This is a genomic window from Microbispora sp. NPDC049125 (genome assembly GCF_040802045.1).
In the GTDB taxonomy this organism is placed as follows: domain Bacteria; phylum Actinomycetota; class Actinomycetes; order Streptosporangiales; family Streptosporangiaceae; genus Microbispora.
The window spans coordinates 1-57,671 of record NZ_JBEZDW010000040.1; the positions used below are offsets into that span (position 1 = coordinate 1).

A 57,671-nucleotide genomic window follows, 5' to 3' on the forward strand; every position below is an offset into this window, starting at 1 on the left:
ACGGCCAGAACAACCAGAAATGGCGCCTCAACTCCAACGGCTCCATCACCGCCGTCGGCGCCAACAAATGCCTGGACGTCTCCGCGTTCGGCACCGCCAACGGCACCAAAGTCCAGATCTGGACCTGCACCGGCGCGAACAACCAGAAGTGGACCCGAAGCTGACCCTGCGACAGGCACCACCCACGGTCACCCACGCCGGTTGGACGTCATCGACACGTCCGACCGGCGTGGGCACAGCCATCGGGGTCGGGACTGTACGTTTCCCCCGGGACGGGCCCGCTACCGGGGCCGGTCCGGGGGACGTTCGCATTACAGGCTCCCGGCCGGCCGGCCGGCTCCGGCGGCAGGGGCGAGAAGTGGACGGCGGCGAGAGTGCCCTCGCCACGCGAGAGGGTGGGCCGCAGGCGGTGCGTGTACGACCGCCCGCGGCCCGGTGGAACCTCACGTCAGCTGCGCACGCTCCACTGCTGGTTCGCGCCGCCGTTGCAGGCCCACAGGATGAGCTTGGTGCCGTTGGCGGTGCCGCCGCCGTTGGCGTCCAGGCACAGCCCGGACTGCACGCCGGTGATGGTGCCGTTGGAGTTGACGTTCCATTGCTGGTTGTTCTGACCGTTGCAGTCCCAGATGATCACCTGGGTGCCGTTGGTCGTGCCCCTGTTGTAGGCGTCCAGACATTTGTTGCCGAACACCTGGAGCTGCTTGCCCGACGTGTACGTCCACCGCTGGTTGGTGCCGCCGTTGCAGTCCCACAGCTGCGCCTGGGCGCCGTTGGTCGCCGTGCCGCCGGTGACGTCCACGCATCGGCCCGACTGGCCGCCCACGATCGTGCCGTTCTGCTGGCTGCCGGTGTTTCCCTGCCTGACGAGCGACTTCGACTCAGCCGATCGATTCCCCTGGGCGTCCACGACGTAGAGCCGGTACTCACCGGCCGTCGTCGGAACGGCGATGGAGGTCGCGGTTCCGCTCGCCCTGGTCATCGTGTTGCCGGCGGTGAAGGAAGTCGTACCCGAGGGAGCCAGCCAGACCGTCTTGCTCGCGTCGCCGGCGCTCCGGATGGGAATCGATGTCACACCGGCGCCCACGAACGTGCTGGCAGGCAGGACGTAATCCGGCAGAGAGACATTGCTCTGAGGAATGACGTTCCTGTACGCGTCCTCGGGTCCGGAGTTCACGGCGATGGCATAGGCCTGCGACGGCCAGACATAGTCGGAATATACGAGGATATCCTGGATCGTGCTGTTAGGCAGGTTCTTGTTGGAGACCTTGTTGATAGGGCCGTATGTCTGCGTCATGCTCAGATCATGCTTACGCCCGAAGTCGTCGGAGTTGATGAGCCACGTGACATTCTTGTCCACACTCAGGACGTTGTCGCGGAAAGCTATGTTCCCTGAGCCTTCGTCCGGGTGGAGTCCGTACTTGTGACCGGCCGGGACACCCTGCAGATAGTTGTTGGTGATTGTGGTTCCCGGCTGGTTGCCCAGCGTGTAGATAGGAGCCGTGTCACCCAGGCGCTGCACCGTGTCAATGATGTGGTTGTAGCTGATGGTGTTGTTCTTCGCCGTGGTGGTCGGCCGGTTGGGCGCGATCGAGCCTGACGATCCGTCGAAGTTCCACCACCCCCAGCCGAGCGTGATACCGGACCACGAGGTCTTCTCGATGCGGTTGTGCTGGATGGACAGGCCGTCGGCGAAGTACGCCGAGATGGGGCTGTGCCCGTTGAACAGCACGGCACTGTCGTAAATGTAGTTGTTCTTTATCTCGATGTTCTTGGGCGCACCTTCGACCTGAGCGGGATACTTCTCGTGATTTGTCGCGGTGTAGTCCCCGATGTAGACGTTCTGGGGGTGGCCCACGGTGATGGCGGATCCGGCGATGTCGTTCGTGTAGTTCCCGATCAACTGCGTGTTCACCACGTCGTTGACCATGTTGATTCCGTCGACGCCGGTGTGCTGAATCCGGTTGTTCTGCAGGACGAGCCCGTCGGCGTTCTCGATCTGGATGGCGCCGGGCGCCACGTCGACATTGCGGTAGTAATAGGCGTGGAAGTTCTGCTTGGCATATGCGATTGCGCCGAGATTGCCCTGCTGGGCCTGCTTGAACGCCGAGCCGGCCACGTTGAACAGGTTCCAGTCGGAGTGCTGGACCGTGAGGCCGGAGAATGTGATGTTCCGGACGCGACTGCTCGTGGAGGTGCCGGCGACCCTGAGAAGGGTGGACACGTTGTTCGGTGCGAAGACCGTCGCGGTGGACATGTTCTCGGAGCTCGCTTTGTAGTAGTACAAAGTCTTGCTCGTCTTGTCGAAGAAGAACTCGCCCGGCGAGTCCAGGAACTCGTAGGCGTTCATGACCTTGTGGCTGCCGCCGACCTGGGCGTTGCCGTTGAAGGCGCCCTGGGCGATGGCCGCTCCCGGCTGCTGGAACGTGGCTATGCGGTTCGTGCCGTCAGAGGTGACCTGCCGAACTCCCACGATGGCCGTGGTCCAGGTCGTCGCCGTTTCGATCTCGATGTCGTCCTGATTGGAGGCGATGGCCGGGAAATCGTTCAGACTGTACTTCGCTCCCGCGCACTGCGAACCCGACTCCCACGCCCAGGGTGCCTGCCCCGCCGTGATGGTGTAGGTTCCGTAGCACCCGCCCGAGTTGATCGTCTTGGACGCCATGTACGCTCGCTTGTCGTTGACATAAAGCGCACGGAGCTTGTTGCTGCGATTCAGCGGGGCTTTCCAGATGTTGCCGCTGTGCTGCGTCCATCCGGTTACCTGGACGCCTCCGTTGAGGATCGGCGTCTCGTTCTGGTACGCGGCGTATATGACCCGGTAACCATTCGTGCCGGAGTCGGCCGGCGTGAAGTCAATAGTGCTGCCGACCGGATAGTTGCCCCCGCGGAGATAAACGTAGATGTCGCCCGTCATGTTCGCGTTCACCGAGCGAACGACGTCCCTCGCGCGCTCCATGGTTTTGAACGGTGACGTGATCGTCCCGGGGTTGGCGTCGTTGCCGTCGGGAGCGACGTAGTAGGTTGCCTGGGTCGCCGCCGAGGCGGGGGTGGCACCTGCGAAGGCCGGCAGCAACACAGCGGCGACGAACACCGCAAGCGCTGCTAACGCCTTCCCAGTGGTGGACAGGGCTGACTTCACGCTCTGTTCCTTTCGCTGGTTCCGAGCAAATGTGTTCGCCACGCGATCACCCTGCAGCAGCAGAACTCATCGGGGTGTGCCATTGAGCGAGCATGGCGCTTTTGTTGCAGTTGAGGACATCGATCGAAGGGCCGTGCACCGGCCGAGGGGCGGCCACCCTCACGCCATGCGCGGCGATCGCCGGCAGAGCGTGGGCCTCGGCAATTTCGTCGCCGGTGAGGCCGAATGTCCTTGGTCGTCCGCTCCCGGCGCCACGCTGACGAGGGTCACGCGCCGCCCGTGGGCGAGAGGTCTCCTCATAACACGTCCCAGGAATCCGTGGCAGACGTGGCTACCATGTTTCGACCTCGTAACGTATGACGTATGCCGAATGATGCTTGGGGGTAATGTCGCATTAACAGGGGTGTCGCGCAACAGTCGATGGAGCGGGGAAGGCGCATCTTCGTCCACCCTGGTGCCGCGACGCCGGGCGATCTTCCACGACCTGGCGGGCTTCCCGTGGGTCGCGGTGGAACCCCACTGGTCATGCGTAGATGCGACCTGGCGGCTCGTAGCCCCGATGTGCCAGGTCGGGCCCGGTGGGTCCGTCGCCGCGCCGGCGCCCGGCGTCATCCTCCACGCGGCGCCCACGGCGCGTCAGACCTCCGCCGGGCCGGCCCGCATCCCGGGCGGGTTGAGGGAGGAGACCTCCTACATCAGCAGTGGTGAATCACATGTGCTGTTGAAACTTTCATCAGCGAACGCGATCACACTCGCCGGCCCGATCGTGCAAGATCATAGTGACGTTCGCGAGACACGCGGGACGGCGAGCCCAGGGAAAGGACAATCCGGCCTGGTCAAGCCGTAGCAGCCGTCATCCCGGCCACGCCGAAGTAGCCGGCCAGGCGCGCGGCGACGAACATGGCGGGGCCGAGCACGAGCCATCGCGGCACATTACGTCCTGCCAGCGGGACCAACCAGCGCGGACAGATCCCGCCGAAACAGTGGACCAGTGCCAGCGGGAGGAGGGTGCCGGCCAGGATCGGCAGGGCGACGAAATCGCGAAAGGCGAAACAGGCCGCGCTCCACACCGAGAGCGGAGCCGCAAGGTGTGCATCCGAGCCCCGCTACTCCTCATAGCCGGAACGTGGTGTCGCTCACGAACGCAAGAGGCAGAACTCGTTGCCGTCGGGATCCTGCATCGTGATCCAGTCCTCACGCTCGGCCTGAACCGTTGCCCCCAGCGCACACAGCCGCGTGACCTCTGCGACCGTATCGGCGGCGCTCAGGTCGAGATGAACCCGGTTCTTGACCCGCTTGCTCTCCGGCACGAGTTGGAAGAATATGCGCGGCAGCCTGCCAGCGGTGTGGACGAGCAGGACCGTGGGGTCGTCCTCCGGGTCGTTGATGCCCATGGAGCGCAGCCGTGCCAGCTCCTCCTCGTCGTACGGCGCGATCTCGTAGCCGTCCAGGGTCTGCGCCCAGAATCGGGCGGCCGAAGCCGGATGAGGACTGTCGAAGACGATGTCCTTGATGGATGCCACGGGACTCCTTTCTGAGACGGATGACAATGGAAATGGTGAGCCGAGCCGCTGGTGGAATAGCTGCCGAAAATCGTAGATCAGTTGAGGAAGCTCAGGCGGCGCCCGGATCGGGGCGCTCGACGAGCTGACCACGTTCGAAAACGGGCACCGGCGCGGGCGAGGGCAATCAGACGGAGTGCGTTGACCGCGTGCCACCGCTGCTGGCCGGGGCGGCGGTGCGGGGAGACGGGCCCCGCGGGTGACCTTTGTCCGCAGCCGGACGGTGGACAACGTCGACTCAAATGTCGTAACGGGTCAGTAGGCTGTGCGTCCTGTATAGCGCCGTGCCGTCTTCCCAGGAGAATTTCGTGCGACTGTTGGTCTCCACCGCCATTGCCGGCCTCATCGCGACTGGTCTGACCGCCGTGCCGGCCCAAGCCTCCTCTGCCAAAGTCGCGTACGGCTGGGCCTGGCCGGACGGGAAGGGAAAACTCCGCATCGTGCCGCGCGCAGCCAAACCGGTCACGATGCACTACGGAATCAGGAGTTTCCGTCTGAAGCCTCTCGCCGGAGCCAAAGAGATTCGGCTCGACTACTCCTCGGCCTCCTTCTACCGGACGTCGGTCACATGCGGCGCCAGGGACAACGGCGGCAAGTACGCCGTGAGCGCCAAGGGCCTCGGCAAGACCGCATGTGCTTCTCGCGACCTCGCTTTCGTTTTCACTCTCGGACCCACGCTGGTCCGCATCATCTATAACGGCACCAAGGCCACCACGATCCATCAGTTCTGGCCCGGCGTCGCGACCGAGAGACCCAAGACCGCCTTTGGCACCCTTCGGTACCTCGGAGACGGAACTCCGGGCCCCAGCATCAGCGGCATCGTGACTTTCACCCCGGAGGGCGGTCAGCCGATGAAACTCGGGTACGACTGGATGGCTGGATTCAATCGAATCACTGAGGCATGTAACGCCGACTGGCTCACCGGTGGTGATCCGCGCAACGCGGACGAGGAGGGCGTAGGCTCAATTGCCTGCAACGCCCGTCAGATGACCGCGGTGCTCAAGCGCCTGAAGCGCCCCGTTCTCGTCAAAGTTCAATACTCCCCGTTGGCGCAAAGCATGAATCAGCTATGGGAAGTCAGCCGCGGAGCCTGACGGTCCCGCTGCAACTGACATATCGCCCGCTGAGCCCCGAGCGCCGGCAACTCCGTGAGGGCGGCGTCCATCATGTGGACGCCGCTCGAGTGACCTTGGTGCGCAACCGGACGGTGGAGGAGGTTGACTCATCGCTACCGCTTCTGGACGCGGTACTGCTGAAGCAGTGCGTGATCTTCTCGCTGTTCTTCTCGCCGTTCAATTCGGGCAGAAGTTCGTCGGGGCATAGCTCATAGAGGTCACCCCACCATCGGCAGGCCCTGTTGTATCTACGCTTGTCGCAGCGAACATGAATGCTGATACGAGGCCAACTCATCTGGGTCATGCCAGCATCCAAGACCTTCGACACTTACGGACATCTCTTCCCGAGAGATGAAGAGCTGGGGAAGCTAGCGAATCTCTGATCAAGCTAAATGCCTGGTCAGAGGTTGTGTAGCGGACGAGTCGGCCTGTAGGCCCGGTTCGAATTCGACACGCTCCCTACCTACGATAACGGCGTACAAACTGTCGCCGACCTGGGGAGACACTTCCGTTGGTTGCCATCACTTGCCGCCGTTTTCGGCTGCGATCTGCCCCCTGGGCGCGCCCTCGTGGGGGCTTTCAGCGATACCCTTAGCCATGTGACCAACCGATTTCGAGACGCCATGCAATTGATGCGCTCAAGCGATCCGCAGAAGCAGGAAGACGGCTTTCACAGCCTTCGGCCCTACGTAGCGGATCAAATTGCCGAGCTGATCGGCGAGTTCCGCAGGGAGCACGAAGACCATGGGTTACGGTGCTGGTTACTCGAACTGATCGCCGAAGCTCGATCTCCGGAAGCGCTTCCGTTGTTGACTGAGGTGGCGCAGTACGAGGATGGGCCATTACGAGACCGCGCACTGGAAGCCTTGACCCTTCTGGGTACCAAGGAAGCCCGCCAAGTTTTATGGCGCATACGGGCGAATCAGCCGATCAGGTGAGCTGGAACCTCCCATCAGAGGTGCTGGATCCTCTTCCTTATCAGGGAACGGGGACGGACGCCTGAGCTGCTTGGATATGTTGCTGACCTGCTCTGATCGTCCATGGACTTCCGCCAGGGTCCAGCATCGTCCGCCAGCGTTGCCACGCAGCCGGTCACGCATCCGGCCTTGAAACTTATCGCCTCTAATGCTCTGGCATCGGCTGAGGTACCGGGTGATCATTCAAGATCAGATCGCCTATGCGGATGAGCCTGGCAACGTAACTCCGGCCCTCTCGTCCGCGAAGTCGCGGGAGAAGAGCACGTAGATCACGGGCGCAATCGCTGACCATCTGGAGCTGATCGGCCTCCAGGACACCTCGGCGACTGCCGACATAGCTGGTCACGCATCCTGCCAAGTAGGCATCCAGCTCCATGAATGACCGCCCGAAGACCTCCGCCTCCCGGAGATCATCAGGTTCGAACGCACCGAGGTGCTCTGCCCAGAGAACCGAAACCTCGTCAAAGGTCGCCTTATCCATGTGTCCCATCGTGCATCAGGACGCATGCCACCTCTGCGCATGAGGGGTTTGACGAATCGTTGCGGTGGTGCTGAATCGTCAGCTTGGGGCGCAATTACACTGGCCCGCCAATTCGGGAGTGGCACCACCCTGCCCGCGATTCTCCCTCCCCTGCCCTCCAAGCTGATCTTCGAAGGGTCCCCGTCTCCTGAGTGCGGGCCGTGATGACAAGCTCGTCAGCGCTGTGCTTCCCCTCATTCGCCCCCTCCGCGGTGCCACCGGAAGCAACTCACCAACAGCTCCTCCACCGACCCATCTCCCGGCGCGCCCGTTCTCCTTGCGGGCGCCCATCCATCGGATCGTCGAGCCTGCCCCTCAACTCCACGCTTCACCTCCTCCCCGCACCGCTGCTCCGCCGAAGGCGGCTTGAAGACGTAAGCGAAGTCGTAACAGGGGCTAACTTCTGATGGGTGGCTCGCTACAGGAGCACGCCGAATCGCTGCTCAATGTGCCCCCGACTCGCCCCGCGGGCAGCAACAATCTCCGACTTCACGCACAGGCCGCATGCCTGACGTCTTGCCTTCCCTCCATGAAGCCGGGCTTTCGCGAACCCTCAACGCGGGAGCAGCTCTTCCGCGCCCGTGCAGACGGCTGCCCAGTCGGTTGCCGGTTCCTGTTGTAAGCGTTGAGCCAGCCATGCCGCTCGATTGACGTGCTCGGCGCGGAGTGCATCCAGGTCCAGCCGGACACCGCCCGGTGGCCCTGTCCGCTCCAATACTCTGGTTCTCCGCTCCATGGCGGTCATGAGCTCATGGTCGAGTTGCCGGACGGCGGTGAGAAACGATTCGGTCGGGATTACGACCTGACCGGCCGGATCGGCCGTGAACCGGATGTCGCCATCGTCGTCATGCCGCCAGGTCACTGTCACCGTGTCGAAATTGTCGCTGACGGTGCGCCAAGCCCTGATGCGGGGCGGTTGTCGGATGTAGCCGAGATCTAAGGCATGCTCGGCGTGCCACTCCGCGGCAATCAAGGCTTCATCGCTGTCCATCGGCCGCCAGGAGTCGGGGACGCTGGCCACGAAATCCAGGAGATCGGTTGGCACCGGCTGGAGGACAGTGGGTGTCATCTCGTTGATGTCTTCCCATAGCCGAGCCACGTAGTAGTCGACATATGGGCGCTGCACCGCAGGATGATCGGTCCGACATTGCTGCAGCGTTTCTGGTGAGTAGCGCAGCAACTCCTGACCGGTCAGTTCTATCCAGTACCAGCCATCGGTTAGTCCGAACCAGTGCAGTTGACGATCCTCGCGGCCCCAGGGAGAAACCTGGCCCAGTGGTGTCAACGCAAAGCGGAACCTGATCACCGAGCGTATGGTAGCTGCTCGGTGGACGTGTCTTCGACCTAACGGGCGCCAGCGTTTTAAGGGTTCCACCTCAACCCCGTGCGGCCCCTGCACGTGTCGCGATCATCCCGGGGCCTGAGCGCCCCGGGGTTGGGGGCAGCGCCCCAAGGTCTTCGCTGCTCCGCCGGAAAAGACTTCATCGGCGTCAACCGTGCCGTCAGTTCTCCGACCGTCGTACCGTGCTTGCCGGCGGGCCGCGCGACCGCGAGGCGGGACCGGCCGAAGAGCCGCACGCCCGCCGTGGCGAGGCGCGCGGCCCAGCCCGGCTCATGCTCGTGTGCGTGTGGTTCCCGGGCATGCGGGCCGTGGCCGGCTTCTTGGGATGGTTGTGCTTCCTGACGTTCTTCCCCTGGTGCTCTCGGCGGGCTTCCCTCGCTCGCCCCTCACTCGCTCCGCCGAAGGCGGCTTGAAGACGTAAGCGAAGCCGTAATAGGGGCTAATTTCTGATGGGCGGCTCGCTACAGGAGCACGCCGGATCGCTGCTCGATGTGCCCCCGATGTGCCCCGAGCAGGAGTGAGCCAGGAGCAGGCCCAGCTCAGACGGGGTGAGAGCGGACGAGTCGGCCTGTAGGCCGGGTTCTGTGGCCAGCCTCGCGGCTGACCGGCGGCCATCCATCTAGGACCGCCGTTGCCGGCGGCCTCAAGCGGTCTACCCGCGCGGCTCGGGCGGGCAGCCCTCGAACGTCGCGCGCGGGACGCTCCAGGGAGCGCCCCTTCTTGACCTTGCTCCGGGTGGGGTTTACCGAGCCGCCCACGTCACCGTGGGCGCTGGTGGTCTCTTACACCACCGTTTCACCCTTACCTCCCGCGAGGGGAGGCGGTCTGTTCTCTGTGGCACTGTCCCGCGGGTCACCCCGGGTCGGCGTTACCGACCACCCTGCCCTGTGGAGCCCGGACCTTCCTCGGCAGGACTGCGAAGAGCCCTGACGCGGCCGCCCGGCCGACTCGTCCGCCGTACTCACAAGCCTAGCGGTCAGGCGAGGTGCGCCGTGTCGTTCAGCGACCGCACCACCGCCGGGCCGTCGGCGTAATAGTCGATCACCGACAGGCAGGCGAGGTCGAGATGCATCCGGTAGAGGGACGTGGGCGGCGCTTCCAGCGCGAAGCGTACGAGCAGCTTGATCGGAGTCACGTGGGAGACCACCACGACGGTGGCGCCCTCATGCGCCTTCACGATCCGGTCCCGTGCCAGGGCGACCCTGCGGCCGGTCGTGGCGAAGCTCTCCCCACCGGGCGGAGCGACCTCGGGGTCGGCCAGCCACGCGGCCAGCTCCCGGGGCCACCGCTGCTGGATCTCGGCGAACGTGTGCCCCTCCCAGGCCCCGAAGTCGGTCTCCCGGAGGTCGTCGTCGACCAGCACCGGCAGGCCGGTCCGGACGGCGACCGCCTCCGCGGTACGCCGGGCCCGCGCCAGCGGGGAGCTGACGATCGCGCCCACCTCGTACGGAGGCCGTGACAGGCGCAGGGCCGCCGCCTCGGCCTGTGCGAGACCGGTCCCCGTGAGCGCCGGGTCGCCGGTGCCGGAGAAGCGCTTGTCCACCGAGAGCGAGGTCTGCCCGTGCCGCAGGAGCAGCAGCGACGTGGCGGCTCGGGACGGGCGGGGCATCCAGCCGTTGCCCCCACGGCCCGCCGCGACGTCGGAAGGCCCGGCCTGGGGCTCCACGACCGCGACCGGCTCGGCCGGTTCGGGAGTCTCCGTCTCCGAGGAGATCACGCTCGACCGCCACGTCTCCCCCCGGGCCGCGGCGTCCATGGCCTCGTTGGCGAGGCGGTCGGCGTGGGTGTTGCGCTCCCTGGGGATCCACGTCCAGGTGACGCGGAACTTCCTCGCCAGGGCGGCCGCCTCCAGTGCCAGCGGCCGCAGGCCCTCGTGCTTGACCTTCCAGCGGCCGGCCATCTGCTCCACGACGAGCTTGGAGTCCATCCGCACCTCGACCGGACCGCCCTCGACACCGAGCGCCACCAGCGCCCGCAGCCCGGCGATCAGGCCGCGGTACTCGGCCACGTTGTTGGTCGCGGTGCCGATCGACTCGGCCGACTCGGCGAGCACGCGGCCACCGGAGTCCTTGACCACCGCGCCGAAGCCGGCGGGGCCGGGGTTCCCCCGCGACCCCCCGTCGGCCTCGACGACGAACCCGGCGGCCCCCACCGGCGTCACAGGCCGGACTCTGCCGTACGGACGAGGATCCGGCGGCACTCCTCGCAGCGGACGACCTCGTCGGGCGCGGCGGCGCGGACCTGGTTGAGGTCCGCGATCGACATGGTGGTGCGGCAGCCCAGGCACCGGCCGCCCTGCAGCAGCGCGGCACCCATGCCCGACTGCTCGCGCATCTTCTCGTACAGGGCGAGCAGACCGGCCGGGATGTCGGCGAGCAACGGAGCGCGCTTCGCCTGCAGGTCGGCGTGCTCCTTGTCCATCTCGGCGAAGGCGGCGTCACGGCGGTCCTCGGCGGCCCGCAGCGTGGCCGTGACCTTCTCGCGCTCCGACCGGAGCGAGGAGACGAGGGACTGGGCCGCTTCGAGACGCTCCATGATTTCCAGCACGATCTCCTCCAGGTCCCCCTGGCGGCGGCGCAGCGACACGATCTCCGACTGGAGGCTCGCCAGGTCCTTCGGCGAGGAGACCTGGCCGGAGTCGAGACGCTTGGCGTCCCGGTCCACCCGGGCCCGTACGGCGTCGACGTCGGACTCGGCCTTGGCCTGTTCGCGGGCGAGGTCGCCCGCCTCCGTCTCAGCCGAGATGATCTGAGTCGCGAGCTGGGCGAGCTTCTTGGACTGCTCCTCGACATCGGCGAGGTCGGGCTGGGAACGGCGGCGATGGCTCAGCCGGTCGAGACCCGCGTCGACCTCCGCCAGATCGAGCAGACGCTTCTGTGCTTCCGGTGCGGCCTTCATCCCAAATCCCTCAGAATGCTCGGGGGTCCAAGTCGGTAGTCGTCGCCGTCCACGCGTCCGTGACGGCGTTGGAGACGCGCGCCTCAACAGTAATGCCCCTGGCCGCCAACCCTGACGTCAGACGCCGCGCGGCGTCCGCGAGCCAGGGCCATTCCGTGGCCCAGTGGGAGGCGTCGATCAGGGCGGGCCGCTCGTCGGCCTCCATGTGCTCGCTCGCCGGGTGATGGCGCAGGTCGGCGGTCAGATAGACGTCGGCGCGGGCGGCGCGGGCCGTGGCGAGCAGGGAGTCGCCCGCTCCCCCGCACACGGCGACCGTCCGGACCGGGCGGGACACGTCCCCCGCCACCCGCAGCGGGCCGGCCGTACGGGGCAGGCCGGAGGCGGCCAGAGCGGCGAACTCGCCCAGCGGCATCGCGGACGGCAGCGTCCCGACGCGGCCGAGGCCGCGGCGTGGATCGGCGGCGGAGGGTTGCAGGGGCCGCAGCTCGCCGGTCAGCCCGACGGCCCGCGCCAGCGCGTCGGAGACGCCGGGGTCGGCCACGTCGGCGTTGGTGTGCGCCGTGTGGAGGGCGACGCCGTTGCCGATCAGGCGGTGGACCACCCTGCCTTTGAAGGTCGTGGCCGCGACGCTCGTGGTCCCCCGCAGATAGAGCGGGTGGTGGGTGACGATCAGATCCGCACCCCAGCCGAGCGCCTCGTCCACGACGGCGGCGACCGGGTCGACCGCGAACAGGACCTTCCGTACGGTCTGCCCCGGGTCGCCGCAGACGAGGCCGACGGCGTCCCACGGCTCCGCCCAGGAGGGGTCGTACAACCCCTCCATCTCGGCGACCACCTCGGCGAGAGTGCTGGAGATCGATGCCACGGGCGCACACTACAGCGTGGTGGCCGAGCCGTCCTGGCAAGGTAACGTCCCCCTTGACGCCCCCGCGCGAGGAAGGACCCCGGCATGTCCGTTCACCAGCAGGAAAACCTGCACAGGGACGCCGTCGTCGCCGAAACCCACAACGATCTCCTCATGGCCGTCTCCGCCCGGCCACCCGGCCGGTGGGCGTCGTTCTTCCGGGAGCGCTGGCTCCCCCAGCTCGCCGAGGGCGGCGTCGACGTGCAGATCCTTCCCGTGTTCGTGGACGGCCAGTTCCGGCCCGAGGGGGCCCTGCGCCAGACCCTGCGCATGATCGAGTGCGCCCATGTGATCGCCGAGGGCAACGCCGACGCGGTGGTGCTCTGCCGTGACGGCCAGGAGATCGACGAGGCGCTCGCCCTCGGCAAGATCGCCCTGGTCCTGGCCATGGAGAGCATGCCGGGCGTCGACGCCAGCGTGGAGCTCATCTCGACCCTGCACCGGCTCGGCGTCCGCGTCGCCTCCATCGCCCACTGGGGCCGTACGCCTCTCGCGGACGGCAGCGGGCAGGACGGCACGGGCTCCCGGCTGACCGCCGAGGGGGTGGAGGCGCTCCGGGAGATGGAGCGGCTCGGCATCGTCTTCGACGTGTCGCATCTCGGCGCGTCGGGGGTCGCGCACGTCCTGGAGATCGCCACCAGGCCGGTCATCGCCACCCACTCCTCCGCCCGTGCCCTGCGTGACCACCACCGCAACCTGACCGACGACCAACTGCGGGGCATCGCGGCCGGAGGCGGCGTGATCTGCGTCAACTTCCTCGCCGCGTTCCTGACGGAGGACGCCCGGGCCGCGACGATCGACCACCTGGTCGACCACATCGAGCACATCGCCGGGGTCGCGGGCATCGACCACGTCGGGCTCGGGCCCGACTTCATCCGGGAGGTCTACGCGGATCTCACCCCGCCCTGCGAGGACTTCAGCGAGAGCGGCCTGGACGTAATGGCCGCCATCCCGGGGCTGGACGGCCCGCGCGGCCTGCCTCTGGTGACCGAGGCGCTGCTCAAGCGGGGCTTCTCGGAGGAGGAGACCGTGAAGATCATCGGATCCAACGTGATGCGGCTGCTGCGCGCCGGGCTCGGGCGGCCCCAGCCGTGAACCTGGACGCGATGCTGGCCGACCTCGAGGAGCTGGTGCGCTGCGAGTCGTACTCCGCCGACCACGAGGCGGTGGCCCGCAGCGCCGGCGTCGTGGCCGCCCTGGGCCGCCGGCTGCTGCGGGCGGAGCCGGAGACGATCGTGATCGGCGGGGTGACCCACCTGCGCTGGTCGTTCGGCACGCCGCGGGTGCTGCTGCTCGGGCACCACGACACGGTGTGGCCGGTCGGCTCGCTGCGCGAGCACCCCTGGTCGGTCGAGGACGGCATCGCCAGGGGGCCGGGGGTCTTCGACATGAAGGCCGGCCTCGTGCAGATCTTCCACGCCGTCGCCTCCCTGCCGTCTCCGGACGGCCTGGCGGTGCTGGTGGTGGGGGACGAGGAGCTCGGGTCGCCCACCTCCCGGGCCCTGATCGAGTCGGCCGCCTCCGGCTGCGCGGCGGCCTTCGTGGCGGAGGCCAGCGCCGACGGCGGCGCGCTCAAGACCGCGCGCAAAGGCATCTCCCGCTACGAGCTCACCGTGCACGGCCGGGCCGCCCACGCCGGCCTGGAGCCGGAGCTGGGGGCCAACGCCGGGCTTGAGCTGGCCCACCAGGTCCTCGCGATCTCCGACATCGCGGCCCGGCTCGACTCGTCGTCCAAGGCCGGGCTGACCTCGGTGACGCCGACCATGCTGTCGGCGGGGACCAGCACGAACACCGTGCCCGGCCTCGGGCGGGTGGCGATCGACGTCCGCGTCCCCGACGCGGAGGCGCAGCGGCGGGTCGACGAACTGATGCGGGCCCTGACGCCGCGGATTCCCGGCACCAGGCTCGAGCTGCGAGGCGGCCCGAACAGGCCGCCGCTCGACCCGGCCGCCTCGGCCGCCCTCTTCGACGTGGCGGCCGGCCTCGCCGCCGAGCTCGGGATGGCGCCGTTGAAGGGCGCCACCGTCGGCGGCGGCTCCGACGGCAACTTCACGGCCGGGGTCGGCTGCCCGACCCTCGACGGGCTCGGCGCGGTCGGCGGCTGCGCCCACGCCCCGGGAGAGCACGTCATCGTCGCCGAGATGCCGGTCCGGGCCCGTCTGCTCGCGGCGCTCGCGGCCCATGTCCTGTCCGGAGGGCCTCCCGGCGGCGACGCGGGCGGCGGAGACGACGCGTACCGCGGGAGAACGGCATGACCCCGGGCGACCAGGCGGCGGTCGTCGCCGCGCGCCGAGGGGTCCGGGTGGCCGAGTTGGACACGATCGCCGACTTCCAGCGGGTCGTCCGGCTCTTCGACCACATCTGGCACCCCGAGCCGTGGAACCCGCCGATGACCGTGGAGCTGATGCGGGCGCTGTCGCACACGGGGAACTACGTCGCGGGGGCCTTCGACGGCGGCGACCTCGTTGGGGCAGCCGCCGGGTTCCTCGCCGCCCCGGCCGGGCGGGTGCTGCACTCCCACGTCGCCGGAGCCGTCAGGCCCGGCGCGGGCTTCGCACTCAAGCTGCACCAGCGGGCGTGGGCCCTCGGCCACGGCATCAGCCGGATCACGTGGACCTTCGACCCCCTCGTACGGCGCAACGCCCACTTCAACCTGGCGAAGCTCGGCGCGCTGCCGGAGGACTACATGCCCGGTTTCTACGGGCCGATGGGCGACGCCGTCAACGCGGGCGACGAGTCGGACCGGGTGCTCGCGGTGTGGCGGCTGGAGGATCCGCGGGTCGCCGAGGCCTGCGGCGGCGTGCCGTACCGGCCGCGGATCCCCCGCGACGCGGTCACGGGCCTCGCCCTGCGGGAGGGACGGCCGGTGGCCGGCCCGTCCGGCGGGCGAGTGGTCCTCGTCGCCCTTCCCGAGGACATCGAGGCGCTGCGCCGCGAGGACCCGGAGGCCGCCAAGGAGTGGCGGCACGCCGTACGCGACGTGCTGGGCGGGCTGATGGCGGAAGGCGCCAGGGTGGCGGGGTTCACCGGCGGCCACTACGTGGTCGAGCGGCCCGGCGGCCGTTGATCGAACGGGTTGCCGGCCTTGCGGGAAAACGACATGAGGAAAGCGGGGACGCCTGCCAATGCTTCGCGCTCATACGGGCTGAACACGTGGAAGACCGGCCGGCCGTAGGGGAAGTCCACCTGAAGGTCTTCGGCGCCCACGGAAGGCCGGTGGCCCGCCTGGTGGAGTCGCTGCGCCCGGCCATCACCCCGGCCGGAGGCGCATACCTCGTCGCCGAGCATGACGGCGACGCCGTCGGTCACGTCGTGTTCACCCGGGTCCGCCTCGACGCCCCCCGCCGACTACTGCGCCCGCTTCGGGTTCGAGCCTGGCGCCCCGCACGGTTTCCGCAGGCCGTCCCGACATCGCGGTCAGAGCCATGAGGGGCCGGGCCTGGTGAGGGCGGGCAGCGGGCCGGGACGGGTGTGCAGGGCGTGGAGTCTGGCCAGCCAGCCGGCGATTCCGGCGGCGCCCTGCATGAACCCCGGTTCCGGCGGCAGTTCCGGCGGGGTCGCCGTGTGTTCGGTGTTGGACCACGTGACGCCGCGCGCAGTGGTCAGGGCGCGGCCGGCGACGTCGGCGGCCAGGGTGCCGGCCCAGTCGAGCAGGGCGGTGTCGCCCGTGGCCTGGCAGAGGTCGAGGAGGAGTTGCCCGACTCCGGCGGTGCCGCAGCACCGTGCGACGTTGTCCCCGTAGCCGGGGTAAAGCCGGAGGGGCAGGCGGCTGTCGCGCAACTCGTGACCGGCACCGCCCAGCCGTCCGGGTGGTGCCCGGCGGTCAGAAGAGCGTCGGCCCCGCGGACGGCGACGTCGACCAGGTCGCGGCGGCGCAGCGTTCGGCCCGCGGAGGCCAGGGCGTACGCGACCCCGGCGGTGCCGTGGGAGAACCCGGGCAGGAGGTACTCCTGTCCGGCGACCATCCGCCAGTTGAGCCCGTCCGGGGCCGGTTCGGCCATCTCCACCAGCCGGTCGGCCAGCACATGGGCGGCTCCGGTGTCCGCACCGTTCACGAGCAGGGCCAGCAGGATGCCGGCGTCCCCGGAGATGACGTCGGTGTACCGCGACCGGTCGTGTGGCACCTGCCGGACGCGCTCGGCGATCCGCGACGTCACCTGGCCGGCGGCCGCGGCGGCCTGTTCGTCGCCTGCGGCATGTGACCAGGCGCGCAACGCCACCACGACTCCCGCCCACCCGGAGAACAGCCCGTCATCGGGCATCGTGGACACGGCCCCGCCCTCGCGGGCCAGGTGCAGCAGGCGGCCGCGAGCACCCGTCGAGACCCCCGCCGGGTCGATTCCGGCCGCCACGGCTTCGGCGCAGCCGAGCAGCACCCCGGCCGTACCGGAGTATAGGTCGTCGCACAGCACGCCGCGTTCGAGCCACCCGAGGCCGCCGTCGACGTCCACCGCCGCGGAGCCGATCCAGTCGAAAGCGCGACTCGTCACGTCCATAACCCCAGTCTTCCCGTCGCCGCGATGGCCGTGCCCCCGCGTTCGACGTCCCAACAGGCGGAGGCGCCGCGTCAGGGGCCGGTGCGGGCGCCCAGCCGGGCCAGGTACGCCTCCCGTACGGCGGAGCGTGAGAGCTTGCCCGTCGGCGTCCGGGGCAGCTCGTCGACGAACTCGACCAGCCGGGGATGCTTGAAGCGGGCCAGCCGCGGCTCCAGGTGGCCGAGGAGCTCCGCCGCCGTGACCTGGGACGCCCGCTGCACGAGCGCGACCACCCGGTGGCCCCACTCCTCGTCCGGCACGCCGATCACCGCCACGTCGGCGACCGCCGGGTGGTCGAGGAGCGCCGCCTCCACCTCCGCCGGGTAGATGTTCACCCCGCCCGACACGATCAGGTCGGTACGGCGGTCGCACAGGAAGAGGTAGCCGTCCTCGTCGAGGTAGCCGATGTCGCCGGGCGCGTACCAGTCGCCGCGCATGCTCGCGGCGGTCTTCTCCGCGTCCTTGCGGTACTCGAACCGGTTGGTCGCCGACCTGACGTACACCATCCCGGGACGGCCGGGAGGCACCTCGTCGCCGTTCTCGTCCAGGATCCTCGCCTCGAACGTCGGCACCGGCCTGCCGACCGTCCCCGGCCGCTCCAGCCACTCGCGCGGCTTGACGGCGAAGGCGATCGCGGACTCGGTGGAGCCGTAGTACTCGTACAGCACCGGGCCCCACCACTCCATGATCGCTTTCTTCACGGCGACCGGGCAGGCGGCGCCGGTGTGGAACACCTGCCGCAATGACGAAATATCGTATTTCTGGCGGACTTCGGGAGGCAGCCGGAGCATCCGGTGGAACATCGTCGGGACCATCATCGCGTTGGTCACGCCGTATCGGCCGATGAGTTCGAGGACGGCCTCCGGCTCGAACCGCGGCGCGATGACGACGGTGTGTCCCAGATGGAGCGCCAGCGAGACGTGCGCGCACGGTGCGGAATGGTAGAGCGGGGAGGTGACGAGGTGGACGTCGTCGCCCGCGGTGAGGTCGCACACCTCTCCCACGAACCACCTGAGCAGCGGCACGGCCTCCTCAGGCGCGCGGGACGGCAGCGGCCGCTGCACCCCCTTGGGGAAGCCCGTGGTGCCGGAGGTGTACCACATGACCGCGCCGGACGTCCGGTCCTCGGGAGCGGTGGCGGGCCACCCCTCCGCCAGCCGCGCCGTCCCCTCGTACACCTCGGTGACGCCCGCCCGCATGCACGCCTCCCGTACGGCGCCCGCGAGGGCGGGGCCGTGCACGACGAGCCGCGCGTCGCAGTCCCGCAGGATGTACGCGACCTCGGCGGGCGTGAGATGCCAGTTGACGGGCACGTAGTAGAGGCCGATCTGGCCGGTGGCCAGCAGCATGACCAGCGCGTCGAGGCCGTTGGGCAGCACGCCCGCAACCACGTCGCCCCGGCGCAGCCCGTGGCCCCGCAGGCCCCGGGAGACCCGGTCCACTCTGGCCAGCAGGTCGCCGTACGACGTGGTGGCGCCGTCGGCGTCGATCACGGCGCGCCGCCCGGGATCGGCTCGCGCGATGGCGTAGAAGCCGGGGGGCATGCCGGAGCCGGGCACCGTCTGACCTCCTGAGCCGGGGCGTGGGGCCGTTCTCACTCTAATTAGCACTTCAGCGTCCATACAGAGCATTGCTCTGATGGGAGTTTGTCCAGTTTTGGAGGCAAATTGCCCTAAAGGTGCGGCGAGTTGACTTAGTGTGATCATCTGATTGCCGGGGGGAATCGGGTGAGCTTGTGGCACGGGTGGTCGGTTAGGGTCCGCTTGACGGTCATCGCGAGCGTGGTCATGTCGCTCCTTTGCGCCATCGCCGCGATCTTCGTGCTGATCACCGTCCGCGGCACCGCCGAGAGGTACAAGACCGAGCAGATCGCCGCCACGGCGGCACGGATCGCCTACCAGGTGAAACGGGACCGGATCGCGCCGGTGCTGCTGGACGAGACCGACGCCGACGTGCAGGTGATCGACCCTCACGGCCGGATCGTCTCGCGAAGCGCGGCCATCCTCACCCGGCCGAGGATGGCCGCCTTCCGCCCGGTCGAGTCCTCCCCGCAGGCCAGCAAGATCCTCTGCCACTCCCTCGCCTTCCCGGGGCGGTGCATGATCGTCGTCGCCTTCCGGATCGAGCAGCCGGACGGGCTGTGGACCATCTACGCGGCCGACGACGAGGTGCCCTGGCACGTCGGCGCCCCCCTGCCGGCCGCCATCCTCACCGGTTCCGCGCTGCTGATCGGGCTCACCGCCGTCGGCACCTACGAGACCGTGCGCAAGGCGCTGGCACCGGTGGACGCGATCACCGACAAACTGGCCGACATCACCGCGACCGACCTCAGCCAGCGCGTGCCGGTGCCGAAGTTCCGGGACGAGATCCGGCGGCTCGCCGAGACCGCCAACCAGACGCTCAACCGGGCGGAGATGGCGGTCGAGCGGCAGCGGCGGTTCGCCTCCGACGCCTCCCACGACCTGCGCAGCCCTCTGACCGCGATGCGGACGGAGATCGAGGAGGCACTCCTCCACCCGGCGCAGGCCGACTGGCCCGCCAGGGGCCAGGCGCTGCTGGACAGCCTCGACCGGCTGCAGGCCCTGGTGACCGACCTTCTTCAGCTCGCCCGGCTGGACGCGGGCGCGCCGCCCAAGCTGGAACGCGTCGACCTCGGGGAGCTGGCCGCCCACGAGCTGGACCGCCGCCAGCGGAAGGTCGATGTCGTACGGGACCTGGGCGGCGGGGCCGTCGTCGTCGGCGACCGCCTGGCCCTGGCCCGGCTGCTCAACAACCTCCTGGACAACGGCGAGCGCCACGCCGTCTCCACGCTGAAGGTCACGGCGTACGCGAAGGCCGGGGAGGGGGTGCTCGAGGTCGTCGACGACGGCGCCGGAGTGCCCCCTGACAAGCGAGAGCTGGTGTTCCAGCGGTTCACCCGGCTGGACGCGGCCCGGAGCAAGGACGCCGGCGGCACCGGCCTGGGCCTGCCGATCGCCCGCCAGATCGCGCAGAGCTCCGGCGGCACGCTGACGATCGAGGACAGCCCGAAGGGCGCCCGTTTCGTCCTGCGGCTCCCCCTGGCTCCCGGGGACGGTCACGTCCACTGACCCGGGACTCGCGGGTCACTCGTCCTCGGGGACCACGATCAGCGTGGGCAGCGGCACGCCCAGCGCTTCGGCCACGGCGTCCTCAAGCTCGCCGGGGGTCTTGACGTCCACCCCTCGCGCGCCGTACGCCTCGGCGAGCGCGAGGAAGTCGGGTGCGTGCAGGTCGACGGCGACCGGCCGCATCCCGCGCCGCCGCATCTCGTCGCGGATCTCGCCGAACCCGCCGTTGACCGAGACGACGATCGGCAGGCACAGGCGCAGCTCGACCGCCGTGGCGAGCTCCTGCAGGCTGAACTGGAACGCCCCGTCGCCGGCCAGCACGGCCACGGTCCGGTCCGGGCGGCCGATCTTGGCCCCGATGCCCGCGGGCAGCGCGAACCCGAGAGTGCCGTATCCGGTGGGGAACAGGAACCGGCCCGGCGGGTCCATCGGCATGCCCACCAGCGCACCGTGGTAGACGATCATGGAGTTGTCCCCGACGAGGATCGCGTCCTGAGGCAACGCCCGCCGAAGCGCCTCAAGGTGACCGGCCCACCGGCCGGTGAGCTCCTCCAGCTCCGGACGGTGGTCGGGCTCCCCCTGGGAGGAGCGCACGACGCCGGCCCGCTCCACCCGTTCGGCCAGGCCCTCCAACGCCGCCGCCGCGTCGGCCACGACGGCCACGTCGGCCACGTGGTCGCCGTGCATCTGGGCCGGGTCCACGTCCACGCGGATCAGGGTGCCGGTGAGTTGGAACGCCTCCTCCCACAGGTCGGCGGGCCCCAGCTCGGTGCCGACGGCGAGCACGACATCGCAGGCGGCGAGCCACCGCCGGATGGACTCCAGGTGCAGGGTCGCCCCGAGCACGAGCGGATGGCTCTCCGGCACGGCCCCCTTTCCGTTGACCGTGGTGACCACGTGTGCGCCGATCCGTTCGGCGAGGCTCACGGCCGTGCGGCCGGCCGCCGCGCCGTCCTCCCCCGGCCGGTGAACGCCCCCGCCGAGCACGAACCCGGGGCGCCCGGCCGCGCACAGCAGCCTGGCCGCCTCGTCGAGCGCGGCGGGGTCGGGCGCGCGCGGCATGATCCGGTACGGCGCGGCCAGCTTGACCTCGCCCTCCGCGTCGAGCAGGTCGGCCGGGATCTCGATGTGGGCGGGCCGGGGCCGGCCCTCGGCGAACAGCCCGAAGGCGCGGGCCACGGCGGCCGGGATCTCCCGCACCGAGGTCACCCGGTGGCTCCACGCGCACAGGGCGCCGATCGCCTGGGACTGGTCCTTGCTCTCGTGGAGGTATCCGCGGCCCTCCCGGGGATGGCAGGTGGGCACACCCGGGGAGACGAGCAGCACGGGTGAGCTGTCCGAGTACGCCTGGGCCAGCGCGGTGGCGGCGTTGACCACGCCCGGGCCCGTGGTGGTGACCACGACCCCCGGCCGCCCGGTGACCCGCGCGTACCCGTCGGCGGCGTAACCGGCGCCCTGCTCGTGCCTGGGGGTGACGCACCTGATCCCCGCCTCGTCGAGCTCCTGGTAGATGGCGAGGTTGTGCGTGCCGGGTATCCCGAAGACCGTGTCCACCTCGTGCAGCCGCAGGGCCGCGACCAGCGCGCGCGCGCCCGTGGACGTCGTGATCGGTTCCGTCGCGGGAATCAAATCATGACTGGCCACGCATCACTTCCCGAAGTGCGGAGGGGTTTAATAATACGTTTCCCCTTCCGCGCGGTGCCATACGCGTTTCCCGTCACATATTCTCCGCCGGTATCAGAATACGATTCCCCGCACTCCTGTACCGGTGGTGAAGGCCGCCGAATCCGCCTCAGGACGACGGCGACCGTTCTTCAGGGGAGGCCGAGCCCGGCTCGGAGCTCCGAGGGTCCGCCGCGCCGGTTTCCGCGCGATTCGATCTCCGGCAGGCACGGGCGGATCTCCGCTTCCCTCGGTGCCCGACGCCGCCTCCACGTCGCCTCGGGGCTCTGACGAACGCCGATCACCTCGGACGTCGAACCCATTACGAATGTCATTGCGGGCATCCCAAAACAGCCGGCGTGGAGATTCAGGGCTGAGTTCGCCGCGCCGCCGGTTGGCGCTTACCCCGGTACCACGACGCCTGAATGAGAGCGCCCAATCGCAGGGATTCCGGGACGGAGCGAAACAGTTTCCAGCCCCCGGGACGGCTGCTCGCTTTCACCGGCCGGTCGGCGTCGGGACCGCCGTGACTGCCGACGGCGTGTTCGTCGGCGCCGTTGCTCAGCACGTTCGCGACGGACCTGACCGCCCGGCCGACCATCCGGTCCATGGCCTCCCGGGTGTGGGAGGCGATATGGCCGGTGACGAGGAGCCTGTCGCCGAAATCGTCCAGCAGGCGGCCTCCGGCGCCCGAGTCGCGGCCGTAGAAACCGTCGAATACGGCGAGGGCGACCGTTTCCTTGCGCAGGGCGTCGTGCAGGGCCTCCGGATCGACCACCGCCGGGCGGGCGGTGTTGACGAGGATCGCGCCTTTCCGCACCCTGGTGAGCACATCGGCGTCGATCATTCCTCTGGTCTGGTCCGTCTCCGGGACCATGACGACGAGGATGTCGCTCTTCTCGGCGAGCTCGTGCAGGGGAAGGAACTCCAGACCGAGCCGCCGCTCGACGTCCCGCTTCGGCGTGCGGCTGAAGTACACGACGCGGGCGCCGAACGCCTGCGTCATGATCTCCGCGATCCGGGTCCCTATGGCTCCCATCCCCACGATGCCGACGGTGCGCGTCCTCAGCTCGTGCGGCAGGTCCTCGGGCCCGTGCCAGAGCGGGTGGTGGGGGTCGCGGAGGCTGTGGGTGATCCGCCAGTTGGCGTTGATGATCTGGCCCACGGTGAACGTCGCCACCGACTCGGTGGCCGCCCCCCCGGTGTTGGTGACCACGATGCCCAGGGCGTCGGCCGCCGCCACGTCGACGAAGTTCTCGTAGCCCACCCCCAGGAAGGCGACGACTTTGAGCTTCCCGGCCTTTCCCAGCGCCTGCGCCGTCGCCCGCTCCTCACCGCCGTGGACGTAGGCCACGACGTCCCTCAGCTCGTACGCGAGCTGCTCCTCCGACAGGTGCTCGGAGACCGGGTGCGGCACCAGCCCGTGGCTCAGCTTCAACGGCTCCAGCAGCGACAGGTCGATGCCCGTTCCGGTCACCAGAATCGTCCCGCGCGCGGCGGCCGGCTCGTCCCCGGCGCCGGACTCCGCCAGGTGACGGTCCGGCGAATGCCTGGTCGCCGCTGTTTGGGACATTTCCGATATCTCTCAGACTGGGGCCATAAGTGCAGGATTTATCCGGACGTTTCTCTCCAATCACAACAAACCAGACAACGCGTGGAATTCCACGGATAGCCCAGGCGACGGAGCAGGAATCTAATGGTATAAGGGTCTTGGTGGTTCCGTCTCCACCTAACTCGTAAAAGGCAACCCCCAGGTGGGCAGCGGGGACCCACGACCGCCGCCCAGCCGACTGCGCAAAAGACTCGTGGTGCAGAGAGGGCCCCGCATGAAACTCCAGCCCCGCCAGCAGCTTCTCGAGGTCTGGGAGGCCGCCGCGCGCACGTCGTACCGCGGCGGCGTCTGGAACTGGGGCGGGCGCGACGGGTCGAACTCGATCTCCGACGCCGAGCAGCTCCTGTGCTTCATGTACCCCGCGTCGGAGCTTCCCGGCTTCCGGCTCGACACTCCCGACGAGACCGCCGACGACGTGCTGGCCGCACTGGCCGGGCTCGGCGACGCCGTCGAGATCCCCAAGCTCCTGCTCAAGGTCATCGGTGAGTACCTGCGCACCTACACCTCACCCGACGGGCGGCCGGTCTTCTCCGGCGGCAGCTACTTCCAGCCCGCGGACGAGGGCGCGCAGGTCACCCCGGAGCAGGCCCAGCTCGACGTGGTCGACTCCTTCTCGATGTCGGTCAGCCTCGCGCTCAGCACGCTGGGCTTCCTCAAGGTCTTCCGGCTGAGCGTGCGGCGGGAGAGCATCCGCAAGGAGATCCGGGAGCTGGAGGATCTCGCCAGCAGCCGGCTGTCGGCCGCGATGGTGGGGCTGCTGCGCAGCTTCACGGTCCGGGCCTTCGACCCCGGGTCGCCGTCGGGCAGGGCGCTGCTGCGTACGGTGAACCAGACCGGCGCCCCGGACCGGCGTGTCCTGGACGACCTGCGGCGCGAACTGCGTCCGGTACGGGCGGGCGTTCGCGACCTGACCATCGGCTCCGGCAGCCAGGTCGACCTCGACAACGAGAACCTGCTGTTCGAGTGCGGATGGACGTGGGGCATCGTGAAGGACGCCCCGGACATCGTCACGCCGCTGGACATCGGCCCCCAGCCCAAGGGTGTCGCCGCCGACACGCCGTTCCTGTACTTCACGGCCGGCGCGCTCGTCGGCATCGCCGACCTGTTCTCCGAGCGCACCCGCGTCCTCGGCCTGCTGAACGACGCCCAGCTCACGCTGGCCCAGGCCATCCAGAGACGGTGGGACCTCACCCAGCTCTACTGGCGGACCATCGCCACGTACGGCCGCGACCGGTGGCCGCTGCAGGACATCCCGTGGATGACCAGCGACGAGAAGGAGTCCGACTACTACAGCCTCGGCGTCACCGCGATGGTGGTGCAGAGCCTGGTCAACAGCCGGGCGACCGACCTCGACCTGGGCAAGATCGCCGGCGTGCTGGAGGAGCTGGCGATCCGGGCGAGGATCACCCGCAGGGCGGTCCCGGGGGATCCTCCCGTGCTCATGCACTCCCCGGGCGTCCCGGTGAACCTGCACGGCAGCGACGAGCTGGGGCCGAACCTGGTCTGGGTGGTGTCGGACTTCGCCGTCACGCTGCTCAAACGGACGGTGTGGGCCGCCTCGATCGCGCAGAACATCGCGACGAGGGAGCGGCTGCTCACCCTGGCCGACCAGATCTGGCGGCACGTCGCCCAGCGCCGCTTCACCACCGGAGGTTCGGCGGGCCTGTGGGACCAGCCGGGCAACGTGTTCCGCGACATCGAGATCCGTCACGAGAAGCCCACCTGGTACTTCAGCGAGCGGGTCGTCGAGTTCCTGGTGTCCTCGGCCCGTGCCAGCGGGGAGACGCCTCTGCGCAGCCCCCAGCTCGTCGAGCAGGCCTACGAGATGCTCAGCGAGGCCGAGCATCTGCTGGACCAGGAGCTGGTCACCCGGCCGCTGGTGGCCGGGCAGACGATCCAGCCCAAGCTGCGCAGCATCCAGGCGGCCCTCCTGCGCGCCCGCTCGATAGTCAGCGAACGGCCCGCCACCGCCCAGGCGCTGATCCACGACGCCCTGCTCGACCTCGACCGGCTGTCCGCCGCCCGCGACAGCGCGTCGGAGGCGATCTAGCTTGCTGATCTTCGCGATCTCCGACAAGGGCGGGACCGGCCGGTCGGTCACCAGTACCAACATCGTCTACCGGCACGCCCTGCAGGGCAACGACGTGTGCTACCTCGACTTCGACTTCGGCTCCCCGACCGCCGGGGCGATCTTCAGTGTCAGCTCGGTGGCCCGCGGCACGAAGGAGGCCGGGCTGCACGAGTACCTGCGCGGCGAGTGCACCGAGCCGCGGCGGGTCGACATCTGGAGCGAGTCCGACCGCGCGGGGCTGCGCGCCAAGCCGCCGGGCGCCGGGCGGCTGGTGCTGTTCCCCGGCAGCGAGGGAGGCGGCGAGCTGTCGGCGGTCGACGAGGACATGGTCCGCCGCTGCGTCCAGCTGTTCAACCGGCTGGAGGAGGAGTTCGACCTGTGCATGGTGGACGTGAGCGCCGGCCGCTCGTTCACCGCCGAGATGGTCCTGCAGGCGACGGCGCGGCTGCCCAGGATCCCGTTCCGCTGGCTGGTGTTCCACCGCTGGACCCGGCAGCACATCATCGCGGCGGACGGGCTCGTCACCGGCACCGACGGGCTCCTCGACGTGGGGGGCCGCCTGGGGCACGATCCGGAGGACCTTCGCGACCGCATCAGGTTCGTGCGCACGGCCGTTCTGGAGCCCGACGCGGCCGAGCTGGTCGGCCTGCGCGACGAGCAGCGGGCCTGGCTGAGCGCCTGCGACAGCGAGCTGCGCGAGCTGGCGGGCCGGCACGGCGTCGGCCGCACGTCGATGCTCGGCAAGATCCCGCTCGATCCGATCCTCCAGTGGCGCGAGCAGCTCATCTCCGACGAGGACGTGCTGGCCAGCAAGATCGCCAACTCCGAGACCGCCGCGGCGTTCGACGACCTCGCCAAGAAGATCGTCGACGACAGCGCGTGGGAGGGTCTGTGACGTCGGTGAACGCGGCGTTCGGCGAGGTGGCGGCGGAGCGCCGGATCGCGTCCGCTCCTCTGTCCCACGTGTCGATCGAGCTGGGGCACCTCTACATGGAGGACTTCGAGGCGGGCCCCGACCGGCTGAGGGAGCAGTTCCGCCGGGTGGCGCCCTGGGCGGCGGCCGTACGGTCGGGCTGGCAGGAACGGGTGCCCGGAGGGCGGGCGCGGGTCAGCACCTGCTTTCTGGTGGACGACTACTTCAGCCGTTTCAGCACGCCGGCCGAGCTCGTCCCGATGGTGCTGGAGGCGGCGGCCGAGCACGACCTGACCATCGACTACCTGGCGCGGGAGTCGGCCTGCGCGGAATGGGGCGGCGTGGAGCCCGCCCGCCTCGTCGAGGAGCGGCTCGTCGACGACCCGCCGCCCGACACCAACGGGTCACGCCCGCCGGTGAAGGAGACCGGCTGGCTGTGCAACGGCACGCGCTCGCCCCACCCGGGAGCCGTGCAGGCGATGGGCAGGGCGCAGCGGTGGGCACCCCCCGTGCAGAACGCCAAACGCGGCCACTCGATCTTCGTGGACGTGGAGCTGTGGGACGAGAGCGGGGGGAGGCGCACATGGTCGTGCCCTTTCCTGGCCGCCGTCTGGCAGCTCCTGCGGCTCGGGCTGCTGCGCAGCGAGGGCCAGGTGCCCCTGCCGCCGGCGCCCCGGCCGGCCGGCTGGCCCACCGGCTGGGACGCCCTGCCGGCCGTCGTCCAGCTGCGTGACCAGGCCCCGCCGTTCAGCGCGTACACCACGCTCTCCGTCCTGTCTCCGCGTTTCCTCCCTGTCGAACTGGCCGTACGGACGATCCTCAGCCAGGTGGCCGTGGACGCCGACGTCCTGCGGCAGGTGGGCACGCGGAGCGAGGGCGAGGGCATCCGGCTCGAAGAAGAGCTCGTCGATCGCATCTCCTACGTGTTCGGCTAGGAGACCAGAGCTGATGCTCGTGATGGGGGAAGTGCACACCGGGCTGCTGCAGAACTCCGGGGAGATCTCCGAATCCACCTGCCGGCAGGTGCTCGACCTGCTGTCGGGCGAGTCGGTGCGCGTCTCCCGCCGCCCGATCGTCTACGCGATCTCCCCTGACCGCCTCACCGGGGTGGACTGCCGTCTGCCCTCCGCCTCCCAGTCGAGGGTCAGGGGGGTCGGCACGGTCCTGTCCCGGTGCGCGGTCACCGGCGGCCGGATCGCCCAGGGCTCGTCGTACGCCCGCGTGGAGCGGGCGACGGCCGACCGCCGCCTGCCCTGGTCGCACTATCTGGCCCGTCCGGGGATCGTGGAGGTGCTGGGCAAGGCCAAGACGCGGGACCTCGCCGACGGGTTCGCGGGCGACCCGCCCTCCGGGTGCCTGGACCTGGGCGCCATCAGCGGCCGCTTCCTCGACCTGGTGCAGTCGTCACCCGTCCTCGACCGGCGGGCACCGTTCAAGATGCCCCGCTCCCGGCTGCGCTGGGTGGCCGAGAGCGGCGACCCGTCGATCCGCTTCACGTTGCACAGCGACCAGTCGCGTACGGTCCACCTCGTCCACCGGGGGGAGTTCACTCCGGACGTGGTCGACCTCTGTGAGGACCTGGCGCTGCACGACTGGCTGCTCACGGCGCTCCTGGCGCTCGTCGAGCGGGCGGGCATCGGCACCACGCCTGGGCCGCAGGCCGCGGCGAAGCTGTCTCCCGCCGTCGACCACCTGCTGCACCTGTGGATGCCGGCGGCCCACGTCGACGGCTCGATGGCGGCGTACTGGGAGAGCCTGGACCGCCGTCCCGGGTTCACCCGCCAGTGGCGCTCGCTCGTCGACCGCGTACGCGACCAGCTCGCACTCAACACCCTGAGCCTTCTGAGCATGAACGCCGAAGCCGGACGGAGGTGGCAGTGAACCCAAGACCGAGTGAGCTCTCCCCCACGCTCGTCCCGAGGATCGTCCGCAAGGTCCTCATCACGGGACTGGTGGGGGGTGTCAGCTACCTGGCGACGAACGCCCTGATCCACGGGCCGAACGAGGACCTGTGGAGCCTGCTGCTCGCCACGTTCATCAGCGGCGTGGTGTTCGTCGTGCAGTTCCTCGTCGACGTGGACACCCAACTGGAGGCCGTGGGCCAGGAGCAGCGCCGGCAGCACCGCAGCACCCATCTCCTCGTGGCCGACGGCTTCTCGAAGATCGACGAAGCGAACAAGCTCTTCGGGCTGATCGAGGCGTCCGCGCTGCAGGCCGACGTGGTCACCCAGTTCGTGCGCAACGCGGCGAAGGTCGGCGACGAGGTGCCCGACCTGGTGAAGAGCCTCGTCGATCACGAGGTCACCCGGATGTCGAAGTTCCTCAAGGAGCTCGGCGACGGTGGCCGGGCGATCTACGAAGGCGAGGACCGGGACTGGCTGCTGGCGCTCGCGTCCATCGCCCAGACCAGCCTCGACGCGATCAGCCTGAGCAGCGTCGACGCGCGCGACACCGAGTTCGAGGGCGGCTTCTGGATGACCGACCTCGGGCAGCGGTACGTCCAGCTCCAAAGAGAGCTCGTCCAGCAACGAGGAGGGCGGGCCCGGCGTATCTTCGTCGTGGACCGTTCCGAGCGGCTGAACGCCGACGTCTTCCGCCGCATCTGCAAATGGCAGGCGGAGGCCGGTATCGAGGTGCGGGTGCTCGCGATCGCCGACGCTCCGCCGATCCTGGGCGGGTCGCTGTCCGACTTCATCATCTTCGACGGGGTGACCTACTACGAGTCGAATCCCGCGCCTCCCTGGGGCGGCGGGATCGCCCCGGTGATCCACAGCACGGTCATGGTGTGGGAGCCGAAGAAGGTCCGGGAGCGGGCCGAGCGGTTCAGTGAGCTGTGGGACTCGGCGTCGCCTGCGTCATAGCCACGAACTTCCGCTCGGGGCTGCAGACGCGCAGCAGCTCACGGGCCTGGTCGTCGGCCGAGCGGTCGACCAGAGCGGAGACCAGCCGGGCCGTGACGGGCGCGAGCGTGACGCCGAGGCCGCTGTGCCCGGTGGCGGCGATCACCCGCCGGTCCGCGTCCACGTGGCCGATGATGGGCATGTGGTCGGTGCTCCCCGGTCGGAGCCCGGCCCAGCGCCGGCCGATGGGCCAGGTCGCGGCCTCCGGCATGAGTGCGGTGACGCCCCGCCGGATCTCCTCGATCGCCTCCCCGGTCACGGTCGCGTCCGCGATGCCCTCCTCGTAGGTGACGCCGACGGCCACCCTGCCGTCGTGTCTCGGCACGAGGTACGGGAAGTACTCCTTGCCGTCCTCGGCGAACTCGGCGAAGACGTGGTGGCGCAGCGGATAGGTCGTGGCCCCGGGAGGACGGGCGTCGAACGCCACGCCCCTGATGGGGAACAGGTGCTTGCGATGGTCGGGCAGGAACGCGCCGCTCTGGTGGCCGGCGGCGACGATCACGGTGTCGGCCGACACCCGGCTGCCGTCCTGCAGGTAGATCCGGGCGCCGCGCGGCCCCGACGTCACGGCGGTCGCCCGCACACCGGTCGTCACCCGGATCGAGCCCGACCTGCTCAGCGTCGCGGCCAGGGCGGCCATCAGCTCCCTCGGGTCGAGGGCGAGCTCGTCGGGGAGCAGGAAGCCGCCGACGACTGTCTCGCTCAGCAGCGGCTCAAGCTCCCGCGCGTCGCCGGCGGTGAGGCGCTCCACCGCGAACGGCGAGTTCTTCCACTTGGGCAGCACCTGGGTTTCCAGGCGCTCCATCTCGGGCTCGTCGAGCGCCACCTGTATGTCGCCCCCTTCGAGCACGGGGACCTCGATCCCGGAGGCGGCGGTGAGCTCCGACAGCCAGGCCGGGTACATGTCGCGGCTTTGTTTTATCACCGTGCTGAGCGAGCCCAGGCAGGACGGCTCGGTCTGGGTGAGGATGCCGCCCATGGCGGCGTCGGACGCGCCGAGCCCGACCCGTGATTCCGCGTCGACCAGCACGACGCTGCGCCCTTCGGACCCGATCCTGTGGGCGATCGCGCACCCGATCACTCCACCACCGATGATCGCGACGTCGCAGGTATCAGGCACGCGGGCTCCCAATGCTTCGCCGTCCCCTCGTTTCAACAGTAGGCGAGGGCAGGCAGTACAAGAAGGTCACACACGCGTGGCCTCGGTCGGCACTTTATCGCGCGGCAATCTTGAACGCCGCCAAATGCGCTCAGTCTTGTCTGCGCGTCGGCTGCTGAAATTCAACCCGTTCCGCGGGCCGTGGGAGACCCGTGCGGCGCTGGGCGTAATGAGCCCGGCCGGCGTCACCGGCACCGCGCGCCCCCGCCTAAAGATTTCGGACCTTGTCTGAACATTTCACCTTCCCAGGTCAAGAGTTGCCGAGGCCGCGCACCACTCCCGTGGAACAGCGCGGGCAGGCGGACCATGGGTGGCCGAAACTTTCGGCTACGCTCTGAGTCATGCCAACGAAAAGGCGCGTGACGATCGCCCAGATAGCGGAGGAGGCGGGGGTCTCCGTCCCCACGGTGTCCAAGGTGATCAACGGTCGTCCGGAGGTCGCGTCGGCGACCAGGCAGCGGGTGGAACGGCTTCTTCACAAGCACGGCTACCAGCGCAGGACGGGCCAGGGCGACGGCCCGGTCGGGCTGCTCGACCTCGTCTTCGCCGAGATCGAGAGCCCCTGGGCCATGGAGCTGGTGCGGGGTGCGGAGGCCGCCGCCCGCGACGCGGGGGCCAGCATCGTGATGTCCGTGCTGCACACGCACGCGGGCCCGGGCCGTGACTGGCTGGAGCGGATAGCCGCGCGCCGCACGGACGGCGTCATCATCGTCAGCTCCAAGGTCTCCGCGCGGCAGCAGGGTCAGCTCAGCGCCAGGTCGATCCCGTTCGTCGTGATCGACCCGGAGGGCGAGCCGGCGCCGGGGGTGGCGTCGGTGGGGGCGACCAACTGGCACGGCGGGCTGGCCGCGACCCGCCACCTCATCGATCTGGGCCACACGAGGATCGGCATGATCGGCGGGCCTCCCGACATGCTGTGCAGCAGGGCCCGCATCGACGGGTACCGCGCGGCCCTGGAGACGGCCGGGCTGGAGATCGACCACGGGCTCATCCGGCACGGCGACTTCCTGGTGAACTCCGGCCACGACCACGGGCACGACCTGCTCTCCCTGCCCGATCCCCCCACCGCGATCTTCGCGGGCTGCGACATGCAGGCGTTCGGCGTGTTCGAGGCAGCGCGCCAGCGTGGCCTGCGGGTTCCGGAGGACTTGAGCGTCGTCGGCTTCGACGACCTGCCGCTCTCCCAGTCGGCGTGGCCGCCGCTGACGACCGTCTGCCAGCCACTCCAGGAGATGGCCGCGCTGGCCGCCCGGATGGTGCTGGCCATGGGGCGCGGCGAGGGCGCCGAGACCCGCCGGGTGGAGTTGTCCACCGACCTCGTGGTGAGAGAGAGCACGGCACCGCCCCGTAAGCCGGCCGGCACCGCCCCGGAACCGGCCCGGAGGGGAGGAGGCGGGACGGAGATCGAGGATTAGCGCTAAGGTTTCTCCGGAATCGCCGGGTTTGCGGAGACGGGGCTACGGTTGCGGAGTTGGCGTGGTGCGGCCGTCACGGCCTTGGTCGCGGCCTTCCTGACGGCCCTGCTGGGATCTCCCGGACCGGCGTCGGCGGGGACGGGAGCCGCTGGGCCCCCCATCGAGGGCCGGCCCTGTCCTGTCCCGGTGCCTGAAGGCACCACCTGCGGGTTCCTGCTCGTCCCCGAGCGGCGCGACGTCCCCAACAGCAGGACGATCAAGGTCGCCTACGCCGTGCACCGCTCGACCGCGCATGATCGCAGGCCGGATCCGGTGGTCTACTCGAGCGGAGGCCCGGGCTCCAGGTCCCTCCAGCTCACCGGCATGTTGTCCGCCATGTTTCCCGAGCGCGACGTCGTGGTGATCGACCAGCGCGGCGGCCGTGACTCCGAGCCGCGGCTGGAGTGCCCGGAGGTCGTGCAGGGGATCGTGGCGACGCTGCAGACCCCCGGCCCGTCGGACCGGGAGACCGCGCCCGTCATCCGCGGCGCCCTGGAGTGCCAGGCACGCCTGGAACGCGAGCACGTGGACCTTCGCGGTTACCGGACGGCCGAGATCGCGGCCGACGTGGTCGACCTGCGCAAGGCCCTCGGCTACGCGTCGTGGGACCTGTTCGGGGTGAGCTACTCGACCCGTTCGATGCTGCAGGCGGCCGCGCGGGACCCGCAGGGCAGCCGCACCGTCGTGCTGGACTCGTTCCTCCCGGCCGGGAGGAAGTGGTACGACGAGGCCGTCCCCTCCCTCGCGAGCTCCGTGGCGAAGCTCGGCATCACCAAACGGTTCGGCGAGATGGTCGCGCGGCTCGACGCCCACCCGGCCACGTTCGTGACCCGCGACCCGCTGACCCGCAAGCGGATCACCCTGCAGCTCAACGGCGGCGATGTGGCGACGATCCTGGAGGAGGCGCTGCACGAGACCGACGTCATCCCCCTCGTCCCCGCCCTCGTGGACGCCCTGGCGGACGGGAACACGGCACTGTTGCAACCCTTCGTCGACGAGGCCGGCGGGGGGCTGACCTCTCACGACTGGGGCCTGTACTACGCCGTCCAGTGCCAGGACGAGGCGCCGTTCAACTCCTTCCCCGGCGGCAAGGGGCTCCGGCTGTTCACCGGTGTGGCCGACGAGGCCGTCTGCGGCGCCTGGAAGCTTCCCGCCGCGCGTGGCGGTGAAAGCGACTCCTTCCCGCCCGGCGCGACCACCCCGGCGTCCGCGGCCTTCTCCTCGGCCTCCGGCTCCGGGCGTACGGCCGCGGGCGCTCTGCCGGTCCTGGTCATGGGCGGTCAGTACGACCCGACCACTCCTCCGGAGGCGGCCCGCGACGCGGCCAGGTCCCTGCCGGACGCACGCTTCACGGAGTTCGCCGGCATCGGGCATGCCGTTTTCCTGTCCAGCGAGTGCGGCCGCCGGACGATCGCCGTCTGGCTCGACGATCCCACGTCGGCAGCGCCTCCCTGCGACCCCGCCAAGCCGCCGTACCCGATCGTCCGCCCGGGCGACCGGATCCTCACCTCGTCCGTCTACAAGGTGCTGAGCTCTCCGGTGCTCGGCGCGCCCGGCGCCGCCTTCGTGGTCGTGTCGCTGGTCCAGCTCCTCGGCGGGCTCATCGCGCTGCTCCGGCGGCGCCGCGGACTGCTGACCGCTGCGGCGGGGCTGGCCGGGCTGCTGCTCGCCGGGCTCACGGCCCTCACGCTCTCTGGCGTCTCCAACCAGACCGAGCTCGCCATCGGCCTGCCCCGGCCGCTCGCCTGGTACGGCCTGCTGGCCCTGGTCTCGACGGCTCTGTCCACGACGGAGGCGTTCCGGCTGCGCTCCCGGGCCGTCCACATCATCCCCGCCATCGCCGGCCTCGCCTTCATCGCCTGGCTGTACGGCTGGCTCCTCGCCTGACGCGCTTCATCGCGCCCGGAGCGGATTCCGCAGGGCCAGGGCGGGAAACCTGCCGAAGTCCCGGTCCAGTCACGATGGAGAAGAACTCATGCGGGCAGGGCCATGGGATCGCCCAGGGGGACCGGCCCTCCCCCAGCTCACGCAGCCGGACCTGAGCCTCTTCGTGAAACTCGCTGTCTCGCCGGTGAGTGCACAGTTGCAGCGCTCGTCGGCGGCTCGCCCGGGAGCCACGACCGTTGTCATAGGTGGGACCATGGCAGGGTCGGTGGCCGGTCACAGGAAGGCAAGACAAGTGTTCAAGGTCGCGCGCCCCCTAAGCTGCGGCGGCACCCCGGCCACGCACATGATCACGGGGTGGGTCACGCGGGTGTTCGCATGGAGGGCCCCGCGGTTCGCGGGGGCCGCGCTGCTCGCCTGCCTGGCGCTGCTGCTCGTCACGAGCCCCGCCCGGGCGCACAACGTGCTTCTGGGCAGCGATCCGAAGGAGGGCGCGGTCCTCGGTGGCACGCCGGCGAGGGTGACGCTCACCTTCGACCAGGCCGTACGCCGGGACTTCGCGCGGATCGCGGTCACCGGTCCCGGCGGCGCCCACTACGAGCAGGGCGAGGTGGGCGTCGCGGGCACGAGCGTGTTCATCGCCGTCCGGCCGTCAGGCCCGCCCGGCGCCTACGCCGTCGGCTACCGCATCGTCTCCAACGACGGGCATCCCGTCACCGGCACGATCACCTTCACCGTGGGCCCGTCGCCGGCCACCCCGGCGGCGAGCTCCGCCGTACCGGGCGGGACCGGAGCGAGCCCGGGCGCCGCACTGGCGGTCCCCGGACCGGCGGGCGGCCAGGGCGGGGGCGGCCAGGGCGGGGGCGGCTGGGTCTGGGGCCTGCTGGTCGCGACCGCCGCACTGCTCGCGCTGTGCGCCCGCGTGCTCGTCCGGCACGACCGCCGTGCCGGGGGCGCCGCGTGACCGCGACGGCTGAGCGGCGGGAGGCGCCGGACCTCCGCGCCGAGAGGGGCCGTTCACGTGTGCCTGTGGCGGGCGTCGTCGCGGGCGGCGTGCTCGCCGTGGTCATCGCGACGTGGCTGACCCTGCCGGGCCCCGTCCCCGGCATCCCCATGCCGGGAAGGCTGGTCGAGTACGGCCTGCCGGTCACCCGGCTGGTGCTCGACCTGGCCGCCACGGCGGCCGTCGGCCTGAGCCTGCTCCCCAAACTGCTCGGATTCGACGACCCCGGCGGCACAGAACCGGTCGCCGCCCGCGCCCGCCACTGGGCGGTGGTCGCGGCGCTGGTCTGGTGCGCGAGCGCGCTGATCGCGACCGTCCTGAGCGCCGCCGAGGTGACGCCGGGAACGGCGCCCGACGTCGCGACGTACGTCGACCGCGTCGGCTCCGGGCAGGGGCTCGTCGTGAGCGCGTCGTGCGCGCTGACGAGCGCGGCCGTCGGCATGCTCGCCGTGCGGTTCGGCGAGAAGGTGCCCGCCGAGCTTCGCGTGCTGGTCGCCGGGTTCGGCCTGCTGCCGCTGCCAGTGACCGGCCACGCCTCGAACTGGTACTGGCACGACATCAGCATGGTGTCGATGGAGCTGCATGTTCTGGGGGCGGCGGCGTGGACGGGCGGCCTGCTCGCGTTCGCCGGGCTGCTGGCCCGCGACCGGGAGCTGCTCGCGCGCACGCTGCCGCGGTTCTCCCGGCTCGCGACGTACGCCCTGCTCGTCGTCGGCCTGTCCGGGCTGTTCAACGGCGTCGTCGAGCTGCTCCTGGCCCCCGGCGAGAGCTTCCCCCAGTCGCTGCTGACCACCGGCTACGGCCGGCTGGTGGTCGTCAAGGCCGTGTTCGTCGCCGTGATCGCGCTGCTCGGGGCGAACATCCGCTGGCGGCTGATGCCCGCCGTGGCCCGGCGGGCCCCCGCCGCGTTCGCCGCCTGGGCGGCGTTCGAGCTGACCGTGATGGGCCTCGCGTACGGCGTCGCCGTCGTGCTGACCCGGACGCCGGTCGCCTGACCCGGCCGCCAGGCCGGCCCGCTGCGGGTTCCGGCCGGCCTGATCCGGTTTCCGGGCGACCGCCCGGCTCTCAGGCGGTCGGCTTCTGGGCCACGACCGCCGGCAGTTCGACGACCGGCTCCTGCGGCTCGGCGGCAGGCGCGGAGACGGCGAGCGCGGGGCCCGCCACGATCGGGGCCGCCGGCATGGCGGCGATGCCGGGGGCCGGGGTGCCCGCCGCTCCCGTCTTGTCCGCCAGGCCGTGCCTGCGCGCGAGCCACTCGGCGGCGAGCCACACCGCCGCCAGCGCGGCCGCGCTCACCGCCCAGGAGCCCGCCGCGTACGGCGGGGCCTCGGCCAGCCGGTCCTGCGCCGCCAGCCCGCCGTACACTCCGGCGGTGGCCAGCGCGGCGCCCAGCACGGCGCGCACGTACGGCATCCGCACGAGGAAGGCGAGGTCGACGCAGAGGCCGGCCAGCACGAAGAAGAACGGGACGGCGGACGGCGGGAACCCGCCCCCGACCAGCACCGGCCAGACGAGGCAGCGGTAGGCCACGTACACCGCCGTGACGGCCGTGGCGGACCAGCGCCGGCCGATGACCTGCCGCGCGACGACGAGGATGGCGACGCCGACCAGCCCGGCCCAGACGGGGTAGACGTAGTCCGGAACCGGCAGCGAGAACTTGAGGATCATGGGGCGGTCCACCGCCCGGCCCATCTGCTCGGCCGCGAACTGGAGCAGGCTCGGCTCCGCGTACGGCTGCCCGCGGTCCCAGGAGGCCAGCTCGAGGACGCCGTACTCCTGGTGCTGCGCGGGGAAGTGGGCGTTTTCGAGGAAGAACGTGAAGAGCGCGACGAGGCCCAGCGTCCGCCGCCGGGGCGAGATCTCGGTATACCGGCCGGAGCCGGTGAACCATCCCCGGATCACGCCGGCGATCATCAGCGCGGTGCCGATGAACAGCAGCGCGTGCGACGGGCTCCACGCCGTGATGTCCAGGCCGTTGACCCGATGGTTGATGAGGTCGAGCGGGATGGCGATCAGGAAGATGCCGGTGCCCCACACGATCAGCCGGGAGGCGGTCCTGTCCACGCCGTAGCCGGTGTACCAGTGCACGATCGTCAGCGCGACGGCGATCACCGTGCCCACCGTGTTGAGCATGTGCGGCGGGGCGAGGTCGTCGCGCAGCCACTTGAAGTGCCACGACACGTCCCAGCTCGACCCGAGCACCTTGAGCACGAACGCCGCGAGCCAGCCCAGGTAGAGGACCTGGAACAGGTCGGCCGGCGTCCGCCTGCCCGCCTCGCCGCGGGTCCAGTACGGGAGGGCCCAGGCCAGAATGAGGGACCAGTACCGGAGGGCCCATGCGAGAGCGCGGGCGAGCGGGCGGCGGAGCGTGCTTCCTGTCGTCACGCGCGAAATGATGCCGTCGGCAAACCCGGGGCGCAATCGGGGTTTACCCCGATCCATCATCACGATTGCGCACGCCGCCGCCCTGCGGCCCCCCGGACGGCCCCCGGACAGCCCCCCGGACAGCCCTCGGACGCGGCGCCGGGACGGCCCGGACGGGGCTCCTCAGCTACCTCTCAGCCGTGGAAAGTAACATCGCGATATGACGTTTCCAGGCGGGCGGCGGGCCCTCGCAGCAGCGGTCGCGCTGATCATCCTGGTGGCCGGCGGCCTGGCGTGGGCCCTGTGGCCCTCCGCTGAGACGGTCAAGGGCGCAGATCTGACGATCCCCGTGGTAGACGGACCGGCGAACGACCAGCGGGTGACCCTCGACGCGAGCTTCTTCCCGCCCGCCGGCGGAGGCAGGGCGCCCGCCGTGCTGCTGGCCCACGGGTTCGGCGGCAGCAAGGAGAGCGTGCGCGAGGAGGCGTCACGGCTCGCCGGGGAGGGCTACGCGGTGCTGACGTGGTCGGCTCGCGGATTCGGCCGCTCCGGCGGCCAGATCGCGCTGAACTCCCCCGACTACGAGGTCAAGGACGTCCGCCAGCTCGTCGACTGGCTGGCCAGGCGGCCCGAGGTGCGACTCGACGCCGCCGGCGACCCGCGCGTCGGGATCGCCGGCGGCTCGTACGGCGGGGCCATCGCTCTCATGGCCGCGGCCTACGACAGCCGGATCGACGCGATCGTCCCGCAGATCACGTGGAACGACCTGGCCGACGCGCTCTTCCCGGACGCCACCGGCAAGGGACCGCTGAACGGCGTGTTCAAGAAGATGTGGGCCGGGATCTTCTTCAGCTCGGGAGCCGGCCTGCTCGCGCCGGACGGCGGCACGGGAGCGGCCGGGCTGTCCGGCCTCGCCGGGGCCGCCCAGGGCACCGGCGGCACGGCCCAGGGCTCCGAGGGCACGCCTTCCGCACCGGCCGATGCGACCGGCGCGGGCACGACCGGCGCGGGCACGACCGGCGCGGGCACGACCGGCGCGGGCACGACCGGCGCGGGCACGACCGGCGCGGACGCGACCGGTGACCCGGGTGACGCGGCGGCGTTCGTCCAGTGCGGCCGCTTCCTTCCGGCCATCTGCCAGATGTACCAGGACGTGGCCGAGACCGGCCGGGCCACCCCGGCGGCGGTCGACCTGCTGCGCAGGTCCAGCCCGGTCTCGGTGCCGGGGAAGATCGGCATCCCGACGCTGCTGATCCAGGGGCAGCACGACTCGCTGTTCCCCCTCTCCCACGCCGACGCGAACGCCCGTGCCATCGCCGCCACCGGCGCTCCGGTCGAGGTGGCCTGGTTCAACGGCGGCCACGACGGCGGCGACAGCGAGCCCGACTGGGTGTTCGACCGTACGGCGGGCTGGTTCGACCACTGGCTGAAGCGGGCACCGGCGGGGCACCCCGCCACCGGCGCGGGCACGGCGAGCGGCACGGCCGGCCGCGAGGCGTTCGAGGTGACCAGGGACGGCGGGCGGGACCCGGGCACGCGGCAGCCCGTCCTGCTGCACGCGACCGCCGGCCGCTACCCCGGCCTGTCCGGAGCCACCCGGACCACGATCGCCCTGTCCGGCCCCGTGCAGCCGGTCGCCAACCCGGCGGGCGGCTCCCCCGCCTCCATCTCGTCCGTCCCCGGCGTCGGCGGGCTGCTCGGCGGCGCAGGCGCGGGCGGGGTGTCGGTGGCCATCGACATGCCGGGCCAGGCCGCCGCCTTCCAGTCCGCGCCGCTCACGAAGCCCACCCAGGTCACCGGCAGCCCCACTATCGGCATCAAGGTGTACGGCGAGGGCGAGGCGACGCTGTTCGCCAAGCTGTACGACTCCTCCGGCGGGAGCCTTCCTGTGCTGCCGTCGAGCCTGGTCGCGCCGCTGCGGGTCAAGGCCACCGAGGCCGGGACGCCGGTCACCGTGACCCTGCCGGCCATCGACAGGCGGTTCGACACCGGCCACCGGCTCCGGGTGGTCCTGTCCACGACCGACCTGGCGTACGCGACTCCGGCGGCCCCGGCCGTCTTCAGGATCGGGCTCGGCTCTCCCGGGCTGACGCTCCCTGCCGACCCGGAGTTGACGGCGCCCGCGGCAGGCCCGGCCTGGTGGACCTGGGCGATGCCGCTCGCCGCCGTGCTGATCGCCGTCGCGCTGCTGCTGACCGGCCGCGTCCGGCGCGCCGCTCCCGAGAGCGGGGGCCGTACGGACGACGCCGAAGTGCCGCTGGTGATCAGCGGCCTCGGCAAGCGCTACAGGAACGGCGAGCGGGCGGTCGACGCCCTGTCCTTCCGGGTGGAGAAGGGCCAGGTCCTCGGCCTGCTCGGGCCGAACGGCGCCGGCAAGACCACCACGATGCGGATGCTCATGGGCCTGATCCACCCCGACGAGGGCGAGATCCGGATCTTCGGGACGCGGGTGGTGCCGGGCGCGCCCGTCCTGTCGCGGCTCGGGTCGTTCGTCGAAGGGCCGGGGTTCCTGCCGCACCTGTCCGGGCGGGCCAACCTGGAGCTGTACTGGCGGGCCACAGGGCGTCCCGCCGCCGACGCCCACCTCGACGAGGCGCTGGAGATCGCCGGGCTGGGCGCGGCCCTCGACCGCGCGGTCCGCACCTACTCGCAGGGCATGCGCCAGCGGCTGGCCATCGCCCAGGCCATGCTCGGCCTGCCCGACCTGCTGGTCCTCGACGAGCCGACCAACGGGCTCGACCCGCCGCAGATCGCCGAGATGCGCAGAGTCCTGCGGGCGTACGCCGAGCGGGGCCGCACGGTGATCGTCTCCAGCCACCTGCTCGGCGAGGTCGAGCAGACCTGCAGCCACGTGGTGGTCATGCACCGCGGCCGGCTGGTGTCCGCCGGGCCGGTCGGCGACCTCCTCGGCGCCGGCACCGCGGCGGGCGGCTCCGGCTCCCGGCTGGAGGACGTGTTCCTCGATCTGATCGGAGAGACCCGATGAGCCCCGCGCCGAAGCCCGCGATGAACGGCGGCCTGGGGGCCGCCACCGCGCCGGGCCTGTCCGCGCCCTCCACGCCCTCCACGCCCCCCGCGCCCCCCACGGCCTCCGGTCACGCGCCCGGGTACTCCCCCGGCCGTACGCTGCCGCTACGCGTGGAGTTCGTCCGGCAGTTCAGGCGGCGCCGGACCATCGGGATGTTCGGCCTGCTGCTGGCGCTGCCGTGGATCCTGGTCGTGGCGTTCCAGTTCGGGCCGGGCCAGAGCGGGCGGGGCGGGCTGCGCCTGTCGGACCTCGCCACCCAGGGCGGCCTCAACTTCGCGGCCTTCGCGCTGTCGGTCTCCGCGAGCTTCCTGCTGGTCGTCGCCGTTGCCCTGTTCTGCGGCGACACGGTCGCGAGCGAGGCGAGCTGGTCGTCCCTGCGCTACCTGCTGGCCGCGCCGGTGCCCCGCGACCGGCTGCTGCGCCAGAAGCTGATCGTGGCGCTGGCCTACTCCGCCGCGGCGGTAACGGTGGTGCCGCTGATGGCGCTGCTGGCCGGCACCCTGGCCTTCGGCTGGAACGACATCCAGGTGCCGGGGACCGGGGAGATCATCCCGGCCGCCGACGTGCTGCCGAAGTTCGCCGTCGTCATCGCGTACGCCATGGTGAGCCAGCTCGTGGTGGCGTCGCTGGCGTTCCTGCTGTCGGTCGGCACCGACTCGCCGCTGGGAGCCGTGGGCGGCGCCGTTGGCCTGGTCATCGTGAGCAGCATCCTGCAGGCGGTGGACGCGCTGGGCTCGCTGCGCGAGTTCCTCCCCACGTACTGGAACACCGCCTGGCAGGACGCGCTCGCCCCGCAGCCCCAGTACGGCGGCATGGTCAACGGCACGGCGATCTCCGTGACGTACTCGGCCGTCCTGATCGCCTTCGCCTTCCGCCGCTTCCGGCGCAAGGACGTCGTGTCGTAGCTCCGCGTAGCTCCGTGTCGCAGCCCGCGAGATGACGTCAGCCCCAGTGGGGCGGGCGTTCCTCCAGGTAGTGCGAGACGTCGGAGTCGGAACGCCACTCGCCCCAGCCCAGGTCGGTGTCGTCGCTGGTCTGGTCGGGCAGCACCGGCAGCCCCTCTTCGAAGAGGTCCACCGGACGCATGTCATCCGGATGGTGCTCACTCACGCCGCCAATCGTAACGCCCCCCGCCCCGTGCCCCCCGCGCCCGGCGGCCGGGGAGGGGATGCGCCCAGGCCGTACGCCCGGACACGTGCCGTGTTGCGAAGGTACGATGCCGGAGGAGACAGCACGCCGGACGAATCCCCCCCGTGAGGCGGCATGGCTACGCCAGCAGGATGGCGGCAGGATGGCAACCTGCCCGTAGAGCTGACCAGTTTCGTCGGCCGCACGCGGCTGCTCGCCTCCTTGAGGCAGCGGCTGCAGCAGTCCCGCCTGGTGACGGTCACCGGAATCGGCGGCGTCGGGAAGTCGCGCACGGCGCTGCGCATCGCGCACCAGGTGCGCCGGCAGTTCGCCGACGGCGTCTGGTACGCGGACCTGGCCCGCCTGCAGGATCCGGCGATGGTGCACCACACGATCACCGCCGCGCTCGGCATCGCCGACCAGTCGCCGAGAGGCGGTTCCGACACCCTGGCGGAATGGCTGGCCGACCGGGAGATCCTGCTGGTACTCGACACCTGCGAGCATCTCGTCGAGTCGTGCGCCGAGCTGACGCAGGAGCTGCTCAACGTCGCTCCCAACCTCCGGATCCTCGCGACCAGCCGCCGCTCACTCAACGCGCCCGGCGAGTACACGCTGTCCGTCCCGCCGCTGTCCGTCCCCGGCGACGACCCGGCGGACAACCCGTTCACCAACGAGGCGGTGGAGCTGTTCAGCGAGCGCGCCTCAGCCGTGGCCCCCGACTTCGTCGTGGACGAGGAGAACGTGGCCGCCGTGGCGGAGCTGTGCCGCCGCCTCGACGGGATCCCGCTCGCGATCGAGCTCGCCGCCGTGCGCCTGAAGACGCTGTCGGTGGAGCAGATCCTCGCGCTGCTCGCCGACCGGTTCAGCCTGCTCTCGGGCGCCAGCCGTACGGCGCTGCCGCGGCACCAGACCTTGCGTGCCGCGATCGGGTGGTCGCACGAGCTGTGCCAGCCCGCGGAGCGGCTGCTCTGGGCCAGGCTGTCGGTCTTCGCCGGCGACTTCGAGCTTGAGGCGGCGCGGTACGTCTGCGCCGGTGAGAGCCTGCCGGCCGAGCGCATCCTCGACGTCGTCACCGGCCTGGTCGACCAGTCCGTGCTGCTGAGCTTCGCCACCCCCGCGGGCCAGCGCTACCGGCTGATCGACACCCTGCGGCAGTACGGCGGGGAGTGGCTCGACAAGCTCGGCGAGACGGACGGCCTGCGCCGCCGCCACCGGGACTACTACCTCCAGCTCGCCGAGCGGAGCGAGCATTCGTGGTCGGGCCCCCGCCAGGTGCACTGGTTCACCCGCATGCGCCAGGAGCACGACAACATCCGGGTGGCCCTGGACTACTGCATGACGAACCGGGGCGAGGAGCGCGTCGGGCTGGAGCTGCTGGCGAGCCTGTGGTTCCTCTGGGTGGCCTGCGGCTTCTCCCGTGAAGGCGCGCTGTACCTGGAGCGCGCGCTCAAGGCGTGCCCCGCCCCGAGCAAGGAGCGCTGCAAGGCCCTGTGGGTGCTCGCCTACGTCCGCAGCGCCCAGGGCGACATGGCGGGCGCGCTGTCGGCGGCGGAGCAGTGCAGCACCGACGCGGTGCGGGTGGGCGACTCGGTCGCCGTCCTGCTGGCCACCAAGATGCAGGGCACGGCGGCCATGCTGCAGGGCGACGCGAAGAAGGCGACCGCGCTGCTCGGGGTCGCCATCGAGTTCCACCGGGGCGGCCGCGAGCTCAACCCCGGGCTGCTCCCGGCGATCGTCGAGCTGTCCATGGTGCTGCTCGCCCAGGGCGACTTCATGGAGGCGGAGACGCTGCTCATCGACTGCCTGAAGGTCTGCCAGGAGCGCGGCGAGCTGTGGCTGCGCTCCTACGCGTGGTACGTCACCTCCCTGGTGCAGCGCGCCACCGGCCGCCGCGACGAGGCGCTGGTGAGCTGCAAGGAGGCCCTGCGGATCAAGCGCCACTTCCACGACGTCCTCGGCGTCGTCCTGTGCGTCGACACGCTGGCCGGCCTCAGCCTCGACCTGGGCTGGCCCGAGCGCACCGCGATGCTGCTCGGAGCCGCCCAGGCCAACTGGCGGACGTTCGGGCTCCCGCAGTTCGGATCGCCGTTCTTCACCGCGGAGCACGAGCAGTGCGTCAAGGAGTGCAGGAAGCTGATCGGCGACACCTCCTACGAGGAGGCGTACGCCAGGGGTACCCGGCTGGGTCTGTCCGACCTCATCGAGTACGCCCTGGACGACTTCGACGACTTCCACGCCATGCCGGAGTGACGGCCGGAGTGACCGGAGGGCTCAGCTCCAGGCCGCGACGTACCGGGAGCTGGTGAGCGAGTAGTCGACGCTGCCGCTGATCCAGTACTCCAGGCCCCGCACGTACGCGGACACTGCGGGCGAGCCGAGCGCGTCGGTCACCGGGCGGAGCGCCACCATCGAGGCGATCGCCTCGTCGCGCATCACCCCGATCCGGTCCATCGCCTCCTGGATCGTGCAGCCGGTGTGCCCGACCAGCACGCTGACCAGGTTGTTGCGGATGTTCACCTCGCTCCGCTCCTTGGCGTACGAGATGAGGTCGTTGTCCCACACGACCACGTCGTTGGCGTGCTCGGTCAGCGCGTGGACGGCGGGATGGCGCCATTCCTCGGAGGTGAGGCGGACCTCGGCGGCCACGTCGATCAGCGCGAAGACCGTGAGCATCGCACCGGTCCTGCGGCGCATGAAGATGTAGTCGTCGATGGTGGGGACGACGTCGTCCTCCCGGTTCGCCGCCTCCCACACCTGGGCGAACAGGTAGTCCTTGGTCATGGTCCGCCAGCGGTCGAGCTGGTCGGGGGTGCCGTGGGCCGTGATCCGCGCCTTGATGTCGAGCAGCGCGCGGGCGAAGACGTTCTCGACCGGCTCGTCCCCGTCGAGGTCCTCGACGACCGTGTAGAGCTGCGGGAGGGTCCGGGCGATCTCGGCGGCCCGGCGGTCCGACTCGCAGTAGGCGTCGTCGAAGGCGAACAGCCAGACGCACCAGTCGGTGACGAGCTGGCAGAGCTCCCGGGACGCGTAGGGATAGGTGCGGGCGCCCAGCCATCCATATCGGGCGAGCCGGAAACGCTCCAGCTGATCATCGTCGGCGATCATCCCTGAAGCGCACAGCCAGGCCAGCGTGTCGTTGTCCACCTCGTCCACGTGCGGGTTCACCGCGCTCGGGAAGGGACAGGTGAGCGACGGAATGCGGAGGGGGCGCCCGCTGACGGGGTCCGCTTTCACTGTAGCCATCCGCTTACTATGACTACCCATGCAACAGATCGCCATACCCGCTGCAATTATGGATATTTCGGTCCTTTACTCACTCCTCTAACAGGCCGATTATCTCCGGGTCGGCGAACATGCGGGCCGTCTCCAGCGCGGACGGCGTGCCGGCGAGGGGGTCGGCGCCCGCCTCCAGCAGCGCCTTCACCACCTGGGGTTCCTTCTTGAACACCGCGCCCGCGAGCGGGGTCTGCCCCCGGTCGTTGGCCCTGTCCGGATCGGCCCCGCGCTCGGCCAGAGCCCGCACCGTGCCCGCGTGCCCGTGGTAGGCCGCGAGCATGAGCAATGTGTCACCTTTCTGGTTCCTGAGATCCGCGGGCACCCCCGCGTCGACGTACGCGCACAGGGCTTCGGTGTGCCCCGCCCGCGCGAGGTCGAACAGCCTGGTGGCGAAGTCTTCCAGCTCCGGATCCGGCTCCATGCGCACCATTGTCCCCCGGCTGCCGCCACCGTCTCCGTCCACAGCCCCCGTCCTGGACCGACGAGCCCCGCGCGGCCGTCGGGTAGGGTCACCGCAACCGCGTGGAATCCCCAGGGCACCCCATCGGTTCAGTAGGTATCAGTTGGTAAGGCTTCTTGAGAAAGGCTGGGACACGTGTCCGACCCCACGGATCTCTATCGGCTCGACGGGGACCTCCCCGAGCTGACCGATCCGGTGCTGCTCTATCACTTCGAGGGTTTCGTGGACGCCGGCGCCGCCGCCCGGCTCGCCCTCGGGCACCTCCTCGCCGAGCTGGAGCACCGGGTCGTTGCGACGTTCGACGTGGACCGGCTGCTCGACTACCGGTCCCGGCGGCCGTTGATGACCTTCGACACCGATCGCTGGACCGACTACGAAACCCCCGAGCTGGCCGTCTACCTGACCCACGACCTGACCGGCACGCCGTTCCTCATCATGACCGGGCCGGAGCCCGACCGTGAGTGGGAGCTGTTCACCGAGGCGGTCGGCATGCTCGTGACGCGGCTCAACGTGAGCAGGCTGGTGACCCTGCACGGCATCCCCATGGGAGTGCCGCACACCCGCCCCCTCGGCCTGACCTCCCACGCCAGCAAGCCGGAGCTGGTGCCCGGGCAGGCCAGCCCCTTCGGCAAGGTCCGGGTCCCGGGGAGCCTGGCGGCGCTGATCGAGTTCCGGCTCGGCGCGAAGGGACACGACGCGGTGGGCCACACGGTCCACGTGCCGCACTACCTCGCCCAGGCGGAGTATCCCCAGGCGGCGGTGGCGGCGCTGGAGGCGACCACCCGCGGCACCGGGCTGGTCTTCCCCATGGACGGCCTGCGGGAGGCCGCCGACAAGACGCTGGCCGAGATCGAGGAGCAGATCGAGGCCTCCGCCGAGCTGTCGGGCGCGATCCGGGGTCTGGAGCAGCAGTACGACGCCTTCCAGTCGGGTGTGGAGCGGGAGAGCCTGCTGGCGGAGAACACCCCCATGCCCACCGGCGAGGAGCTCGCCGCCCAGTTCGAGGCGTTCCTGGCCGAGCGCGACGACCGGGACACCTGACCGGTGCCCCCCGGTCTCCCCGCCCCCCTGCGGGTCGGGCTGGCGGGTTACGGCCCCGCCGGGTCGTTCTTCCACGCGCCGCTGATCGCCGCCACCCCCGGGCTGCGCCTGTCCGCCGTCGTCACCCGTGACGCCGCCAAGGCCGAGCGGGTACGGCGGGAGCATCCCGGCGCGGAGGTCGTCGAGTCGGCAGGCGAGCTGTGGGGCCGCGCCGACCTGGTCGTCGTCGCCACCCCGAACCGCACCCACGTGCCGCTGGCGACGGAGGCGCTCAAGGCCGGGCTGCCCGTCGTCGTGGACAAGCCGCTCGCCGGGACGGCCGGCGAGGCCCGCGAGCTGCTGCGGCTCGCCCATGACCACGGGCTCATGCTGTCGGTCTTCCAGAACAGGCGCTGGGACGGCGACTTCCTGACGCTGCGCCGCCTGCTGCCGCGGCTGGGGCGCGTCCACCGGTTCGAGTCCCGTTTTGAACGCTGGCGCCCGGCGCCCAAGGGCGGCTGGCGCGAGACGGGCGGCCCCGACGACCTCGCCGGGACGCTGTACGACCTCGGCAGCCACCTCGTCGACCAGGCCCTCCAGCTGTTCGGGCCGGTCTCACGCGTCTACGCGGAGGCCGACGTACGGCGGGCCGGCGTGCTGGCCGACGACGACGCGTTCATCTCGCTCACCCATGAGAGCGGCACCCGCTCCCAGCTGTGGATGAGCGCGGTCGCCGGGCGGCTCGGGCCCCGGTTCCGGGTGCTCGGGTCGGACTCGGCGTACGTCAAGTGGGGCCTCGACCCCCAGGAGGAAGGCCTGCGCGCCGGGGAGCGTCCCACCGCGGGCATCCCGTGGGGGGCGGAACCCCCGGAGCGCTGGGGCCAGCTCGGTGCCGAGGGCGAAGAGCCCACCGCCGTGCCCACCGAGCCGGGGGCGTACCAGCGGTTCTACGAGGGCGTGGTGGCCTGCCTCCGGGACGGCGCGCCGGCGCCGGTCACCGTCGAGAGCGTGGTCGAGACCCTCGCCGTCCTGGAGGCGGCGCGGCTGTCGGCGGCGAACGGTCAAGTGGTGAGCCTGCGGGGCTGACGTTCTTGCCTGCCAGCGCGCTGCTCCGTCATGCCGCGGGAATCGAGCCTCGTCGTTCGCGACGGCGCGGCGGCTTTCAGCAACTGTCTCGAATGCTGATCGCGACAGGGACGCTCTGGGTCTCCGCTCCATCCGAGGCCCAGACCTCCGCGCTGTACTCTCCGACTGGAGCAGGCGCTATTGTCACCTGAACAAAACCATTTACATTCGTGCCGTAATTCGAGCCGGGCGGAATAGGCGTGCCGCCGACGCTGCTGGAGCCGGGGGGCAGGTTCCGTACTCCGGTCGTGATGGTCGTCGACCAGCTTCCGACGACGGGAGCCAAAAAGTAAGTGCCAGGATGACCGTATTGTGCCGCGACGCAAATCCGCTGATTGACGTCGCGAAGCGTCCATGTCGCCGCTGAGGCCGGTAAGGCACCGGACAATGCCAATGCCAGCCCGGTTGTCACGCCGATCGCCGACCTGACAGCACGATGGGTCGATCTCACAGCTACCCCCTGGGTGCGTGTGCTACGGACCTACACGGACTCCCCCATTATTAAAGATTTCAACCATTTCGAGAAGATGCTCTTCTCGCCTTTCGGAAACCGCCCGCACCATCGATGCCCGCCTCGGACGGCCGCGCCTGATGGCTTCGTAGGCATAACGAGGAGCCCGTTCTGCGGGGCGCTGAGCTCGCGGGGCGATCGAACAAGGACTGTGCCCAGTGAAACGCCGGCGCGCGAAACCCGAAAAGGGAGCCCGCGAGACGGGTCGTCGATCTCGCGGGCCCGCTGCTCGCAGTGGGATCAGTCGCGCAGGCGACTGCGGAGGGCCTCGGTGTCCCCGGCGGTCCAGCCGTGGGCGTCGAGCCATCCCTCCGGGCTGCCGAACCTGTGGTCGAGCGTGGCGAGGAACTGCGCCATGTACTCGGCGCGGGGCCGGTGGGCGTCCGCGGGAGAGGAGTCGAGGTCGAGCCGGTAGGTGTCGCTCGCCCGCAGCCGCGCCAGGATCAGCTCCAGGCGATCCCCGGTCGCCACGTAGTCCTCGATGATCGCCTCCCGGGTGGCCCCGGCCACCACCAGCGCCAGGGCGCTGACCACGCCGGTACGGTCCTTGCCGGCGGCGCAGTGGATCACGGCGAGACCGTCGTCCCTGGCGAGCACACGCAGCGCCGCCACGACGGAATCGGGCCGGTCGCGCAGATAGCTGTAGTAGTAGCCGGTCACCTTGAGCTCGGCGAGCTCCTCCTCCGTGGGATCCGCCGTCTGCCAGGGCAGCGCCCGATCGTCGATCGTGTCGGCCTCGACATCGGTGAACCGGCCGCCCTCGGCGAACAGGCTGAGGTGGTGCATGCCGACCTCGGGAACGCGGGTGAGGGGGCCCGGCCCCTCCAGCCGGACCTCGGTCTCCGACCGGAGGTCGACCACGTGCCTCAACTTGAGATCGCCGACCAGGCGGCCGACGTCGCCGTCGGTCAGGCCCTGCAGGTTGTCCGAGCGCAGAACGCGCCCGAAGCGGGTGGTGTCTCCGTCGGTCGTGGGGAGCCCGCCGAGGTCGCGAACGTTGACCGCACCTTCGAGAACTATCCAACGCTCTTGTTCACTCATCACGATGAGCTTATCCGTCCGGATATGTCGCCAGCGTGAGAGAAGAGTGAATCTCTGCCCAGCGACTGCCCGGCGACTGACCAGCGACAGCCTCAGCCGAGGCTGTCTGGCGTCGTTCGAGTTGGCAGTACGGCAAGACCTGGGAGTGGACATGGCGGCAACGCCCGTGCGGCGGGCCTACCCAGGGCGAACGGCCTGTGTCCCCCGCGCGGGAACATCACAGAGGATGCCGCTGCTCGGCCTGGGCGCGCGTGATCAGATCTTGCACGATCGACGGGTCACGGACGTCGCTCAACTGCACCACCTTGCCAGGCTCGCTGAGCCATTCCATCCGGATGTTCCCGTGGACGACCTGAGGCGGCCCCAGCCGCTGGTACTCGTAGCTCACCGACCGCGGCCCGCCGTTACGGAAGGTCACCAGTACCCTGCGGTCGGTTGCCGCGTACCGCACTGTCCGGTTCGTACGCCACTCTCGCAGCCACCGTACCGGGCCCATGTTGAGCGCGAGGCCCTCCCAGACAAGCATGAAGACCAGGAGAAACGGACTGAAGTCCGCCAATAGCGCCGGCCCCATGAAGGCCAGCCCCACCGCCGCCATTCCCGACGGGACCAGCAGGCCAGCGTTGACCGAGGGCCGATGTTTGGCCGGCGAGTCAGTCCACAGAACCTTCTCCCCCGGGTAGAGCGGCAACTGATCGTGCGGCTCGATCACGTTCACGGGATCAGTGTGAGCGTCGCAGCGATCCCCGTACAGGCCCGTCCGTCCCGGATGCGGTGCGTCCGCCGGCGGACTCGCACCCCATCGCGGCGAGTTCTGCATGCGCCTCGGCGGCCCAGTCGCTTCGGGCGGCCGCTTCAACGGCGGCCTCGAGACGTTGCGCGGAGTCGGGTAGACCGGCGATGACCGCGAGCTCCGCCGCGGCGGCTCTGGCGTGACCGCGGTATCTGGCGCCGGGAATACCGGCCGCCGCCTGCGCGACCAGCGATGGCGCGCTACTCATGTCACCGGTATGGATGGCGACGCGAGCGTCGGCGAAGGCGACCGGCGCGATTTCGAGCTGTTCCAGGCGCCGATGTGGTCACCGCGCCGCCGCAACGACGCGAGGCGCGGTGTGGTCTGATCAAAACCGGCCCGAATTCCGGCGCCCACGGCCACGTTATCGTTGGGCCCGAGTCAAAGACCCGTAATGTATTGCGTCGGCGGACCGGTTCGCCGCGGCGTCGCCTTGGCCGCGGTCCCGCCCGTGAATGCGCTTGGAGGATCTGGATGGCACGGCCGGCCCACCGGTTGACCCTGGCGGCCCTCGCTCTCGTCGCGACCGCCGGGGTGGGCGTGACGGCGCTCCCCGCGACGACGGCGACGTCCCGTTCTGCGAATGACGGCGGGGCCGATTCGCCGTCCCGGGCGGCAGCCGTACAGGATCGCCTCCCGCAGGCCGCGCGGGTATCCGGCGTGCGCGCCGCTGGAGGCGCGGCGGAATCCGCGTCCATGTCGGCGACCGAGTTCGCGGCGCGATCGGCGTCAGGCTCCGCCCGCGAGTCCGACAAGCCGCCGGCCTCCTCGCAGCATCTGGTGGGCACCTGGTCCGCGTCGAGCGACCGGATCGTGGCGGCCGTCGGCGGCCAGACCATCCGCATGGTCGTGCGCACCAGCATCGGCGGCGCGGGAATGCGGCTGCGCCTGTCCAACGTCTTCGGCACCAGCGCCGTGACGTTCGGCAGCGTCCATCTCGGCGTCCAGGCGTACGGCGCGGAGATCCTGACCGGCACCAACCGGCCGGTCACCTTCAACGGTCGCCGGACGGTGACCGTGGGCGCCCGCCGCGCCGCGTGGAGCGACCCGATCGCGGGGAGGATCTCCGGCGGCGCGAACGTGGTCGTCAGTTTCCATGTGCCGGCGAGCGTCCCGAGCGTCACCGGGCACGAGCGCGCCTACGCCACCACGTTCCTGTCCGCCCCGGGGAACCACGCCGCGGACGAGGCCGGTGACAGCTTCACCTACACCAGCACGCAGTGGTACTTCCTCGACAGGATCGCGGTGAGCGCGCCGGCCACCGTGCGCTCGGTGGTCGCCTTCGGCGACTCGATCACCGACGGGGCCGGCCAGAACACCGACGCGAACCGCCGCTGGACCGACTACCTCCGTCACCGGGTGGCCCGGCTGGGCGCGTCGAAGCGGATGGGGATCATCAACGCGGGGATCGCCGGCAACCGGCTGCTGTACTCCAATGTCGGGCCGAGTGGCCTGAGCCGGTTCGAGCGCGACGCGCTCTCGCAGCCGGGAGTGCGCACCGTCATCGTCTACGAGGGCATCAACGACATCTCCCGCGGCGAATACACCTCCGCGGTGCCGCTGATCAACGCGTACAAGCGGCTGATCAGGCTGGCGCACGCGCGGAAGGTGAAGGTGCTCGGCGGCACGCTCACCCCGTTCTACGGCTTCGGCACGTGGACGCCGGAGCGTGAGGAGATCAGACAGCGGGTCAACGCCTGGATTCGCGGCAGCAGGGCCTTCGACGCCGTGATCGACTTCGACCGGGCCGTCCGGGACCCGGAGTTCCACGAGCAGCTCGCCGCCGCCTACGACTCCGGCGACCACATTCACATGAGCGACGCCGGACGCTCCAGGCTCGCCTCCACGGTGGATCTCCGCCGGCTCTGATGCCGTACCGGCGAGGCGTCCAGATCGCTACGGTATGACCCATGGTCACCCCCCTGGAGCCCGATGATCCCCGCGTGCTGGGCGAGTTCCGCCTGAGCGGGCGGCTCGGCGAGGGCGGCCAGGGCGTCGTCTACCTCGGTCACACGCCGGCCGGGGCCCCGGTGGCCGTCAAGGTGCTCAAGACCGGGCTCGGCCCGGCCGTCCGTGAGCGGCTCAACCGGGAGCTGGACGCCATGCGCGGCGTGGCCCCCTTCTGCACCGCCCGCGTCGTCACCGCCGTGGTCGAGGGGCGGCAGCCGTACGTGGTGAGCGAGTTCATCGACGGGCCCTCGCTGCAGCAGCGGGTCTCGTCGGGCGGGCCGCTGCGGGACGGCGACCTGGTGCGGCTGGCCGTCGGCACGGCCACGGCCCTGACGGCCATCCACGCAGCCGGGATCGTGCACCGCGACTTCAAGCCGGGCAACGTGCTGCTCGGGCCCGACGGCCCCCGGGTGGTGGACTTCGGCATCGCCCGCCAGGACGGCAGCGAGACCATGACGTCGGGCCCCATCGGCACCCCGGCGTACCTCGCCCCCGAGCAGCTCGCCGGTCAGCCCGCCGGCCCGGCGTCGGACGTGTTCGCGTGGGGCGCCACCATCGCCTTCGCCGCCCTGGGCCGCGCGGCCTTCGGGGCCGACAGCGTCGGGGCCGTGCTGCACCGGATCATGACGTCTCACCCCGACCTGTCGGCGATCCCCCCGCCTCTGCGGCAGGTGGTGGATCGCTGCCTGGCGAAGGACCCGGCGGCCCGGCCGGTCGCCCGCGACCTGCTGCTGGAGCTCGTGGGCTCGGCGCCCGACCCGCTGCGGGCCGGCGCAGCGGCCGCCAAGGCCCCCATGCCCTCCGGGCCTCCCACGCCGTCCAGGTCCGCCATGGCCTCCGGGCCGGCCATGCCCGCCCACCCGTCCTGGCCGCCCACCGGTCCCCAGCCCGCGCATCCCGGCCCGCATCCGGGCACGCATCCCACCGCGCCTCCGGCGGCGATGGACACCGGACCCGGGCGGCAGGCCGGTGCCGTGACCACGCACCCGGGGGCAGACCGGCGCGGCAGGCGTACCCGCGCGCTCGCCGGAGTGGCCGCCGGAGTGGCCGCCCTGGGTGTCACGGCGGCACTGCTGGTCCCCCGCCTGCTGACCTCGCCCGGCACGACACCGAGCGTCTCGCCGGGGACGGGGCAGCAGACGAAGGCGGCCGCCACCTCCACCGCGCCCACCGCCTCCCCCACGGACTCGTACGAGCAGACCACTCCATCGCCCGAGCCGTCCCCGGACGGCGCGACCGAGGCGCCGGGAGGCACGCGGATCCCGGCGGCGTTCGCGGGCCGGTGGCGCGGCCACATCGTCCCGACCCCCGCCATCGTCATGAGCGAGAGCGACATCGAGATCGTCCTCGTGGCCGGCGACGACAGGGGAGTCTGGAAGGAGCCGGCCAACTCCTGCGAGGGCAGGCTGCGGCTGGACCGCGTCCACCCCTCGGCGCTCAGCTTCCGCCTCGAGCAGGCGGGCCAGTGCGTCCCCGGCACCATCACGCTCACGCGGAAGGGCGACGGCCTGCGCTACCGGTGGAACGACGACGCCGGACTCCTGACGTACGACGGCGACCTCGCCAAGGCCTGAAAGATCTTGGGGTTCCACCCTGCGGGAACGACGCCGGGACCCGTGTGATCCCCGTTACGCGGGGTAGTGCGCACGGGTCCACGCACAGGAGGAACCATGGCAAGCGACGTCATCAGCATGATCAAGGAAGATCACCGGGACGTGGAGTCGCTCTTCGAGCGGCTCCAGAAGATGCCGGAGAACCGTCCGGCCCTTCTCGCGGAGCTGGCGGCGAAGTTCGTCGCCCACGCCCGGGCGGAAGAGCGGAAGATCTATCCTCTTCTCGCCAAGCGGCGCCCCGACGAGAAGGAGGAGGTGCACCACGGCGAGGACGAGCACCACGAGGCCGAGGAGATCCTCGCGCAGCTTCTGGCGGCCGACCCCGACGGCCCGGAGTTCGACACCGTGCTCCAGGAGCTGATCTCCGCCGTCTCCCACCATGTCGAGGAGGAGGAGACCGAGATCCTCCCCGCGCTGGAGAAGGCCGTCCCGCCCGACGAGCGGGCGAAGCTGGGCAAGGTCTTCAGCCGGCTCAAGGCCGAGGAGTTGCAGACCCCGCCCAAGCCTCGGCAGCGCAGCAAGGAGGAGCTTCTGCGCGCGGCCGAGGAGGCCGGCGTGGAGGGCCGGTCGAGCATGAGCAAGGAGGAGCTTCTCACCGCCATCAAGGCGGCGAAGCAGTCATAGGGCCGGGCCCCTGACGGCCGGGCGGCACGGACGGGAGCCGCCCGGCCGCCGCGCCCGCGGCGTCTTCCCACACAGGACCGCCGTCCGGCCGCCCCCGGCCGGCCCCCACGGGGACCACCGTCCCGCGCCCGCGGTGGCGTCTCATCGTGGGAGGCGGACCGTGACGCTGAGGCCGCCGTCCGGCCGGGCCTGGGCGGTGACGGTGCCCCCGTGCGCGTCGGCGATGGCGCGGACGATGGACAGGCCGAGCCCGGAGCCCCTGGCTGAGCGGATCCGCTCCCCGTGCAGGCGGTGAAACGGCTCGAACAGGTCGTCCACCTCGTACGGCGCCACCGGCGGCCCGGTGTTCTCCACGGTGACGACGCCCGCGCCGTCCTCCTCGTGGACGGACACCCAGACCTCGCCGTCGCGCACGTTGTACTTGACCGCGTTCTCCAGCAGGTTGAACAGGCAGCGTTCCAGGAAGAGCGGATCACCCCGGACGACCGCCGGGCGCAGGTCGGGGCGCATGGTGACCTGCCGCTTGCGGGGCGCGAGGTCGAGCTCCTCCAGCACCGTGCGGGCGACCTGCCGCAGATCGACGGATTTGCGGGCGGGCTCCTGCTCGGATTGCGCCAGCATCAGCAGACCCTCGATCAGCCGCTCGTACCGGGCGTTGGTCCCGAGCAGCGCGCGGGCCATCGCCTTGAGGTCCTCCGACGCCGCGGGCTCCTCCAGCGACACCTCCAGGACCGTACGGTTGATCGCGAGAGGGGTGCGCAGCTCGTGCGAGGCGTTGGCGATGAACCGGCGCTGCGCGTCGAAGACCCGGTGCAGCCGGTCGAGCATCGCGTCGAAGGTGTCGGCGAGCCGTTTGACCTCGTCCCGGGGGCCGCGCAGCGCGATCCGCTCGTGCAGAGTGCTCTCGGACAACCGCTGCGCGGTCTCGGTCACCCGGTCGAGGGGCCGCAGCGCCCGGTCGGCGACGACATAGCCGAGCACCGCCGCGAGGATCCCGACCAGGATCATGACGATCAGCGACGACCGCAGCATCTCGTCGAGAACGCTGGCCGTCCGCTCCGCCACGGAGCTGCGCACCTGCTGGACGAACACATTCTTCTCCGGCGGCACGGGCATCGGGGTACCCGACGGGCCGGGGCTGGTCATGATCTTCGTGAAGCCGATGTCGAACTGCTGGTTGAGCGCCCGGGCGGTCAGCAGATAGGTCAACCAGAGCAGCACCGAGCCGGCGACGAAGAACAGCCCGCCGTACAGCAGAGTGAGGCGCATGCGCAGGCCCAGCTTGTTCCACAGGGGCACGCCGTCTCCCCGGGGGAGCCTCACAGCCGGTACCCCCGTCCGGGCACGTTCTCGATCGCCGGCGGTTCGCCGAGCTTTCTGCGCAGCGAGGTCATCGTGACGCGCAGCACCCCGGTGCCCGCGTCCGCGTGCTCGTCCCAGACCTCGGTCCGCAACCTCGCCGAGGAGACCAGCTCGCCGCCGGCGCGCAGAAGCTCGCGCAGGATGTCGAACTCCTTGCGGTTCAGCGTGATCGGCCTGCCGTCCCGGGTGACCGTACGGCGGGCGGGCTCCAGCCGGATCCCGGCCCGCTCCAGCGCGGGAGGCGCCGCCCGCGGAGAGCGCCGGGCGAGCGCGCGCACCCGCGCCACCAGCTCGGCGAACGCGAACGGCTTGACCAGGTAGTCGTCCGCCCCGAGGGACAGCCCGTCCACCCGGTCGCGGACCCGGCCCGCCGCCGTCAGCATGAGGATGCGGCCGGACCCGCTCGCCGCCCTCAGCTCGCGGCAGACGTCGTCCCCGTGCACCTCCGGCAGGTCCCGGTCCAGGATCACGACGTCGTAGTCGACGTAGGCGGCCAGCTCCAGCGCCTCCTGGCCGTCGTAGGCCACGTCGACGGCGATGGAGTGCAGCCGCAGCCCTCGTGCGACGGCGTCGGCCATCTGTTCCTCGTCCTCGACGACGAGCACCCGCATCCCCCACCTCCCGGTCCGCTCCGACATTGGCCTATGCCGTGTTAGACCCGGATAAGGCGTCGCGGCCAGGCAGCCGTCAGACGTACCCGCCTTCGCCGAACTCCTGGACGGTCTTATCCGGGTTTAGCACCCCGTCCGCTGAAGTGAGCCTCCGTCACGGGCGAACGCCCCGTGGGGAGACGGAGCAAGAGATGAACGTACGGCGACGAGGACGCGTGCTCGGGCGGACCGGGGCGAAGGCGGCGGCGCGGCCGGCGCTGGGACCGGCGCTGGGACCGGCGCTGGGGCGGGCCACCAGGCTCGCTCTGGTGCCGGCGGCCACGCTGGCGATGGGCCTGAGTCTGGCGGGCTGCGGGCAGACCCCGTCGAACAGCGGCGTCGCGAGCGTGGCCGACAGCGGATCGGCGGCGAAGGCGTCTTCGTCCGCGTCCGCCGCGGGCCCGGCCGACAGGCGGGAGGCGCAGCTCAAGTTCGCCCAGTGCATGCGGGAGCACGGCGTCGACATGCCGGACCCCGACGCCGACGGCAGGATCCGCGTCATGACCCGCAAGGGCGATGAGGCCAAGACGCAGAAGGCCATGAAGGAGTGCGAGCACTTCATGAAGGACGCGGTCGGCGACGGCCCCATGAAGAGCGACCCCATGATGCGTGATCAGCTCGTCAAGTTCGCCGCCTGCATGCGGGAGCACGGCGTCGACATGCCGGACCCCGACGCCGACGGACGCATGAAGTTCACCATGAAGAAGGGCGGGGAGCAGGCGATGAAGAAGGCCGAGGAGGCCTGCAAGGAGCTCATGCCCGGGGGCAAGCTGTGAGGAAGGCGCTCGTCTTCGGGGGGGCCGGTGTCCTCGCGATCGCCGCCGCCTGGACGGCCCTGTCCGTCACCGGTGACGGAAGCGGCTCGACGGGCGCCGTCGCAGCGCGGTCCGGTCCCGCGGCGACGGCGCCCGTCGAGCGGCGCGACCTGGTGGACACCAAAACAGTCCAGGGGGCGCTGACCTACTCCGGCGAGCGGGAGGTCGTCTCCGGCGCCTCCGGCATCGTGACATGGGTGGCGAAGGAGGGGGCGGTGGTCCGGCGCGGCCGTCCGCTGTTCAAGGTGGACCGCAAGCCCCTCATCCTGATGTACGGCACGCTGCCGCTCTACCGAGCCCTCCAGCAGGGGGTCTCCGACGGCCCCGACGTCCGTCAGCTCGAACGCAACCTCAAGGCGCTCGGCTACGGCGACGAGATGACCGTGGACGACCATTTCAGCTACGCCACCCGCCTGGCGGTCGAGGAGTGGCAGGACGACGCCGGGCTGCCCGAGACCGGGCGGGTGGACTCCGCCCAGGTGGTGTTCCTGCCCGCGACGGCCCGGGTGACCGACGCGAAGATCGAGGTGGGCGGGCCCTCCTCGCCCGGAAGGCCCGCGCTCACCGTCACCGGCGTACGGCGCCTGGTGCATGTGGACCTCGACACCGAGGACCAGGCGCTCGCCCGCAAGGGCGCCAAGGCCACCGTGGAGCTTCCCGGCGGTGAGCGGGTCACCGGAAAGATCACCTCCGTCGGCACGGTGGCCGAGTCCTCCTCGTCCGGCGGCCAGGACGGCGGGGGAAGCGGGGAAGGCGAGGGCAGCACGGTGGACGTGGACATCACGCTGGTCAAGACCCCGAAGACGCGCCTCGACAAGGCCCCGGTCGAGGTGGAGCTGGTCAGCGAGCGTGTCGAGAACGTGCTCGCCGTGCCGGTGGAGGCGCTGCTCGCGCTGCGCGAGGGCGGCTTCGGCGTCGAGGTGGCCGAGGACGGCGGGCGGACCCGGCTGGTGCGGGTCGAGACCGGCGCCTTCGGCGGCGGCCTGGTCGAGATCAGCGGTGAAGGGCTCGCCGAGGGCATGAAGGTCGGGGTGCCGGCCTCATGAACGCTCCCCTGGGCGGCGTGACCGCCGGGCCGTACGTCGTGGAGTTGCGGGGCGTGCGGAAGGTCTACGGCGGCGGTGTGGAGGCGCTGCGGGGGGTGGACCTGGCGGTGGAGCGGGGCGAGCTGG

General features: G+C 70.7%; 47 protein-coding genes, 1 other RNA gene and 2 pseudogenes (1 of these 50 running past the window's edge). 27 read left to right on the forward strand and 23 right to left on the reverse strand.

The window, feature by feature from the left end:
* Positions 1-164, forward strand: a 164-nt coding sequence (locus AB0B72_RS33095; RefSeq protein WP_367743343.1) for a ricin-type beta-trefoil lectin domain protein, incomplete at its 5' end; no start/stop codon positions are given.
* 284 nt (positions 165-448) lie between these two features.
* Here the strand turns inward: AB0B72_RS33095 and AB0B72_RS33100 are convergent.
* Positions 449-3,139 (reverse strand): lectin, encoded by a 2,691-nt coding sequence (locus AB0B72_RS33100; protein WP_367743265.1) that lies wholly within the window; start codon positions 3,137-3,139, stop codon positions 449-451.
* Between the two features lie 1,136 nt (positions 3,140-4,275).
* Complete coding sequence (locus AB0B72_RS33105; protein ID WP_367743266.1) at positions 4,276-4,662, reverse strand: VOC family protein; 387 nt, start codon at positions 4,660-4,662, stop codon at positions 4,276-4,278.
* Positions 4,663-5,009: 347 nt separating this feature from the next.
* Here AB0B72_RS33105 and AB0B72_RS33110 point away from each other — a divergent pair, with 347 nt between their 5' ends.
* Both AB0B72_RS33110 and AB0B72_RS33115 read left to right on the forward strand, forming a co-directional pair.
* Positions 5,010-5,795 (forward strand): hypothetical protein, encoded by a 786-nt coding sequence (locus AB0B72_RS33110; RefSeq protein WP_367743267.1) that lies wholly within the window; start codon positions 5,010-5,012, stop codon positions 5,793-5,795.
* A gap of 620 nt (positions 5,796-6,415) precedes the next feature.
* A complete protein-coding gene (locus AB0B72_RS33115; RefSeq protein ID WP_367743268.1) occupies positions 6,416-6,754 on the forward strand; it encodes a HEAT repeat domain-containing protein in 339 nt (112 codons plus the stop codon).
* A 1,112-nt stretch (positions 6,755-7,866) separates the two neighbouring features.
* Here the strand turns inward: AB0B72_RS33115 and AB0B72_RS33120 are convergent.
* From AB0B72_RS33120 to AB0B72_RS33140, 5 genes are all read right to left on the reverse strand, one after another.
* Complete coding sequence (locus AB0B72_RS33120; RefSeq protein ID WP_367743269.1) at positions 7,867-8,619, reverse strand: DUF5984 family protein; 753 nt, start codon at positions 8,617-8,619, stop codon at positions 7,867-7,869.
* Between the two features lie 591 nt (positions 8,620-9,210).
* An RNA gene (gene rnpB / locus AB0B72_RS33125) (RNase P RNA component class A) lies at positions 9,211-9,606 on the reverse strand.
* 25 nt (positions 9,607-9,631) lie between these two features.
* A complete protein-coding gene (locus AB0B72_RS33130) occupies positions 9,632-10,816 on the reverse strand; it encodes a bifunctional RNase H/acid phosphatase (RefSeq protein ID WP_367743270.1) in 1,185 nt (394 codons plus the stop codon).
* Positions 10,813-11,553, reverse strand: coding sequence for a zinc ribbon domain-containing protein (locus AB0B72_RS33135; protein WP_367743271.1), 741 nt, complete (start codon positions 11,551-11,553; stop codon positions 10,813-10,815). The genes AB0B72_RS33130 and AB0B72_RS33135 overlap by 4 nt, the downstream gene beginning before the upstream one ends.
* Before the next feature lie 10 nt (positions 11,554-11,563).
* Positions 11,564-12,418, reverse strand: coding sequence for a Nif3-like dinuclear metal center hexameric protein (locus tag AB0B72_RS33140; protein ID WP_367743272.1), 855 nt, complete (start codon positions 12,416-12,418; stop codon positions 11,564-11,566).
* A gap of 84 nt (positions 12,419-12,502) precedes the next feature.
* Here AB0B72_RS33140 and AB0B72_RS33145 point away from each other — a divergent pair, with 84 nt between their 5' ends.
* Genes AB0B72_RS33145 through AB0B72_RS33155 form a run of 3 tightly spaced genes read left to right on the forward strand, consistent with a single transcriptional unit; the run spans position 12,503 to position 15,524 of the window.
* Entirely contained in the window at positions 12,503-13,552 is a 1,050-nt protein-coding gene (locus tag AB0B72_RS33145; RefSeq protein ID WP_367743273.1) for a dipeptidase, read from the forward strand.
* A gap of 11 nt (positions 13,553-13,563) precedes the next feature.
* Positions 13,564-14,712: a M20/M25/M40 family metallo-hydrolase gene (locus AB0B72_RS33150; protein WP_367743274.1), complete on the forward strand. Its 1,149-nt coding sequence runs from the start codon at positions 13,564-13,566 to the stop codon at positions 14,710-14,712.
* On the forward strand, positions 14,709-15,524 hold the full coding sequence (locus tag AB0B72_RS33155; RefSeq protein ID WP_367743276.1) for a GNAT family N-acetyltransferase: 816 nt from the start codon (positions 14,709-14,711) through the stop codon (positions 15,522-15,524). The genes AB0B72_RS33150 and AB0B72_RS33155 overlap by 4 nt, the downstream gene beginning before the upstream one ends.
* Here the strand turns inward: AB0B72_RS33155 and AB0B72_RS33160 are convergent.
* The 4 genes and pseudogenes from AB0B72_RS33160 to AB0B72_RS33175 all read right to left on the reverse strand — a co-directional run bounded on the left by AB0B72_RS33160 (position 15,494) and on the right by AB0B72_RS33175 (position 18,551).
* Positions 15,494-15,766 (reverse strand): hypothetical protein, encoded by a 273-nt coding sequence (locus tag AB0B72_RS33160; protein WP_367743277.1) that lies wholly within the window; start codon positions 15,764-15,766, stop codon positions 15,494-15,496. The two genes, AB0B72_RS33155 and AB0B72_RS33160, sit on opposite strands and share 31 nt — an antisense overlap.
* A gap of 228 nt (positions 15,767-15,994) precedes the next feature.
* Positions 15,995-16,237, reverse strand: a pseudogene (locus AB0B72_RS33165) (hypothetical protein); the annotation flags it as partial.
* An 86-nt stretch (positions 16,238-16,323) separates the two neighbouring features.
* Positions 16,324-16,953 (reverse strand): annotated as a pseudogene (locus tag AB0B72_RS33170) (lanthionine synthetase LanC family protein); the annotation flags it as partial.
* A gap of 71 nt (positions 16,954-17,024) precedes the next feature.
* Complete coding sequence (locus AB0B72_RS33175) at positions 17,025-18,551, reverse strand: AMP-binding protein (protein ID WP_367743279.1); 1,527 nt, start codon at positions 18,549-18,551, stop codon at positions 17,025-17,027.
* Between the two features lie 204 nt (positions 18,552-18,755).
* On the opposite strand from AB0B72_RS33175, the gene AB0B72_RS33180 reads away from it, so the two are divergent.
* Entirely contained in the window at positions 18,756-20,081 is a 1,326-nt protein-coding gene (locus AB0B72_RS33180; RefSeq protein WP_367743280.1) for a sensor histidine kinase, read from the forward strand.
* 15 nt (positions 20,082-20,096) lie between these two features.
* Here AB0B72_RS33180 and AB0B72_RS33185 read toward each other — a convergent pair whose 3' ends face one another.
* Both AB0B72_RS33185 and AB0B72_RS33190 read right to left on the reverse strand, forming a co-directional pair.
* Entirely contained in the window at positions 20,097-21,725 is a 1,629-nt protein-coding gene (locus AB0B72_RS33185; protein ID WP_367743281.1) for a thiamine pyrophosphate-binding protein, read from the reverse strand.
* Positions 21,726-22,110: 385 nt separating this feature from the next.
* Entirely contained in the window at positions 22,111-23,316 is a 1,206-nt protein-coding gene (locus AB0B72_RS33190) for a 2-hydroxyacid dehydrogenase (protein WP_367743282.1), read from the reverse strand.
* A gap of 253 nt (positions 23,317-23,569) precedes the next feature.
* Between AB0B72_RS33190 and AB0B72_RS33195 the strand changes: the two genes are divergently transcribed.
* From AB0B72_RS33195 to AB0B72_RS33215, 5 genes are read left to right on the forward strand one after another with little or no spacing between them, the layout of a single operon-like run.
* Complete coding sequence (locus AB0B72_RS33195) at positions 23,570-25,405, forward strand: SCO2524 family protein (RefSeq protein WP_367743283.1); 1,836 nt, start codon at positions 23,570-23,572, stop codon at positions 25,403-25,405.
* A 1-nt stretch (position 25,406) separates the two neighbouring features.
* Entirely contained in the window at positions 25,407-26,321 is a 915-nt protein-coding gene (locus AB0B72_RS33200; RefSeq protein WP_367743284.1) for an SCO2523 family variant P-loop protein, read from the forward strand.
* On the forward strand, positions 26,318-27,274 hold the full coding sequence (locus AB0B72_RS33205) for an SCO2522 family protein (RefSeq protein WP_367743285.1): 957 nt from the start codon (positions 26,318-26,320) through the stop codon (positions 27,272-27,274). Before AB0B72_RS33200 ends, AB0B72_RS33205 begins: the two co-directional genes overlap by 4 nt.
* A 13-nt stretch (positions 27,275-27,287) precedes the next feature.
* Positions 27,288-28,220, forward strand: coding sequence for an SCO2521 family protein (locus AB0B72_RS33210; protein ID WP_367743286.1), 933 nt, complete (start codon positions 27,288-27,290; stop codon positions 28,218-28,220).
* Positions 28,217-29,200, forward strand: a complete 984-nt coding sequence (locus AB0B72_RS33215; protein WP_367743287.1) for a hypothetical protein — start codon at positions 28,217-28,219, stop codon at positions 29,198-29,200. The genes AB0B72_RS33210 and AB0B72_RS33215 overlap by 4 nt, the downstream gene beginning before the upstream one ends.
* Here AB0B72_RS33215 and AB0B72_RS33220 read toward each other — a convergent pair.
* Positions 29,163-30,359, reverse strand: coding sequence for an NAD(P)/FAD-dependent oxidoreductase (locus tag AB0B72_RS33220; RefSeq protein ID WP_367743288.1), 1,197 nt, complete (start codon positions 30,357-30,359; stop codon positions 29,163-29,165). The two genes, AB0B72_RS33215 and AB0B72_RS33220, sit on opposite strands and share 38 nt — an antisense overlap.
* Before the next feature lie 380 nt (positions 30,360-30,739).
* Here AB0B72_RS33220 and AB0B72_RS33225 point away from each other — a divergent pair, with 380 nt between their 5' ends.
* The 4 genes from AB0B72_RS33225 (at position 30,740) to AB0B72_RS33240 (ending at position 35,734) form a co-directional block, all read left to right on the forward strand.
* Complete coding sequence (locus tag AB0B72_RS33225) at positions 30,740-31,813, forward strand: LacI family DNA-binding transcriptional regulator (protein WP_367743289.1); 1,074 nt, start codon at positions 30,740-30,742, stop codon at positions 31,811-31,813.
* A 186-nt stretch (positions 31,814-31,999) separates the two neighbouring features.
* Entirely contained in the window at positions 32,000-33,739 is a 1,740-nt protein-coding gene (locus tag AB0B72_RS33230; protein ID WP_367743290.1) for an alpha/beta fold hydrolase, read from the forward strand.
* Positions 33,740-34,106: 367 nt separating this feature from the next.
* Positions 34,107-34,700 carry a copper resistance protein CopC gene (locus AB0B72_RS33235; protein WP_367743291.1) on the forward strand — a complete coding sequence of 198 codons (594 nt, stop codon included), beginning with the start codon at positions 34,107-34,109 and terminating at the stop codon, positions 34,698-34,700.
* Positions 34,697-35,734: a copper resistance D family protein gene (locus tag AB0B72_RS33240; RefSeq protein ID WP_367743292.1), complete on the forward strand. Its 1,038-nt coding sequence runs from the start codon at positions 34,697-34,699 to the stop codon at positions 35,732-35,734. The genes AB0B72_RS33235 and AB0B72_RS33240 overlap by 4 nt, the downstream gene beginning before the upstream one ends.
* Before the next feature lie 70 nt (positions 35,735-35,804).
* Here the strand turns inward: AB0B72_RS33240 and AB0B72_RS33245 are convergent, their stop codons facing one another.
* Positions 35,805-37,124: a hypothetical protein gene (locus tag AB0B72_RS33245; protein WP_367743293.1), complete on the reverse strand. Its 1,320-nt coding sequence runs from the start codon at positions 37,122-37,124 to the stop codon at positions 35,805-35,807.
* Between the two features lie 199 nt (positions 37,125-37,323).
* Here AB0B72_RS33245 and AB0B72_RS33250 point away from each other — a divergent pair, with 199 nt between their 5' ends.
* Both AB0B72_RS33250 and AB0B72_RS33255 read left to right on the forward strand, forming a co-directional pair.
* Entirely contained in the window at positions 37,324-40,089 is a 2,766-nt protein-coding gene (locus tag AB0B72_RS33250; protein ID WP_367743295.1) for an alpha/beta fold hydrolase, read from the forward strand.
* Complete coding sequence (locus tag AB0B72_RS33255) at positions 40,086-41,036, forward strand: ABC transporter permease (RefSeq protein ID WP_367743296.1); 951 nt, start codon at positions 40,086-40,088, stop codon at positions 41,034-41,036. The genes AB0B72_RS33250 and AB0B72_RS33255 overlap by 4 nt, the downstream gene beginning before the upstream one ends.
* A 37-nt stretch (positions 41,037-41,073) precedes the next feature.
* Here the strand turns inward: AB0B72_RS33255 and AB0B72_RS33260 are convergent, their stop codons facing one another.
* Positions 41,074-41,241, reverse strand: a complete 168-nt coding sequence (locus AB0B72_RS33260; protein WP_367743297.1) for a hypothetical protein — start codon at positions 41,239-41,241, stop codon at positions 41,074-41,076.
* A 153-nt stretch (positions 41,242-41,394) separates the two neighbouring features.
* On the opposite strand from AB0B72_RS33260, the gene AB0B72_RS33265 reads away from it, so the two are divergent.
* A complete protein-coding gene (locus AB0B72_RS33265) occupies positions 41,395-43,509 on the forward strand; it encodes an ATPase (protein ID WP_367743299.1) in 2,115 nt (704 codons plus the stop codon).
* Positions 43,510-43,530: 21 nt separating this feature from the next.
* Here AB0B72_RS33265 and AB0B72_RS33270 read toward each other — a convergent pair whose 3' ends face one another.
* Both AB0B72_RS33270 and AB0B72_RS33275 read right to left on the reverse strand, forming a co-directional pair.
* Positions 43,531-44,502: a 4-epi-cubebol synthase gene (locus AB0B72_RS33270; RefSeq protein ID WP_367743301.1), complete on the reverse strand. Its 972-nt coding sequence runs from the start codon at positions 44,500-44,502 to the stop codon at positions 43,531-43,533.
* Between the two features lie 70 nt (positions 44,503-44,572).
* On the reverse strand, positions 44,573-44,965 hold the full coding sequence (locus AB0B72_RS33275; protein ID WP_367743344.1) for an ankyrin repeat domain-containing protein: 393 nt from the start codon (positions 44,963-44,965) through the stop codon (positions 44,573-44,575).
* Positions 44,966-45,130: 165 nt separating this feature from the next.
* On the opposite strand from AB0B72_RS33275, the gene AB0B72_RS33280 reads away from it, so the two are divergent.
* On the forward strand, positions 45,131-46,036 hold the full coding sequence (locus AB0B72_RS33280) for a proteasome assembly chaperone family protein (RefSeq protein ID WP_367743303.1): 906 nt from the start codon (positions 45,131-45,133) through the stop codon (positions 46,034-46,036).
* 3 nt (positions 46,037-46,039) lie between these two features.
* Positions 46,040-47,101, forward strand: a complete 1,062-nt coding sequence (locus AB0B72_RS33285; protein ID WP_367743304.1) for a Gfo/Idh/MocA family oxidoreductase — start codon at positions 46,040-46,042, stop codon at positions 47,099-47,101.
* Between the two features lie 76 nt (positions 47,102-47,177).
* On the opposite strand, the gene AB0B72_RS33290 is transcribed toward AB0B72_RS33285, so the two are convergent.
* From AB0B72_RS33290 to AB0B72_RS33300, 3 genes are all read right to left on the reverse strand, one after another.
* Positions 47,178-47,591: a DUF5980 family protein gene (locus AB0B72_RS33290; RefSeq protein WP_367743305.1), complete on the reverse strand. Its 414-nt coding sequence runs from the start codon at positions 47,589-47,591 to the stop codon at positions 47,178-47,180.
* A gap of 300 nt (positions 47,592-47,891) precedes the next feature.
* Positions 47,892-48,692, reverse strand: coding sequence for a tyrosine-protein phosphatase (locus tag AB0B72_RS33295; protein ID WP_367743306.1), 801 nt, complete (start codon positions 48,690-48,692; stop codon positions 47,892-47,894).
* A 217-nt stretch (positions 48,693-48,909) separates the two neighbouring features.
* The gene (locus AB0B72_RS33300; RefSeq protein WP_367743307.1) at positions 48,910-49,410 is read right to left on the reverse strand and encodes a hypothetical protein; all 501 of its coding nucleotides are present in this window, start codon (positions 49,408-49,410) and stop codon (positions 48,910-48,912) included.
* A 549-nt stretch (positions 49,411-49,959) separates the two neighbouring features.
* On the opposite strand from AB0B72_RS33300, the gene AB0B72_RS33305 reads away from it, so the two are divergent.
* The 3 genes from AB0B72_RS33305 to AB0B72_RS33315 all read left to right on the forward strand — a co-directional run bounded on the left by AB0B72_RS33305 (position 49,960) and on the right by AB0B72_RS33315 (position 53,672).
* Positions 49,960-51,354: an SGNH/GDSL hydrolase family protein gene (locus AB0B72_RS33305; RefSeq protein ID WP_367743308.1), complete on the forward strand. Its 1,395-nt coding sequence runs from the start codon at positions 49,960-49,962 to the stop codon at positions 51,352-51,354.
* A gap of 41 nt (positions 51,355-51,395) precedes the next feature.
* Positions 51,396-53,009 carry a protein kinase gene (locus AB0B72_RS33310; protein ID WP_367743309.1) on the forward strand — a complete coding sequence of 538 codons (1,614 nt, stop codon included), beginning with the start codon at positions 51,396-51,398 and terminating at the stop codon, positions 53,007-53,009.
* Between the two features lie 96 nt (positions 53,010-53,105).
* Positions 53,106-53,672 carry a hemerythrin domain-containing protein gene (locus tag AB0B72_RS33315; RefSeq protein WP_367743310.1) on the forward strand — a complete coding sequence of 189 codons (567 nt, stop codon included), beginning with the start codon at positions 53,106-53,108 and terminating at the stop codon, positions 53,670-53,672.
* 141 nt (positions 53,673-53,813) lie between these two features.
* On the opposite strand, the gene AB0B72_RS33320 is transcribed toward AB0B72_RS33315, so the two are convergent.
* Both AB0B72_RS33320 and AB0B72_RS33325 read right to left on the reverse strand, forming a co-directional pair.
* Complete coding sequence (locus tag AB0B72_RS33320) at positions 53,814-54,971, reverse strand: sensor histidine kinase (RefSeq protein ID WP_367743311.1); 1,158 nt, start codon at positions 54,969-54,971, stop codon at positions 53,814-53,816.
* A 20-nt stretch (positions 54,972-54,991) separates the two neighbouring features.
* On the reverse strand, positions 54,992-55,645 hold the full coding sequence (locus AB0B72_RS33325; RefSeq protein ID WP_367743345.1) for a response regulator transcription factor: 654 nt from the start codon (positions 55,643-55,645) through the stop codon (positions 54,992-54,994).
* A gap of 191 nt (positions 55,646-55,836) precedes the next feature.
* Here AB0B72_RS33325 and AB0B72_RS33330 point away from each other — a divergent pair, with 191 nt between their 5' ends.
* The 3 genes in view from AB0B72_RS33330 to AB0B72_RS33340 are tightly spaced (each overlapping or abutting the next) and all read left to right on the forward strand, a layout consistent with a single transcriptional unit that may run on beyond the window.
* Positions 55,837-56,460, forward strand: a complete 624-nt coding sequence (locus AB0B72_RS33330; RefSeq protein WP_367743312.1) for a hypothetical protein — start codon at positions 55,837-55,839, stop codon at positions 56,458-56,460.
* Positions 56,457-57,545 carry an efflux RND transporter periplasmic adaptor subunit gene (locus AB0B72_RS33335; RefSeq protein WP_367743314.1) on the forward strand — a complete coding sequence of 363 codons (1,089 nt, stop codon included), beginning with the start codon at positions 56,457-56,459 and terminating at the stop codon, positions 57,543-57,545. The genes AB0B72_RS33330 and AB0B72_RS33335 overlap by 4 nt, the downstream gene beginning before the upstream one ends.
* A protein-coding gene (locus AB0B72_RS33340) for an ABC transporter ATP-binding protein (protein WP_367743316.1) crosses the window boundary here: on the forward strand, positions 57,542-57,671 show its 5' portion. Its footprint extends 623 nt past the window's final position; only the first 130 of its 753 coding nucleotides appear in the window; the start codon lies at positions 57,542-57,544; its stop codon lies off the right edge, out of view. Before AB0B72_RS33335 ends, AB0B72_RS33340 begins: the two co-directional genes overlap by 4 nt.

What these genes read in the sequence shown, in the direction of transcription:
- AB0B72_RS33135 (WP_367743271.1), bottom strand. Translation starts at nt 11,553, where the DNA reads ATGAAGGCCGCACCGGAAGCACAGAAGCGTCTGCTCGATCTGGCGGAG.
- AB0B72_RS33145 (WP_367743273.1), top strand. Translation starts at nt 12,503, where the DNA reads ATGTCCGTTCACCAGCAGGAAAACCTGCACAGGGACGCCGTCGTCGCC.
- AB0B72_RS33150 (WP_367743274.1), top strand. Translation starts at nt 13,564, where the DNA reads ATGCTGGCCGACCTCGAGGAGCTGGTGCGCTGCGAGTCGTACTCCGCC.
- AB0B72_RS33155 (WP_367743276.1), top strand. Translation starts at nt 14,709, where the DNA reads ATGACCCCGGGCGACCAGGCGGCGGTCGTCGCCGCGCGCCGAGGGGTC.
- AB0B72_RS33190 (WP_367743282.1), bottom strand. Translation starts at nt 23,316, where the DNA reads ATGTCCCAAACAGCGGCGACCAGGCATTCGCCGGACCGTCACCTGGCG.
- AB0B72_RS33195 (WP_367743283.1), top strand. Translation starts at nt 23,570, where the DNA reads ATGAAACTCCAGCCCCGCCAGCAGCTTCTCGAGGTCTGGGAGGCCGCC.
- AB0B72_RS33210 (WP_367743286.1), top strand. Translation starts at nt 27,288, where the DNA reads ATGCTCGTGATGGGGGAAGTGCACACCGGGCTGCTGCAGAACTCCGGG.
- AB0B72_RS33225 (WP_367743289.1), top strand. Translation starts at nt 30,740, where the DNA reads ATGCCAACGAAAAGGCGCGTGACGATCGCCCAGATAGCGGAGGAGGCG.
- AB0B72_RS33250 (WP_367743295.1), top strand. Translation starts at nt 37,324, where the DNA reads ATGACGTTTCCAGGCGGGCGGCGGGCCCTCGCAGCAGCGGTCGCGCTG.
- AB0B72_RS33255 (WP_367743296.1), top strand. Translation starts at nt 40,086, where the DNA reads ATGAGCCCCGCGCCGAAGCCCGCGATGAACGGCGGCCTGGGGGCCGCC.
- AB0B72_RS33265 (WP_367743299.1), top strand. Translation starts at nt 41,395, where the DNA reads ATGGCTACGCCAGCAGGATGGCGGCAGGATGGCAACCTGCCCGTAGAG.
- AB0B72_RS33270 (WP_367743301.1), bottom strand. Translation starts at nt 44,502, where the DNA reads ATGGCTACAGTGAAAGCGGACCCCGTCAGCGGGCGCCCCCTCCGCATT.
- AB0B72_RS33275 (WP_367743344.1), bottom strand. Translation starts at nt 44,965, where the DNA reads ATGGTGCGCATGGAGCCGGATCCGGAGCTGGAAGACTTCGCCACCAGG.
- AB0B72_RS33295 (WP_367743306.1), bottom strand. Translation starts at nt 48,692, where the DNA reads ATGAGTGAACAAGAGCGTTGGATAGTTCTCGAAGGTGCGGTCAACGTT.
- AB0B72_RS33305 (WP_367743308.1), top strand. Translation starts at nt 49,960, where the DNA reads ATGGCACGGCCGGCCCACCGGTTGACCCTGGCGGCCCTCGCTCTCGTC.
- AB0B72_RS33310 (WP_367743309.1), top strand. Translation starts at nt 51,396, where the DNA reads ATGGTCACCCCCCTGGAGCCCGATGATCCCCGCGTGCTGGGCGAGTTC.
- AB0B72_RS33315 (WP_367743310.1), top strand. Translation starts at nt 53,106, where the DNA reads ATGGCAAGCGACGTCATCAGCATGATCAAGGAAGATCACCGGGACGTG.
- AB0B72_RS33325 (WP_367743345.1), bottom strand. Translation starts at nt 55,645, where the DNA reads ATGCGGGTGCTCGTCGTCGAGGACGAGGAACAGATGGCCGACGCCGTC.
- AB0B72_RS33330 (WP_367743312.1), top strand. Translation starts at nt 55,837, where the DNA reads ATGAACGTACGGCGACGAGGACGCGTGCTCGGGCGGACCGGGGCGAAG.